At 68.1% G+C, this 54,244-nt stretch carries 56 protein-coding genes and 1 riboswitch (2 of these 57 cut by a window edge); of the genes, 26 read left to right on the forward strand and 30 right to left on the reverse strand.

Annotated features, from left to right (window positions below; all coding sequences use genetic code 11):
- On the forward strand, positions 1 to 724 hold the 3' portion of the coding sequence (locus BM162_RS01940) for a phosphotransferase (protein WP_093416940.1). It extends 311 nt beyond the left edge of the window; only the last 724 of its 1,035 coding nucleotides appear in the window; its start codon lies off the left edge, out of view; its stop codon occupies positions 722 to 724.
- Here the strand turns inward: BM162_RS01940 and BM162_RS01945 are convergent.
- The 4 genes from BM162_RS01945 to BM162_RS01960 all read right to left on the reverse strand — a co-directional run bounded on the left by BM162_RS01945 (position 721) and on the right by BM162_RS01960 (position 4,320).
- Positions 721 to 1,368 (reverse strand): RluA family pseudouridine synthase, encoded by a 648-nt coding sequence (locus BM162_RS01945; protein ID WP_093416942.1) that lies wholly within the window; start codon positions 1,366 to 1,368, stop codon positions 721 to 723. The genes BM162_RS01940 and BM162_RS01945 overlap by 4 nt on opposite strands.
- Before the next feature lie 124 nt (positions 1,369 to 1,492).
- Positions 1,493 to 2,515, reverse strand: a complete 1,023-nt coding sequence (locus tag BM162_RS01950; RefSeq protein WP_093416945.1) for an aspartate-semialdehyde dehydrogenase — start codon at positions 2,513 to 2,515, stop codon at positions 1,493 to 1,495.
- A 72-nt stretch (positions 2,516 to 2,587) separates the two neighbouring features.
- A complete protein-coding gene (locus BM162_RS01955; protein ID WP_093416947.1) occupies positions 2,588 to 3,394 on the reverse strand; it encodes a metallophosphoesterase family protein in 807 nt (268 codons plus the stop codon).
- Entirely contained in the window at positions 3,391 to 4,320 is a 930-nt protein-coding gene (locus tag BM162_RS01960) for a diacylglycerol/lipid kinase family protein (protein WP_093416950.1), read from the reverse strand. The genes BM162_RS01955 and BM162_RS01960 overlap by 4 nt, the downstream gene beginning before the upstream one ends.
- Positions 4,321 to 4,476: 156 nt before the next feature.
- Between BM162_RS01960 and hmgA the strand changes: the two genes are divergently transcribed.
- Complete coding sequence (gene hmgA / locus BM162_RS01965; RefSeq protein ID WP_093416952.1) at positions 4,477 to 5,838, forward strand: homogentisate 1,2-dioxygenase; 1,362 nt, start codon at positions 4,477 to 4,479, stop codon at positions 5,836 to 5,838.
- Between the two features lie 280 nt (positions 5,839 to 6,118).
- On the opposite strand, the gene BM162_RS01970 is transcribed toward hmgA, so the two are convergent.
- From BM162_RS01970 to BM162_RS01980, 3 genes are all read right to left on the reverse strand, one after another.
- A complete protein-coding gene (locus tag BM162_RS01970) occupies positions 6,119 to 6,916 on the reverse strand; it encodes a metallophosphoesterase family protein (RefSeq protein WP_093416955.1) in 798 nt (265 codons plus the stop codon).
- An 80-nt stretch (positions 6,917 to 6,996) separates the two neighbouring features.
- Positions 6,997 to 8,592, reverse strand: a complete 1,596-nt coding sequence (serA, locus tag BM162_RS01975) for a phosphoglycerate dehydrogenase (protein WP_093416957.1) — start codon at positions 8,590 to 8,592, stop codon at positions 6,997 to 6,999.
- Positions 8,593 to 8,715: 123 nt separating this feature from the next.
- The gene (locus BM162_RS01980) at positions 8,716 to 9,873 is read right to left on the reverse strand and encodes a phosphoserine transaminase (protein WP_093416960.1); all 1,158 of its coding nucleotides are present in this window, start codon (positions 9,871 to 9,873) and stop codon (positions 8,716 to 8,718) included.
- A gap of 369 nt (positions 9,874 to 10,242) precedes the next feature.
- Between BM162_RS01980 and BM162_RS01985 the strand changes: the two genes are divergently transcribed.
- The 6 genes from BM162_RS01985 to BM162_RS02010 all read left to right on the forward strand — a co-directional run bounded on the left by BM162_RS01985 (position 10,243) and on the right by BM162_RS02010 (position 17,287).
- Positions 10,243 to 10,485 (forward strand): hypothetical protein, encoded by a 243-nt coding sequence (locus BM162_RS01985; RefSeq protein ID WP_093416962.1) that lies wholly within the window; start codon positions 10,243 to 10,245, stop codon positions 10,483 to 10,485.
- Positions 10,482 to 12,494 carry an AAA family ATPase gene (locus tag BM162_RS01990; protein WP_093416964.1) on the forward strand — a complete coding sequence of 671 codons (2,013 nt, stop codon included), beginning with the start codon at positions 10,482 to 10,484 and terminating at the stop codon, positions 12,492 to 12,494. Before BM162_RS01985 ends, BM162_RS01990 begins: the two co-directional genes overlap by 4 nt.
- A gap of 261 nt (positions 12,495 to 12,755) precedes the next feature.
- Complete coding sequence (locus BM162_RS01995) at positions 12,756 to 13,004, forward strand: hypothetical protein (RefSeq protein ID WP_093416967.1); 249 nt, start codon at positions 12,756 to 12,758, stop codon at positions 13,002 to 13,004.
- A gap of 145 nt (positions 13,005 to 13,149) precedes the next feature.
- Entirely contained in the window at positions 13,150 to 13,824 is a 675-nt protein-coding gene (locus BM162_RS02000; protein ID WP_093416969.1) for an HK97 family phage prohead protease, read from the forward strand.
- Positions 13,825 to 13,826: 2 nt separating this feature from the next.
- The gene (locus BM162_RS02005) at positions 13,827 to 15,008 is read left to right on the forward strand and encodes a phage major capsid protein (RefSeq protein ID WP_218153062.1); all 1,182 of its coding nucleotides are present in this window, start codon (positions 13,827 to 13,829) and stop codon (positions 15,006 to 15,008) included.
- A gap of 224 nt (positions 15,009 to 15,232) precedes the next feature.
- Positions 15,233 to 17,287 carry a hypothetical protein gene (locus BM162_RS02010; RefSeq protein WP_093416974.1) on the forward strand — a complete coding sequence of 685 codons (2,055 nt, stop codon included), beginning with the start codon at positions 15,233 to 15,235 and terminating at the stop codon, positions 17,285 to 17,287.
- An 18-nt stretch (positions 17,288 to 17,305) separates the two neighbouring features.
- On the opposite strand, the gene BM162_RS02015 is transcribed toward BM162_RS02010, so the two are convergent.
- Positions 17,306 to 17,728, reverse strand: coding sequence for a hypothetical protein (locus BM162_RS02015; RefSeq protein ID WP_143096097.1), 423 nt, complete (start codon positions 17,726 to 17,728; stop codon positions 17,306 to 17,308).
- Positions 17,729 to 17,928: 200 nt separating this feature from the next.
- Positions 17,929 to 18,081, reverse strand: a complete 153-nt coding sequence (locus BM162_RS22680; RefSeq protein WP_177215017.1) for a hypothetical protein — start codon at positions 18,079 to 18,081, stop codon at positions 17,929 to 17,931.
- Between the two features lie 137 nt (positions 18,082 to 18,218).
- Between BM162_RS22680 and BM162_RS02020 the strand changes: the two genes are divergently transcribed.
- From BM162_RS02020 to serB, 5 genes are all read left to right on the forward strand, one after another.
- Positions 18,219 to 18,599 (forward strand): hypothetical protein, encoded by a 381-nt coding sequence (locus tag BM162_RS02020; protein ID WP_093416980.1) that lies wholly within the window; start codon positions 18,219 to 18,221, stop codon positions 18,597 to 18,599.
- Positions 18,596 to 18,859 carry a hypothetical protein gene (locus BM162_RS02025; RefSeq protein WP_093416983.1) on the forward strand — a complete coding sequence of 88 codons (264 nt, stop codon included), beginning with the start codon at positions 18,596 to 18,598 and terminating at the stop codon, positions 18,857 to 18,859. The genes BM162_RS02020 and BM162_RS02025 overlap by 4 nt, the downstream gene beginning before the upstream one ends.
- 114 nt (positions 18,860 to 18,973) lie before the next feature.
- Positions 18,974 to 19,393, forward strand: a complete 420-nt coding sequence (locus tag BM162_RS02030) for a MerR family transcriptional regulator (protein ID WP_093416986.1) — start codon at positions 18,974 to 18,976, stop codon at positions 19,391 to 19,393.
- A gap of 229 nt (positions 19,394 to 19,622) precedes the next feature.
- Entirely contained in the window at positions 19,623 to 20,651 is a 1,029-nt protein-coding gene (locus tag BM162_RS02035) for a tyrosine-type recombinase/integrase (protein WP_093416989.1), read from the forward strand.
- Between the two features lie 212 nt (positions 20,652 to 20,863).
- Entirely contained in the window at positions 20,864 to 21,742 is an 879-nt protein-coding gene (serB, locus tag BM162_RS02040) for a phosphoserine phosphatase SerB (RefSeq protein ID WP_093416992.1), read from the forward strand.
- On the opposite strand, the gene BM162_RS02045 is transcribed toward serB, so the two are convergent.
- On the reverse strand, positions 21,732 to 22,727 hold the full coding sequence (locus tag BM162_RS02045) for an asparaginase (protein ID WP_093416995.1): 996 nt from the start codon (positions 22,725 to 22,727) through the stop codon (positions 21,732 to 21,734). The two genes, serB and BM162_RS02045, sit on opposite strands and share 11 nt — an antisense overlap.
- Before the next feature lie 168 nt (positions 22,728 to 22,895).
- Between BM162_RS02045 and BM162_RS02050 the strand changes: the two genes are divergently transcribed.
- Both BM162_RS02050 and rlmN read left to right on the forward strand, forming a co-directional pair.
- A complete protein-coding gene (locus BM162_RS02050; RefSeq protein ID WP_093416999.1) occupies positions 22,896 to 23,420 on the forward strand; it encodes an invasion associated locus B family protein in 525 nt (174 codons plus the stop codon).
- A gap of 109 nt (positions 23,421 to 23,529) precedes the next feature.
- Positions 23,530 to 24,708 (forward strand): dual-specificity RNA methyltransferase RlmN, encoded by a 1,179-nt coding sequence (gene rlmN, locus BM162_RS02055; protein WP_093417002.1) that lies wholly within the window; start codon positions 23,530 to 23,532, stop codon positions 24,706 to 24,708.
- 108 nt (positions 24,709 to 24,816) lie between these two features.
- Here rlmN and BM162_RS02060 read toward each other — a convergent pair whose 3' ends face one another.
- Together BM162_RS02060 and BM162_RS02065 are read right to left on the reverse strand one after the other, a co-directional pair.
- Entirely contained in the window at positions 24,817 to 25,857 is a 1,041-nt protein-coding gene (locus BM162_RS02060; RefSeq protein WP_093417005.1) for a hypothetical protein, read from the reverse strand.
- A 95-nt stretch (positions 25,858 to 25,952) separates the two neighbouring features.
- Entirely contained in the window at positions 25,953 to 26,810 is an 858-nt protein-coding gene (locus BM162_RS02065) for an LOG family protein (protein ID WP_093417008.1), read from the reverse strand.
- A gap of 86 nt (positions 26,811 to 26,896) precedes the next feature.
- Between BM162_RS02065 and dapD the strand changes: the two genes are divergently transcribed.
- From dapD to BM162_RS02100, 7 genes are all read left to right on the forward strand, one after another.
- The gene (gene dapD, locus BM162_RS02070; protein WP_093417011.1) at positions 26,897 to 27,724 is read left to right on the forward strand and encodes a 2,3,4,5-tetrahydropyridine-2,6-dicarboxylate N-succinyltransferase; all 828 of its coding nucleotides are present in this window, start codon (positions 26,897 to 26,899) and stop codon (positions 27,722 to 27,724) included.
- Positions 27,725 to 27,792: 68 nt separating this feature from the next.
- Entirely contained in the window at positions 27,793 to 28,041 is a 249-nt protein-coding gene (locus tag BM162_RS02075) for a GlsB/YeaQ/YmgE family stress response membrane protein (protein WP_093417014.1), read from the forward strand.
- Between the two features lie 80 nt (positions 28,042 to 28,121).
- Positions 28,122 to 28,991: a hypothetical protein gene (locus tag BM162_RS02080; RefSeq protein ID WP_093417017.1), complete on the forward strand. Its 870-nt coding sequence runs from the start codon at positions 28,122 to 28,124 to the stop codon at positions 28,989 to 28,991.
- 39 nt (positions 28,992 to 29,030) lie between these two features.
- Complete coding sequence (locus tag BM162_RS02085; RefSeq protein ID WP_093417020.1) at positions 29,031 to 29,360, forward strand: DUF8846 family protein; 330 nt, start codon at positions 29,031 to 29,033, stop codon at positions 29,358 to 29,360.
- 158 nt (positions 29,361 to 29,518) lie between these two features.
- Complete coding sequence (gene dapE, locus BM162_RS02090) at positions 29,519 to 30,661, forward strand: succinyl-diaminopimelate desuccinylase (protein WP_093417023.1); 1,143 nt, start codon at positions 29,519 to 29,521, stop codon at positions 30,659 to 30,661.
- Positions 30,662 to 30,788: 127 nt separating this feature from the next.
- Positions 30,789 to 33,059: a ribonuclease R gene (gene rnr / locus BM162_RS02095; protein WP_093417776.1), complete on the forward strand. Its 2,271-nt coding sequence runs from the start codon at positions 30,789 to 30,791 to the stop codon at positions 33,057 to 33,059.
- 95 nt (positions 33,060 to 33,154) lie between these two features.
- Complete coding sequence (locus BM162_RS02100) at positions 33,155 to 34,474, forward strand: lytic murein transglycosylase (RefSeq protein ID WP_093417026.1); 1,320 nt, start codon at positions 33,155 to 33,157, stop codon at positions 34,472 to 34,474.
- Between the two features lie 468 nt (positions 34,475 to 34,942).
- Here the strand turns inward: BM162_RS02100 and BM162_RS02105 are convergent, their stop codons facing one another.
- The 15 genes from BM162_RS02105 to BM162_RS02175 form a co-directional block, all read right to left on the reverse strand.
- Positions 34,943 to 35,683, reverse strand: coding sequence for an ABC transporter permease (locus BM162_RS02105; RefSeq protein ID WP_093417029.1), 741 nt, complete (start codon positions 35,681 to 35,683; stop codon positions 34,943 to 34,945).
- Complete coding sequence (locus tag BM162_RS02110; protein ID WP_093417779.1) at positions 35,680 to 36,354, reverse strand: ABC transporter ATP-binding protein; 675 nt, start codon at positions 36,352 to 36,354, stop codon at positions 35,680 to 35,682. Before BM162_RS02110 ends, BM162_RS02105 begins: the two co-directional genes overlap by 4 nt.
- A gap of 44 nt (positions 36,355 to 36,398) precedes the next feature.
- Positions 36,399 to 37,067: a TenA family protein gene (locus BM162_RS02115; protein ID WP_093417032.1), complete on the reverse strand. Its 669-nt coding sequence runs from the start codon at positions 37,065 to 37,067 to the stop codon at positions 36,399 to 36,401.
- Positions 37,064 to 37,999, reverse strand: coding sequence for an ABC transporter substrate-binding protein (locus BM162_RS02120; protein WP_093417035.1), 936 nt, complete (start codon positions 37,997 to 37,999; stop codon positions 37,064 to 37,066). Before BM162_RS02120 ends, BM162_RS02115 begins: the two co-directional genes overlap by 4 nt.
- Entirely contained in the window at positions 37,996 to 38,979 is a 984-nt protein-coding gene (locus BM162_RS02125; protein ID WP_093417781.1) for a HesA/MoeB/ThiF family protein, read from the reverse strand. Before BM162_RS02125 ends, BM162_RS02120 begins: the two co-directional genes overlap by 4 nt.
- Entirely contained in the window at positions 38,976 to 39,572 is a 597-nt protein-coding gene (locus BM162_RS02130) for a thiamine phosphate synthase (protein ID WP_093417038.1), read from the reverse strand. Before BM162_RS02130 ends, BM162_RS02125 begins: the two co-directional genes overlap by 4 nt.
- A complete protein-coding gene (locus BM162_RS02135; RefSeq protein ID WP_093417040.1) occupies positions 39,569 to 40,342 on the reverse strand; it encodes a thiazole synthase in 774 nt (257 codons plus the stop codon). The genes BM162_RS02130 and BM162_RS02135 overlap by 4 nt, the downstream gene beginning before the upstream one ends.
- A 3-nt stretch (positions 40,343 to 40,345) precedes the next feature.
- On the reverse strand, positions 40,346 to 40,543 hold the full coding sequence (thiS, locus tag BM162_RS02140; RefSeq protein WP_093417042.1) for a sulfur carrier protein ThiS: 198 nt from the start codon (positions 40,541 to 40,543) through the stop codon (positions 40,346 to 40,348).
- The gene (locus BM162_RS02145) at positions 40,527 to 41,612 is read right to left on the reverse strand and encodes an FAD-dependent oxidoreductase (RefSeq protein ID WP_093417044.1); all 1,086 of its coding nucleotides are present in this window, start codon (positions 41,610 to 41,612) and stop codon (positions 40,527 to 40,529) included. The genes thiS and BM162_RS02145 overlap by 17 nt, the downstream gene beginning before the upstream one ends.
- Entirely contained in the window at positions 41,609 to 42,412 is an 804-nt protein-coding gene (thiD, locus tag BM162_RS02150; protein WP_093417046.1) for a bifunctional hydroxymethylpyrimidine kinase/phosphomethylpyrimidine kinase, read from the reverse strand. Before thiD ends, BM162_RS02145 begins: the two co-directional genes overlap by 4 nt.
- 47 nt (positions 42,413 to 42,459) lie before the next feature.
- Positions 42,460 to 42,560: riboswitch (TPP riboswitch) on the reverse strand.
- Positions 42,561 to 42,611: 51 nt separating this feature from the next.
- Positions 42,612 to 44,048 carry an ArnT family glycosyltransferase gene (locus tag BM162_RS02155; protein ID WP_177215019.1) on the reverse strand — a complete coding sequence of 479 codons (1,437 nt, stop codon included), beginning with the start codon at positions 44,046 to 44,048 and terminating at the stop codon, positions 42,612 to 42,614.
- Complete coding sequence (locus BM162_RS02160; RefSeq protein ID WP_093417051.1) at positions 44,035 to 44,346, reverse strand: lipid-A-disaccharide synthase N-terminal domain-containing protein; 312 nt, start codon at positions 44,344 to 44,346, stop codon at positions 44,035 to 44,037. The genes BM162_RS02155 and BM162_RS02160 overlap by 14 nt, the downstream gene beginning before the upstream one ends.
- Positions 44,347 to 44,350: 4 nt before the next feature.
- Positions 44,351 to 45,115, reverse strand: coding sequence for a glycosyltransferase family 2 protein (locus tag BM162_RS02165; protein WP_093417053.1), 765 nt, complete (start codon positions 45,113 to 45,115; stop codon positions 44,351 to 44,353).
- Positions 45,116 to 45,243: 128 nt separating this feature from the next.
- On the reverse strand, positions 45,244 to 45,945 hold the full coding sequence (locus BM162_RS02170; protein WP_093417056.1) for a winged helix-turn-helix domain-containing protein: 702 nt from the start codon (positions 45,943 to 45,945) through the stop codon (positions 45,244 to 45,246).
- Positions 45,917 to 46,213 (reverse strand): hypothetical protein, encoded by a 297-nt coding sequence (locus BM162_RS02175; protein ID WP_093417058.1) that lies wholly within the window; start codon positions 46,211 to 46,213, stop codon positions 45,917 to 45,919. Before BM162_RS02175 ends, BM162_RS02170 begins: the two co-directional genes overlap by 29 nt.
- 414 nt (positions 46,214 to 46,627) lie before the next feature.
- Between BM162_RS02175 and rnhB the strand changes: the two genes are divergently transcribed.
- The 3 genes from rnhB to BM162_RS02190 all read left to right on the forward strand — a co-directional run bounded on the left by rnhB (position 46,628) and on the right by BM162_RS02190 (position 49,674).
- The gene (gene rnhB, locus BM162_RS02180) at positions 46,628 to 47,266 is read left to right on the forward strand and encodes a ribonuclease HII (RefSeq protein WP_093417061.1); all 639 of its coding nucleotides are present in this window, start codon (positions 46,628 to 46,630) and stop codon (positions 47,264 to 47,266) included.
- A 91-nt stretch (positions 47,267 to 47,357) separates the two neighbouring features.
- Entirely contained in the window at positions 47,358 to 48,491 is a 1,134-nt protein-coding gene (locus BM162_RS02185) for a site-specific DNA-methyltransferase (protein ID WP_093417063.1), read from the forward strand.
- 157 nt (positions 48,492 to 48,648) lie between these two features.
- Positions 48,649 to 49,674 carry an NADP-dependent oxidoreductase gene (locus BM162_RS02190; protein WP_093417066.1) on the forward strand — a complete coding sequence of 342 codons (1,026 nt, stop codon included), beginning with the start codon at positions 48,649 to 48,651 and terminating at the stop codon, positions 49,672 to 49,674.
- A gap of 38 nt (positions 49,675 to 49,712) precedes the next feature.
- Here the strand turns inward: BM162_RS02190 and BM162_RS02195 are convergent, their stop codons facing one another.
- On the reverse strand, positions 49,713 to 50,597 hold the full coding sequence (locus BM162_RS02195; protein ID WP_093417068.1) for an alpha/beta hydrolase: 885 nt from the start codon (positions 50,595 to 50,597) through the stop codon (positions 49,713 to 49,715).
- 160 nt (positions 50,598 to 50,757) lie between these two features.
- On the opposite strand from BM162_RS02195, the gene BM162_RS02200 reads away from it, so the two are divergent.
- The gene (locus BM162_RS02200; RefSeq protein WP_093417071.1) at positions 50,758 to 52,038 is read left to right on the forward strand and encodes an alpha/beta hydrolase family protein; all 1,281 of its coding nucleotides are present in this window, start codon (positions 50,758 to 50,760) and stop codon (positions 52,036 to 52,038) included.
- A gap of 1 nt (position 52,039) precedes the next feature.
- Here the strand turns inward: BM162_RS02200 and BM162_RS02205 are convergent, their stop codons facing one another.
- Positions 52,040 to 53,173, reverse strand: coding sequence for an alkane 1-monooxygenase (locus BM162_RS02205; protein ID WP_093417072.1), 1,134 nt, complete (start codon positions 53,171 to 53,173; stop codon positions 52,040 to 52,042).
- A gap of 54 nt (positions 53,174 to 53,227) precedes the next feature.
- Positions 53,228 to 54,244 carry the 3' portion of an A/G-specific adenine glycosylase gene (mutY, locus tag BM162_RS02210; protein ID WP_281243759.1) on the reverse strand. It continues 39 nt past the right edge of the window, so only the last 1,017 of its 1,056 coding nucleotides appear in the window; its start codon lies beyond the right edge, outside the window; its stop codon occupies positions 53,228 to 53,230.

A 54,244-nucleotide genomic window follows, 5' to 3' on the forward strand; every position in this document is an offset into this window, starting at 1 on the left:
CGATGCCCGCCGGCTTTTGCGCGAGATGCGGCGGAGGGGCGTGACCCACAACGACCTGGCCAAGCCGCAGAACTGGCTGATGACGCCCGACGGCCGCGCCGCCGTCATCGACTTCCAGCTCGCCCGCACCCACGCGCGCAAGGGCCGGTGGTTTCGGCTGTCCGCATACGAGGACCTGCGCCACCTCATAAAGATGAAGCGGAAGTTCGCGCCGCAACTGATGACCCCGACCGAACGCCGCATCGCCGGGCGCCGGTCGCTGCCGTCGCGGGCGTGGCGCGCGACGGTGAAACCGGTCTACAACTTCGTCACCCGCCGCCTGATGAACTGGTCCGACGCCGAGGGCGCGGGCCTGCGCCTTTCGCAGGAAGGGCCGAAGATCCGCGACACCCTGCTTGCCCACCCGCAGGTCACCGGCGCGGCGCTTTCGACCTTTCCGCAATCGGGTCATGGCGTCGGCCTTTATGCCTTCGTCGAAACCCCGCTCGACCGCGACGCCCTGCGCCGGCTGGTGCCGGCCGACCGGGTCGAACATGTCCAGCCCGTCCCCGCCCTGCCGCGCACGGAGGGCGAGGTGCGGCAGGACGTGCTGGACCTGGTCGCGATGAACCGCATCGACGAACTGGAAACGCTGCTGGCGCGTGAACCGGCGCTCGCGGACACCGTCCGCCCCATCGTCGCCGGGCGCGAGAACCTCACCGACCGGCAGCTTCGCAAGCGCTAGAACGGCGCCTTCGCGCGGAACCGCACCCCGGCGCCGCCATCGGGGTGGCGCAGGCGCAGCTCCTCGGAGTGCAGCATCAGGCGGGGAAAATCGCGCGCCGCGCCCTCGGCATAGAACGGGTCGCCCAGGATCGGGTGGCCGAGTTCCTTCATGTGCACCCGCAGCTGGTGCGACCGGCCGGTCCTGGGAAACAGCCGCACCCGGCTTTCGCCGCCACCGCGCTTCAGCACCTTCCAGTCGGTCTGCGCCGGCTTGCCATTCTCGTGATCGACCATCTGCCGCGGGCGGTTCGGCCAATCCACGATCAGCGGCAGGTCGATCGTCCCGCTGCTTTCGGCCACCTCGCCCCGGACGCGGGCGACATAGGTCTTCTTCGCCTGCCGCTTCTCGAACTGGAGCCCTAGGTGCCGCTGGGCCGAGGGCGTCAGCGCGAAGATCATCACGCCCGACGTGTCCCGGTCCAGCCGGTGCACCAGCAGCGCCTGCGGAAAGGCCGCCTGCACCCGGCTCAGCAGGCAATCGGACAGGTGTTCGCCCTTGCCCGGCACGGACAGAAGGCCCGAGGGCTTGTCGACCACGAGGATCTCGTGATCCTCGTGCACCACCGCCAGCGGCTCCTGCGGCGGGTCATAGACGTCGTCCATGCCGTCCCCCGGGGCGCGCACCCGCCCCATCTTCGGTCTTGAAATATCCCGGGGTCCGGGGCGGAGCCCCGGTCCGCCGGTCGCGGCCTGCGCCGGGGCCGAAACCCCGGCGCAACGGCCCGGTTCAGCCCTTCTTGAGCACCCGCTGGCCCAGCACCTCTGCGATCTGCACCGCGTTCAGCGCCGCGCCCTTGCGCAGGTTGTCGCTGACGCACCACAGGTTGATGCCGTTCTCGATGGTGGGATCCTGGCGAATGCGGCTGATGAAGGTCGCGAAGTCGCCCACGCACTCGACCGGCGTGACGTAGCCGCCGTCCTCGCGCTTGTCGACGACCATGATTCCCGGCGCCTCGCGCAGGATGTCGCGGGCCTCGTCCTCGTCCAGGAATTCCTCGAACTCGATGTTGATCGCCTCCGAGTGGCCGACGAAGACCGGCACGCGCACGCAGGTCGCGGTCAGCTTGATGTTCGGGTCGACGATCTTCTTCGTCTCGGCGACCATCTTCCACTCTTCCTTGGTCGAACCGTCGTCGAGGAAGACGTCGATATGCGGGATCACGTTGAACGCGATCTGCTTGGGATAGACCTTGGGCGCGACTTCCTGGCCCGGCACGTACATGCCCTTGGTCTGGTCCCAGAGCTCGTCGATGGCCTCTTTGCCCGAGCCCGAGACGGACTGGTAGGTCGAGACGACGACGCGCTTGATCTTCGCGCGGTCGTGCAGCGGCTTGAGCGCCACAACCATCTGCGCGGTCGAGCAGTTAGGATTGGCGATGATGTTCTTCTTGGAGTAGCCCTCGACTGCCTCGGGGTTCACTTCCGGAACCACCAGCGGCACGTCGGGGTCGTAGCGGTAGAGCGACGAGTTGTCGATCACCACGCAGCCGGCCTTGGCGGCCTTGGGCGCGTATTCCTTCGTCGCGTCCGACCCGATCGCGAACAGCGCCATGTCCCAGCCCGAGAAGTCGAACTGCGCCAGGTCCTGGGTCTTCAGCGTCTTGTCGCCGAAGCTGACCTCGGTCCCGAGGCTGCGGCGCGAGGCGAGCGCGGCGATCTCGTCGACCGGGAAGTGGCGCTCGGCCAGGATGTTCAGCATTTCACGGCCCACGTTGCCCGTGGCGCCGACGACGGCGACTCGATAGCCCATATGGGTCTCCTTGGTTCTCTTTAAGCGCGGGGTTCTATAGCAGGCGCCTGCAAAGCGGAAGGGGCCCCGGAGTCAGTCGCCTGCGGCCTCCTCGCGCCAGCCGCGGCCCTGCCGGACGAAGGCATGGCTGGACGCCAGCTTGAATGTCGGGGTGGCGCCGGCGACGTAGCGGTCTATCCTCACGTGATCGGGATCGAGCGTGAGAAGGTTGAAGTCGTTCTCCTCGCCCCGCAGCCGGGTGGACAGGCCGGTGCCGGCCTGCACCAGCAGCGTCTCGGCCTCGCCCGCCTCGGCCTTCATCGGGCCGGCCCGCCAGGAATGCAGGTGCCCGCACAGCACGACGTCGGCCCCGCACTCGGCCATAGCGCCGGCGGCCTTAGTCGCCCCGCGCATGAGCTTCTTGTCCACGCCCGGCGCGTGCTCCAGCGGGTGGTGCAGCGCCACGACGCGCACCTTGTGCGGCCGCGCATCGAAGGCGTCGCAGACCCGGCGGACGGTGTGCGAGTGGATGCGCCCGCTCTGCCAGGCCAGCGGGTTCACGGTGTTTACGCCGACGACCTCCATCTCGTCGTCGGACCAGCCGGGCTCGAGATCGCGGTTCACGATCTTGCGGTAGCGCGAAAAGGGCCGCAGCAGCCTGACCCAGAACTCGTCGAGCGGCACGTCGTGGTTGCCCGGCACGGTCAGCACCGGCACGCGGATGCGGTCGATGAAGCTTTTCGCTTCGCGGAACTGGTGCCGGCGCGCGCGCTGGGTCAGGTCGCCCGAGACCACGACGAGGTCCGGGGCCAGCTCCTCGATTCGCTTGAGCAGCGGCGCCACGAGGTCCATGCGCGTGCGCCCGAAATGCAGGTCGGAGAGGTGAAGAAGCCGGCTCATCCCGCGCCCTCCCGCGCGTCGGGCGTGATCACCTGCAACGCGTCGCGGCGCTGGCGGAAGCGGATCGGCGCGCGCATCTTCTCGCGCTCGCCGTCGCGGGCGACGAGCCAGCGACCCTGCCCCTCGACATCGACCTCGTGGCCGTGCAGCAGTTCGAAGTCGCGGTTCTGCGTCATGCTTCGCCCCATCAGCAGGATCGCGTATTTCAGCAGCCCCCAGCGCCCGACATCGGGGGCGAGGAACACGGCGAACGCCCCGTTGCGGATGTAGTCGGCCCCGTCCAGCCCGAACTCTTCAAGCTGATAGGCCGAGTGGGCGACGAAGATCAGCGGCGTCTTCCGGCGCCGCCGCTTGCCATCGACGACCACCCGCACCGTGCGCGCCCGGCGGAAGCCCACCAGCGTCAGCAGCACCGACCAGTAGGCCGCGATCTGCGACCGGCCCCAGCGGCGATAGACGTCTTCGCGCATCTCCAGGATCGCCGGGTAGACGCCGAGGCTGGCGTTGTTCAGGAACAGCTTGCCGTTGACCTCGGCCACCATGACCGGTCGCGCCCGGCCTTCGAGCAGCAGCGCCAGCGCCTGCTCGATGTCGAGCGGGATGCCGAGCCCGCGCGCGAAGAAGTTGAACGTGCCCATGGGCAGGATGCCCAGCCGGGCGTCGGTGCCGTGCAGGGCATCGGCCACCGCACCAATGGTGCCGTCGCCACCCGCCGCGACGATGGTGCCATAGCCGTCCTCGACCGCGGCGCGCGCCGCAGCGTCCGGCGCTTCGGCCTCGCGCAGTTCGTGCACCTTCACCCGGTCGGGATGCACCTGCGCGAAGGCATGCACGGTTTCGTCCAGCCGCGCGTCCCCCTGCTTGCCCGAGCCGGGGTTCAACAGGATACAGATCCGGTCAGGGGAACCGGGGTCGAAGGGGCTCATCGGCGTCTCCGGGCGATCACGTTTGCGTCCTCGCCTGAAACCTCGGCCAGGGGCGGCGGGTTCCGTGCCTTGACTTCGTTGCAAATGCAACGATATCACGTCTGCGACGCCAGGGGCACCCGATTCCGCTCCGCCGCAAACCCTCGGGAGGCACAGATGAACAAGCAGACCGACCCGCGCGAGATGATCCGCGCCGCCGACACCACCGGCACGACCGAAGGCTACATGCCCGGCTTCGGCAACGACTTCGAAACCGAGGCGCTGCCGGGTGCCCTGCCGCAGGGCATGAACTCGCCCCAGAAGTGCAACTATGGCCTGTATGGCGAGCAGCTCTCGGGCACCGCCTTCACCGCGCCGAGCCATCAGAACGAGCGGACCTGGTGTTATCGCATCCGCCCGTCGGTGAAGCACTCGCACCGGTACGAGAAGATCGACCTGCCTTACTGGAAGTCCGCGCCGAACGTGGACCCCGACGTGATCAGCCTGGGCCAGTATCGCTGGGACCCCGTGCCGCACAGCGACGAGGGGCTGACCTGGCTGACCGGCATGCGCACCATGACCACCGCCGGCGACGTGAACACGCAGGTCGGCATGGCCAGCCACATCTATCTGGTCACCGAGTCGATGGAGGACGACTATTTCTACTCGGCCGACAGCGAGCTTCTGATCGTTCCGCAGGAAGGCAAGCTGCGCTTCGCCACCGAGCTGGGGATCATTGACCTCAAGCCGCAGGAGATCGCCGTGATCCCGCGCGGGCTGGTCTATCGCGTCGAGGTGATCGAGGGTCCGGCTCGCGGCTTCGTGTGCGAGAACTACGGCCAGAAGTTCGAGCTTCCGGGCCGTGGCCCAATCGGCGCGAACTGCATGGCCAACCGCCGCGACTTCAAGACGCCCGTCGCCGCGTTCGAGGATCGCGAGGTGCCGTCGACCGTGACCATCAAGTGGTGCGGCCAGTTCCACCGCACGCAGATCGGGCACTCGCCGCTCGACGTGGTGGCCTGGCACGGCAACTACGCGCCGGTGAAGTACGACCTGACGACGTATTGCCCGGTCGGCGCGATCCTGTTCGACCACCCCGATCCGTCGATCTTCACGGTGCTGACCGCGCCCTCGGGCGTGCCCGGCACCGCGAACATCGACTTCGTGCTGTTCCGCGAGCGCTGGATGGTGGCCGAGGACACGTTCCGTCCGCCCTGGTACCACAAGAACATCATGTCCGAGCTGATGGGCAACATCTATGGCCAGTACGACGCCAAGCCGCAGGGCTTCGTGCCGGGCGGCATGTCGCTCCACAATATGATGCTGCCGCACGGCCCCGATCGGAACGCCTTCGAAGGCGCGTCGAACGCCGATCTCGCGCCCGAGAAGCTGGACAACACGATGTCCTTCATGTTCGAGACCCGCTTCCCGCAGCACCTGACGGCCTTCGCCGCCAACGAAGCCCCGCTTCAGGACGATTACATAGACTGCTGGGAGAGCCTCGAGAAGAAGTTCGACGGCACGCCGGGCAGGAAGTAAGCCCGCATCGGCCTTCCCTATGTCACGGCCCGCTTCGGCGGGCCGTTTCCTATTTTGCCGCTGCTGGAAGCGAATCTTGATCCGCCACCGCCGCGTGGCAGGATGATCGGGGCGAGCGGACGCAAACCCGCCGCCCATCGCAGCGGAGGAACCCCATGTCCACGATCCTCGGAGTCATCATCCTTCTCGCCGCGCTTGCGGTGAGCGTGCTTGGCCTTCTCGCGGCCAACCGCGACAGCCGGAAGTTCGACGGAAGCGCGCGTCGCGCGGCCGGCGACGCTCAGCCGACCGGCACGAGCGGAACGCGGCCGCCGGAACCCAGCACCCAGACGTCGCCTCCCTCGAACACCGCCGCCGTGAGCGGGTCGCCGTAACCGGCCCCGGTATCGAGGGCGACGCGGTTGCCCAGGTGCATGGGCTCGGGCACGACGGTGTGCCCGTGCACTACCAGCCGACCATGATCCGACGAATCGTCGAGGAAGCCGTCGCGGATCCAGATCAGGTCGTCCTCGACCTGACGCTCGAGCGGCAGGCCGGGGCGGATGCCCGCGTGCACGAACAGCAGCTCCTCCGTCGCGTGGTAGAGTTGCAGGGACGCCAGGAAATCCTGGTGCGCCTGCGGCACCGTGCGCGCGGCCTCTTCTGCCAATTCGTGCAGCGTCAGCTCGCGGTCGCCGATGCCGTACGAGGCCAGCGTTTCCAGGCCGCCATTGGCGTCCATCAGGAAGGCCGGCCCCTCGCTCGCCGCCATGCCGTAGGACCCCAACGTCTGCACGCCTCCGAGCCTCGGGTTGAACCACGACAGGCCCGAGCGGATGTTGTGGTCGTTCTCGCGCCCTTCTTCAAGGAAGCGCAGGAACATGCGGTCGTGGTTGCCCTTGAGAAAGATCCAGTCGCGCCCGGCGTCGCGCCCCGCGATCAGCCGGTCGAGCACCCCGCGGCTGTCGGGCCCCCGATCGGTGTAGTCGCCTAGGAAGACGATGCGCGCTTCGGGGCCGCCGTCTGCCTCGATCATGTCGAGCGCCCGGTCGAGCCGCGCGCTCTGCCCGTGGATGTCTCCGACGGCGTAGATGGTCATGGGGCCGCTCCTCGGTCCTGGCGTTCCTCCTCGCTAGACCCGGCGAGGAGGAACCGCAAGGGACCGACGAGCGCCCCGCGTCAGGCGACCTCGAACTGGAGCGGACGCACCTGCTGGAACAGCCCGGTGTCGTGCAGCTTCTGCAGCACTTCCTCGGGCGGTTGCTCGTCCAGGTAAAGCAGCGCAATCGCCTGGCTGCCCCGGTCGTTCCGGCCCAGCGTGAAGTTCGCGATGTTCACACCGTTCTGGCCCAGCGTGTTGCCCAGCGCGCCGATTACGCCCGGCTCGTCGCGATTCGTGGTGTAGAGCATGTGCTCCCCAATCTCGGCGTCGATGTTGATGCCCTTGATCTGGATAAAGCGGGGCTTGCCGTCGCTGAACACGGTGCCCGCGATCGAGCGTTCGCGGTCGGCCGTCTTGACCGTCAGCTTGATGTAGGCGTCGAACACGCCGGTCTTGCCCTGCGTCGTCGTGGCGATGTCCACGCCCCGCTCTTTCGCCATCACGGGAGCCGAGACCATGTTCACGTCCGGGTTCGTGGCCTTCATCACCCCGGCCACTGCCGCCGCGTTCAGCGCCGCAGTGTTCATCTCGGTCACGTGGCCGTTGTAGAGGATGTTGATCGCCTCGATCGGCTCGTCCGTCATCTGGCCCACGAAAGCGCCCAGGTGCCCGGCGAGCTTGACCCACGGCCCCATGACCTTGGCCTCTTCGGCCGTCACCGACGGCATGTTCAGCGCGTTCGTCACGGCGCCGGTCAGCAGGTAGTCCGACATCTGCTCGGCCACCTGCAGCGCCACGTTCTCCTGCGCCTCGGTGGTCGCCGCGCCCAGGTGCGGGGTGACGACGACGTTCTCGAGCCCGAAGAGCGGCGAGGTGGTCGCCGGCTCTTCGGCGAAGACGTCGAAGGCCGCGCCGGCGACCCGACCGGCGGTGATCGCCTCGGCCAGCGCGCCCTCGTCCACCAGACCGCCGCGGGCGCAGTTGACGATGCGGACGCCGGGCTTGAGCTTGGCGATGTTCTCCTTCGACAGGATGTTGCGGGTCTTGTCGGTCAGCGGCACGTGCAGCGTGATGAAGTCGGAACGGCCCAGCAGCTCGTCCAGCTCGACCTTCTCGACGCCCAGCTTGTCGGCGCGCTCCTGGCTGAGGAAGGGATCATAGGCAATGACCTTCATCTTCAGCCCGTGCGCCCGGTCGATGACGATCGACCCGATGTTGCCCGCGCCGATCACGCCCAGCGTCTTGGCGGTGAGCTCAACGCCCATGAAGCGCGACTTCTCCCATTTGCCGGCGTGGGTCGAGGCGTTGGCCTCGGGGATCTGGCGCGCGACGGCGAACATCATCGCGATGGCGTGTTCGGCGGTGGTGATCGAGTTGCCGAAGGGCGTGTTCATCACGATCACGCCCTTCTTCGACGCGGCCGGGATGTCTACGTTGTCCACGCCGATGCCGGCGCGGCCGATGACCTTGAGGTTCGTCGCGGCGGCCAGAACCTTGTCGCTGACCTTGGTGGCCGAGCGGATGGCGAGGCCGTCGTACTCTCCGATCACCGACAGGAGCTTTTCCTTGTCCTTGCCGATGGAGGGGTCGAAGGTGACGTCGATGCCGCGGTCGCGGAAGATCTGGACGGCGGTTTCGGACAGCTTGTCGCTGACGAGAACTTTGGGGGCCATGTCAGGCGCTCCTGTGGAATTAGGATCGGGGGAGGGTGCATGTGAGCACGCACCCTACGCATGTCGCTGGGGTCTGGCGCAGGGCGGGTGCTTGCGCGCACCCTTGCCGTCACCGGACCGGGATCAGGCGGCCCTGGCCTGCGCGTCGAGCTCGGCGCGGTAGGCCCAGTCGATCCAGGGCATCAACGCCTCGATGTCCGACGCCTCGACCGTGCCGCCGCACCAGATCCGCAGGCCCGGAGGAGCGTCGCGGTACGCGCCGATGTCGAAGGCCACGCCCTCGGCCTCCAGCCGCTTGGCCACCGCCTTGGCGAAAGCCGCGCCGTCGTGGATCGACGGGTCGGTGAACTTCAGGCAGACCGAGGTGTTCGAGCGGATGGCCGGGTCCTCGGCCAGGAAGTCGATCCAGTCGTTGCGCGCCACGAAGTCGGCCACGACGGCGGTGTTGCGGTCGGCGCGGGCGATGAGGCCCTTCAGGCCGCCCACGGACTTCGCCCAGGCCAGTGCCTGCAGGTAATCCTCGACCGCCAGCATCGACGGCGTGTTGATCGTCTCGCCACGGAAGATGCCCTCGATCAGCTTGCCGCCCTTGGTCAGGCGGAAGATCTTGGGCAGCGGCCAGGGCGGCGTGTAGCTCTCAAGCCGCTCGACGGCGCGGGGGCTGAGGATCAGCATGCCATGCGCGGCCTCGCCGCCCAGCACCTTCTGCCACGAGAAGGTCGCGACATCGAGCTTGTCCCACGGCAGGTCCTGCGCGAAGGCGGCCGAGGTCGCGTCGCACAGCGTCAGGCCCTTGCGGTCGGCCGGAATCACGTCGCCCGACGGCACCCGCACGCCCGAGGTCGTGCCGTTCCAGGTGAAGCAGACGTCGTTGTCGTAGTTCAGCGCGGCCATGTCCACGATCTGGCCGTACTCGGCCTCGTGCACGTTGGCGTCGAGCATGAGCTGCTTGACCGCGTCGGTGACCCAGCCCGCGCCGAAGCTCTCCCAGGCGACCATCTCGACCGGGCGCTCGCCCAGCATGGTCCACATCGCCATCTCGAACGCGCCGGTATCCGAGGCGGGGACGATGCCGATGCGGTAGTCCTCGGGCACGCCGAGGACCTCGCGCGTCTCGTCGATAGCCTGCTTCAGCTTGGCCTTGCCTATGGCGGCGCGGTGCGACCGGCCGAGCGCGGCGTCCTGGAGCGTATCGAGGGAAAAAACGGGGGGTTTGGCGCAGGGGCCAGACGAAAAACGCGGATTGGCCGGCCGCGCGGCCGGGGTCTGTGCGTCAGACATGGTATCCTTCCAGATAAGCGCCCCTCGTTGGGGAGGGGTGTCCCGCTGCGGCACCTACGAAAACCCCGCAAAAAAAGCAAGTGGCAAAGGATCCTGTCTTGCAGGTTCGTGCAGCTTGGCGCGGAACGAGACGAGAACGACGCAGGAGAAGTGGCACAAATCTGGCACACGCTGTTCGCAGGATGTTCCGGTGTCGGCAAAGAAAAACGCCGCCCCGGCTGGACCCCGGAACGGCGCTGAAAAAGATCACGTCAAAGCCTCCCGGCTTCACCCTGAAGTTGACCACAGAAGTGCGGCGAAAGCAAGGCTGAGGTTCTTCTGGGACCGCCGCAGTAACAGCGTCCAGCCGCTCCGGCAGGAGGTGCTGGCATGAGGGTCCTCAACTTCCCCTCCCTCGTCCGCTTCCCCCTGCCCCGGCACGGCGAGGAGTTGACGGTGTATCCTGCGGACGGCGGCCGAGGCGGGCGCCTGATCGTGGACGGTTTCAATCGAGATCGCGGATTCGGTTGGCACGTCGGAACCTTCGACACCTGGCCGGAGGCAATGGCAGCGGCCCGGCAGCATCGTGACGCCGAAGTCGACCTCGCACAGCAGGTCGGGAGGCGCGCATGAAGATCGACCAGACCATGCCCACGATCCTCTCTGCGGCGCTGGAGTGCGCCGAGAGGGGCTGGCACGTCTTTCCGGCACCCCTCGGGACCAAGAAGAGCCACAAGAGCGCCCAGCACAGCGAAGGCCGCGCTTGGGGCGCAACGATCGACCCCGCCGAGATCGAACGCGACTGGCAGCAATGGCCAGCCGCCAACCTCGGCATCGTCACAGGGCCGAAGTCCGGCTTCTTCGTCATCGACGCAGACACCGAGGACGGGCACGGCGTGGACGGCGTAGGGACGCTGAGGCAGTGGGTAGAAGAGCACGGCCCGCTACCGGATACGATCGAGGCGCACACGCCGAGCGGCGGCTGGCACATCTACTTCCGTTACCCGGAAGGGGCGAAGGTTCAGAACAGCGAAGGCCGGATCGCGCCAGGTATCGACGTGCGCGGCGATGGCGGAATGGTGCTCGGGACGCCCAGCGTAAAGCCGGGGACAGGTTTCTATCGCTGGAAGAACCCGCCGGGCTTCTTTGACCTTGGCGAGTGTCCGGAATGGCTGCTGGAGAAGGTACTGGCGGCACAGAAGCCAAAGCTGTCGGAGCGCGCCTCTGTGCGCATCGACACGGGCGGCAACACGTGGGGCGATGCTGCCCTGCGGGACGAGCTTGCGGGCCTCCTGTCGGCCCCGGAAGGGCGCAGGAATGGTGCGCTCAATCACGCGGCGTTCAAGCTGGGCCAGATCGTCGGCGGCGGGCAACTGGACGAGACTCTGGTTCGGGATCGCCTTGCGGCTGCCGCTCAGGGCGTCGGGCTCGAGCCGGGGGAAATCGGGCCGACCATTCAGTCCGGGCTCACGGCAGGCATGGCGGAGCCGCGCAGACCGCAGGAGCGTGAGCAGGCGCACCCGCCGAGCCCGCCTCTCTCGGCCTATGCGAACGAAGCGCCGCAGCCGCAATCGCCGCCGGAGCCTGAGCGGACCAGCCGCTTCTACTCGGCGTCTACGCTGAAGGGGAAGCGCGTACCGGAGCGGGAATGGCTTGTGCCGGACTGGGTGCCGTCCAAGACGGTCACACTATTCAGCGGCGACGGTGGCACCGGCAAGAGCCTTCTGGCGCTGCAAATGGCCGTAGCGGTCGCATCCGGCGGCGGCTGGCTTGGCCTGCCCGTCAAAGCGGGGCGCGTAATCTACATGTCCGCCGAGGATGACGACGACGAACTGCACCGCAGGACAGACGACATCCTGCGCGCCAACTGCCGGGATTATGAGGACGTGGAGGGGCTGACGCTCCGCTCCCTCGCCGGAGAGGACGCACTTTTGGCGGTCGAGACGCAACTGGCGCTCATGCAGTCCGCCCTGTTCAAGGAGTTGGAGCAGCGAACAGCGGACGAGCAACCGGCGCTCGTGGTGATCGACACGCTGGCGGACGTGTACCCGGCGAACGAGAACGACCGGGCGAAGGTTCGGCAGTTCATCGGGATCCTGCGCGGGCTGGCGCTGCGGCAGAAGTGCGCGGTGATCCTCCTCGGACATCCCTCGCTGACCGGCCTCAACAGCGGCAGCGGAACGTCGGGCTCGACCGCCTGGAACAACAGCGTGCGGTCGCGGATGTATCTGCACCGGATCGTTGAGGACGGATACGAACCCGACCCAAACAAGCGCATCCTGTCCAGCCGCAAGAACAACTACGGCCCGACCGGGACGGAGATCGGCATGACCTGGGACGCGGGCGTGTTCAAGGCGGACAGCAAGCCCACGGGCCTCGACCGTATGTCGGCAAACGCCAGGGCCGAGCGCATTTTCCTGAAGCTGCTGAGCACCTTCACGGCGCAAGGGAGACGGGTGAACGCCAAGGGCGGCACGAACTACGCGCCCAAGGTCTTCGCGGCGCATCCCAACTCCGAGGGCATGACCAAGCGGGCGCTGAGTGCGGCGATGGAGTCGCTGCTGACCTCTGGGAAGCTAGTGGTGATGACGGAAGGACCGCAGTCTCGGCGCGTCTCCTACATCGCGGAGGCGGACAAGTGAGCAGTCTTCATCCCCCCTTCATCCCCCGTTGCATAGTGGGTTCGTTAGTGCCTTCACCCCCCCATTCATCCCCCGTTCATCCCCCTAGCCAGACACACCCCCATACCCCCTACGTGCTGCGCCCGCCATTGAAGGCGGGGCGCACGCGGCAAAAATGGCCGGGGGCCGTTCAGACTTCACAGCACACAGACGCAGGACCGGCGTGGGGAGTTGATCTTCGTCGGTGCCAGAATTGGAACCTTTTTTCGGAGGACCAGACGAATGACTGAGCAGAGCAAGAAGAAGGCGTGCGACCGGATCGTCGCCAAGGCGGCGAAGGAGATGGTCGAGGGCCGTGGTGCACCGCTCGGGATGATGATCGACCGGATGCTGACCTTTGCGGCGGCGCAGGCGGTGCGCGTGGAAGGCTCAGCGAAGACGGCGGAGAAGTTCCGGCAGCTGGCCGACAAGATCGAGGCGGGCATCTTCGCGCACCTGGAGAGCGGACAGGGCAAAGGAAGAAAGCATTGACCGGCAACGAGATTCACGGTATGTTCTTCGTGCGATTGATCGGACCCCGAGCCGACAATCCACCTTCGACTGCACCGGTAACGCCGGGAGCGAAGCCAAAAGCGGGCAACTCTGCCTGCGCTTTGTCTTGTTCGAAGGTGGCGCAATGACCCTTCAGAAGTTCGAAAACAACCTGCGGCTTTCCTCGGCGCTCGACGTGGAGGTGAAGGCTGGTCGCGACGGTCAAATTGAGGGCTATGCCTCGACCTTCGGCGGCGGCCCAGACCGTCACGGCGATATCGTGGCGAAGGGCGCTTTCCGGAAGTCTCTGGCGGCTCACAGGGCCGAGGGCACTGCTCCGGCCATGCTCTGGAGCCACGCGATGGAGCAGCCCATCGGCAAATGGCTGGAGCTTGTCGAGGACGACGCTGGGCTCTTCGTGAAGGGCCAGGTGAACCTCAAGACGGAGCGAGGCCGCGAGGCATGGGAGCACGTCGCTGCCGGTGACGTGGGCGCATTCTCCATCGGCTATATCACTCCGGACGGCGGGCGCACGTATCTCGGCGAGGGCAAGTTCCAGCTTTCCGAGGTGGAGTTGGTCGAGGTGTCCCTGGTGACCGTCCCGGCCAACCCCAAGGCGCGGATCACGGCGCACAAGTCTCTCGGCTCCAAGTCCGAGCTGGTCGAGGTCCTGCGCGGCGCCGGGCTCGCCAAGGCGGCGGCCAAGCGCATCGCGGCGGGCGGGTGGTCCGCCCTCAACTCCAACCACGACGAGAAGGCCGCGCAGCTCGCGGCGCGCATCGAGCGGGCGACCGCGCAACTGAAAGGCACCTATCAATGAGCATGCACGACAAGACCCTCACGGCTTCGGCCCGGGCACTCCTGGCGGCTGGCAAGCACCTCCAGAAGAAGGACGGCGAGGATCCCTTCGAGATCCTGACCAAGAAATTTGGCGACCACACCGACGAGGTGATCCGCCGCATCGGCAAGACCGATGAGGCAATGACCGAGGTGAAGGAACAGGTGACGGCCCTCGAGCAGAAGATGGCGCGTGGCGGCGGCGGTGGCCGGCCGGTGCAGGCCAAGAGCTGGGGCGAGCAGTTCACCGACCACGACGGCCTCAAGGCGTTCGCCGAAGAAACCAGCCGTCCGGCGCGCTTCCGCCTCGACCTGAAGACTACGATCACGAACGACGCGGCTTCGGCCGGCGCCCTGGGCACACCGACGCGGGACGCGACGAACCTCCTGCCGAAGCGCCGGATGACCGTTCGCGACCTCCTGCCGGTCATCTCCGTGTCGTCGAACACGATCGAGTACCCGAACCAGACGGGCCGGACGAACAACGCGGCGACCGTGGCGGAGGGTGCGGCCAAGCCCGAGAGCGCGCTGGCATTCGATCTTCAGACCGTGGCGACCCAGGTCATCGCTCACTGGATCCCGGCCTCGCGCCAAGTGATGGACGACGTGCCGCAACTGCGCGACCTGATCGACACGGAACTGCGCTATGGGCTGATGCTCGCCGAGGAGACGCAGCTTCTGAACGGTGACGGGACGGGGTCGAACCTCTCCGGCCTCATCACGAATGCCACGGCGTTCGCCGACCCGCTGACGCAGGCGAGCCCGACCATGATCGACCAGATCGGCGCGGCGATCCTTCAGAACGCGCTGGCGGAGTATCCGGCGGACGGCATCATGATGCACCCGAGCGACTGGATGCGCATGCGCCTGCTCAAGGACGGCGACGGGAAGTACATCCTCGGCAATCCGCAGGCCAACGTGACGCCCAACCTGTTCGGGCTGCCCGTGGTGACGACGCAGGCGATGACCGTGGACAAGTTCCTGGTCGGCAACTTCCAAGCTGCGGCAACGCTCTATGACCGCTGGCAGCCGCGCGTCGAAATCAGCACCGAACACGCCGACTTCTTCACGAAGAACCTGGTCGCGATCCTGGCGGAAGAGCGGCTCGGCCTCGCGGTGAAGAACGCCACGGCGCTCACCTACGGCGACTTCGGCAACGTCGCCTGATGACAGGCAGGACGCGGCCTCAACGCGTCCCCGTTACTCGGTCAGTGGGCAAACCCCGAGAGAGCGCGGTCGGTTTTCCTTCGGGAGCCTCCTTCGACGCGGCGCTCAGCCCCCCTCCAAGGTCCCAGGAGGGGGGCGCTCCAACCTTCACCGCCTCACGTCCCCCACCGACGCGCCCCCAACCCGCACAAATGTCCGCAATTCACACATTCGGAGCCTGACACATGACACAAGCGACCATTGGCGCTCTGCGCGTAGACCTGGGGCTGAACAGCGCCAAGTTCCAAAGCGGCGTGAAGCGCGCCAACAAGTCCCTCCAGGGCATGCGTCAGCAGTTCGCTGCGTTCTCGGCGGCAGCAGCAACCATCGGGGCGGCGTTGGGCGGGATCACGAAGACCGTCGTCGAATCCGCCAACGAAGTCGACCGGTTTGCGAAGGTCGCCAACGCCGCCCCGGCTCGGTTCCAGAAGATGGCCGCAGCAGCTCGCACGGCTGGCATCTCGCAGGAGAAACTGGCCGATCAGTTGAAGGACGTGAATGACCGCGTGGGCGACTTCCTCGCCACTGGCGGCGGGCCGATGGCCGACTTCTTCGAAAAGATCGCACCCCGTGTTGGCGTGACGGCGGAGCAGTTCCGCAACCTGTCCGGCCCCGACGCGCTACAGCTCTACGTGGACAGCTTGCAGAAGGCCAATCTCAGTCAGGGCGAGATGACCTTCTACATGGAGGCGATGGCGTCTGACCTGACGCAACTTCTGCCGCTGTTGAAGAACGGTGGCGCGGAAATGGAGCGAATGGGGAAACGCGCCAAGCAGTTCGGCGCGGTGCTGAGCGCGGAAGCCATTGGGCAGTTGCGGCGCACGCACGTCGCCCTTCAGGAAGTCGGGCTCGTGTTCAAAGGCTTTGCGAACCAGATCGCGACCGCCGTGGCTCCGAGCGTCGAGGCGATGGCGAACGCCTTCTCCGACCTCGCCCTGGAAGGCCAGCCGCTCAACCGGGCGATCACCTTACTGACTGACAACATCGAGCGTCTGAGCGCCTGGACAGCGACAGCCGTCGCGGCGGTGGGCACCCGGCTCGCCTGGGCGATGGGTGCGGCCGCGCTCGGAGTGCGGGGCCTCACCCTATCCCTCCAGGCGCTGAGGGTGGCTCTGATGCGCATTGGCTTGGGTGCCGTCGTCGTCGTTGCGGGCGAGGCCGTCTATCAGTTCGGGCGGCTGGTATCGGCCACAGGCGGTTTCGGAGAGGCGCTGACCCGCCTCAAAGCCGTAGCTGTGGAGGTCTGGGAGAGGATCAAGGACGCGATCGACACGCTGCCTCTGGCGATGGAGGCGGCTACGGCGTCGATGGAAGTAAAATTCCTGCGCGGCTTGGAAAGCATGCTCCAGTCGTTCCAGGACTTTACGAACAAGGTGGTGGGAGGGCTCAACGACACCTTCAAGATGTCCCTGCCGTATCTGAACCTCGAGCCAATCCAGGGAATGGGAACCGGCTCGCTGTCCAAGGCTGCGGCGGCCGCCGAGAGGAACGCATCGAGGCTCGGAGGCAAGCTGTCTGACGCGATGTCTGGCCTTGGTGCTCCGCTCAAGAGCGTTCAGGCGCTGCGTGACCTGATGAAGGGCGCGGAGACTGCCGCCGGCGGCGCAGCTGACGCGGCTGAGCGGATAAATCGTGCGCTTGCCGGTGCGACCGGTGGCGGTGCCGGCGGTGACGGTGGTGGAGGTGGGAACGGCAATAACATCGCCCGAGAGTTCACCGAGATCGAGATGAAGGCCAAGTCAGTGGCCGACACGATCCGCAGCAGCTTCACTGACGCCTTCAAGGGCGCGGTCACTGGGGCCAAGACGCTCGGCGAGGCCGTCACTGCGGCGCTGCGACGGATTTCCGACGCGCTCCTCAACTCGGTCGGCAATGCGATGTTCGGCGGCTTCGCAAACTCCATTACGTCCGCGCTATTCAAGGGCATCCCCGGCTTCACCAGCATTCCCGGCTTTGCCAGCGGGACGAACTTCGCGCCCGGCGGTCTGGCGATGGTGGGCGAGCGCGGGCCGGAACTGGTGAACCTGCCGCGCGGATCGCAGGTGGTGCCGAACCACCGCCTCGACAGTCTCGGTGGATCGGCACGGGTCGAGGTGGTGCCCTCCCCCTATTTCGACGTGCGCGTGTCCGAGGTGAGCCGTCAGGCCAACGCGCCGGCGATCGCCGGGGTGGCGCGTGCCGGGCGCCAGGGCCACGGCGCACGGTCGCAGCAATTCTCGCAACGGGGCACCATGACGTAAGCGGCCGCCGTTCTTCGCTTACGTGATCGGGGGCGGTGTCTCGCTATAGTGCACCTTCGGACAGCGGGTGCCGCCTCGTGCCCAATACTCTAGCCACTCGAGCGTCCCTTCCTCCGCCATCGTCAGCGTCTTCAGCTTCACGAGGGCACCGGCACCGTTTCTCTCCACCCGGATCACGTTGAACGGGCTATAGACGAAGCCGCCAGACGTGCCGAACACGATCTCGCCATAATCAAGATCAGGATACAGCTGGCCGTCCACGTCCGCATAGTATGAAGCCTGATTGCAGGCGCGCATCTGCCTGTTCGACCGAGCGTATACGGCCTGATAATTCTCCTGAAGCTGGAACTGCCGCTGGAAGGCGGTTTGATCCAACTGCGCCTGAGACGTGCAGCCCGCAAGCCCCACGGCAACGATGATCCCACTGATTACGCGCACCACTTTCCCCTCTGCGGCTGATTCGCCCCCTGCGTGTAAGAGAAAGCTTCAATTACGTACGAAAAAGATCAAGACGTGTAAGAAAAAGACGCAACCGCGTGTAACAAAAAGTTCTGCGTCTTTTCGTTACACAACTGCGGAGTAATGGGGAGAGCGTTCGAAAAGTCGCTTCCGCTTGTGCAGAAGATGAAGGCGACTTTCGCTCAGCCAGCGAGGTATCCGCGCTCGCGCAGCCAGTCCGACAGCACTTTCTCGACGAGTGAGGCGACCGACCGGGCGTCCTCCTTCGCTGCCTTCTCGGCTGCTGCTTTCACTTCATCCGTCACGCGAACCGAGATAGCGGAGGTTTTTGCCATTGTGTTCACTTGTGTGCAGTTGACATTCAATCAGTAGGGTGCATCATGCACTCAGTTGCACACAAACGCAACGGCCCCCGAAGGTGCGGTAACACCGACGAGGGCCTGACCGAAGCTCGACCAATGGGAGATCGAGAATGGCTAACGCTATCCATACCACCCGCCGCAGTCTGCTGGCCAGCCTTCCGGCGCTGGGGCTTGCGCCTGCCGCCGCCATGTCGGCCACGGCGCAGGATCCTGTCCCGGAGTACTTCCGTCGCTGGAAGGAGGCGATGGAGGCATGGAACCAGCACGACGAGGCCACGCCGGAGTCCGCGCACCTTTGGGACGAGCACTGCCGATTTGAGAAGCTGCTGTGCACCACGAGGCCGACGACGATGGCGGGTCTGATCGCGCAGATCGAGTTCATCCTGCACCCGCAGGGGCTTGGGGACTACGCCCTCGGGAACATGTGGGAGGACCTCGACCGGAAGCTGGTGGAGAACATGGTGGCGGGCGCGAAGGAGATGGCGGCATGAGCAGAATAATCGGAGAAGCCGCCGACCGCACAGAATCGGCCATGGGCGAACTTCGCAACGCGATGGAAATGCTCGAGTTCGTCTCCTACTGGTCGGTCTGCCAAGTCGCTGATGGCGAGCCCCTTCCGACGGATGCGCGGGACGCCATGATCGGCGCAGTGAACGCAATGAAGCTGCACGTGGATGCACTGTCTGCCGCTCATGAGGCCGAACTCTCGGCGCGCCTGGACGCGGAGCGGCCTCGGCCAGTGGCGGCATAATCTCGGCCCGCGAATGCGCCCGGCTCCAATGGTCGGGCGTCTTTTTCTTCATCCTTCTCTTGACGGAACTTGCGTGCGGCGCTATTCCTTCATGTGACGGATGGAGGCGAGAACATGAAGATGGACGAGTTCAAAGACACGATTGGGGCCAGTCGGCGGGAAATCGAGAACTGGCTGAACCGGGTGGACCCGTTCCTCAGCACGTTCGAGCCGACGAGGCGCGGCATCCCGCGAGAGTACACGAAGGAGAACGTCATCGAACTGGCGTTCATCGCGGCGTTCATCCGCGCCGGATTGGAACTTCAGAGCGCGAGCGCCTACGCACGGACGATGCTTCGGCATTACCGCAACAAGGAAGTGCGGGCATGGGTCGCCTTTCCCGCTGGCGATGCCGCTTCTTCCAAGGCGACCGACGATATCTCGGGCACCGACTTTGCGGCCTTGGCTGCGCGTTCCGACCGATCGGCTGTCACCGTCATCCACGTCAGCGCAGTATTCGAGAAGATCGAGCGGTTGTTTGCGCGTGCCGCTTAACCGGCACCTGAGATTAACCATCGCCCGGTACGGTTAACGGACACTGAGCAGAGCAGACGATGTCCATCCTTCCCGCCCACACCACGCCCCGCGAACTCGCCGAACACCTCGGCGTGTCGGAGCGTACCCTGCGCGAGAAAGCGCGGGCGCTGGGGGCGTACAGGAAGCTGGGCAGCACAATGATCCTGCTTGAAGGTGACGTTAACGCGATCATGGAGGCAGCGCGGCCATGCCACTCAAACTCACCAAGCGCGGCAAAATCTGGCACTACAGCGGCACCGTCGCCGGAAGGCGACTACGCGGCACTACGGGCGCAACGGACAAAGCAATCGCGCAGCGGATCGCGGCGGAAACCGAAGCTGCCGAGTGGAAGCGTCATCTCGATGGACCGGGGGCGCACGTGACGTTTGCGCAGGCGTCGATCGCGTACCGTCAAGCGGAGAAGCCCGACCGCTTCCTGGAGAAGATCGAGGACCACTGGCAGGACACGCCGATCCGCGAGATCACACCCGGAGCCATCCGCCAGTCTGCGATGACGCTCTACCCCAACGCCACGGGAGCCACCCGCAATCGGCAGGTCATTGTCCCGACGCAGGCAATCATCAACTTCGCCGCTGAACTGGAATGGTGCGCTCCGATTAAGGTGAAGCGCTTCCCGGTGAATGCGAAAGAAAAAGTGCCCGCCTCACGCGAGTGGGTGGAAGCCTTCGCCGCTCAAGCAGAGGCCGACCACCTGCCGCACCTCGCCGCCCTCTGCCTCTTCATGTTCGGCACGGCTGCGCGCATTGGTGAGGCCGTACGCCTGACGTGGGGCGACGTTGACTTCATCTCACGCAGTGCCGTCGTCAGGATCCGAAAGCCGAAGCCCTGGAACCGCACGGCCCACCTGCCCCAGCCGGTAGTGGTGGCGCTGGCGAACATCCAGAGCAACCGGAATCCGGAAGAACTCGTCTTTGGCTATGCCGGACGTGGAAGCGTCAAAGACGCCTGGAACAACACCATCACGCGCGCCGGGATCGAGCGTCTCACGCCGCACTCCTGCCGCCACGGCTTCGCTACCACCATGCTCCGCGCTGGTGTGGACGTGAAGACGGTCGCAAAGGCAGGCGGCTGGAAGGACGCAGCCACGGTGCTCAAGACCTATGCCCACGCACTCGAAGACCCCACAGTCTCGGATGCTGTTTTTGGCACAGAAGTGACACACGCGGAAAGCGTGGCACACGTAACTATCGACAATCAAAGGAAAAATCGAGCATGAACATTACCCCTCGTTGGGGAGGGGTGTCCCGCCGCCGCAGATACGGGCCCGGCAGCAATCCGGCAAGTGCAAAATTTCGCAAAATCGACGCACCACCCGCTCCGGTCCCGGCGCACGGCGCTTGCCGGGCAACATCCCGCAACGCGCGGGCCACTGGCCAAGGCGCGCGATCCGTGCTTTTCACCGCGCCGAACCGATCCGAGGGGACCGCCATGCTGACCGTCACGCTTTTGACCTCGCCCGAGAGACGCACGCTCGACCCCGCGCTGGTCGATTCCCTGCGCAACGCGTGGGGCGGCGGCGGGGCGGCGTGGCTGTCGCCGGACGAGACGGCAGAGTTCGACGTGCCGGCCCGCCCCGGTAATTTCGAAGATGTCTGGCAGGAGCTTCAGGGTCTGGGCGTGGACCTGTGCCTTCAGCCGGCCGAGGGGCGGCGCAAGAAGCTGCTGCTGGCGGACATGGACTCGACCATGATCGGGCAGGAATGCATCGACGAGCTTGCCGACATGGCCGGCGTGGGCGAGCGCGTGGCCGACATCACCGCGCGCGCCATGAACGGGGAGCTGGACTTCGAGGGCGCCCTGCGCGAGCGGGTCGGCCTGCTGGAAGGGCTGGATGCCAGCGTGATCGAAACGGTGCTGGCCGAGCGCATCACCTTCGCGCCGGGCGGCGCGGCGCTGGTGGCCACGATGCGCCAGGCTGGCGCGCACGCGGCGCTGGTCTCGGGCGGCTTCACCGCCTTCACGGCCCATGTCGCCGCGGGGCTCGGCTTCGACGAACACCGCGCCAACACCTTGCTGATCGAGGCCGGCAAGCTGACCGGCCGCGTGCAGGAGCCGATCCTGGGCCGCGACGCCAAGGTCGCGGCGCTGACCGAGATCTGCGCCCGGCTGGGCATTTCGGAGGCCGAGGCCATGGTCGTGGGCGATGGCGCCAACGACCTGGGCATGATCCAGCGCGCGGGCGCAGGTGTGGCGCTGCACGCCAAGCCGTCGGTCGCTGCGCAGGCCCCGATCCGGGTCAACCACGGCGACCTGACGGCCCTGCTGTTCCTGCAGGGCTATGCCCGCAGCGACTTCGTCACGCCGTAAGCAGCTCGTCCGCCGCCTTCACCAGCCCCACCGGCTTGCCCGCCCGGTTCAGCACCGGCGCGTTCATCCGCTTGCGCACCGCCGGATCCTCGGGATCGAGCACGCCCAGCCGCACCAGCAGCGCGGAGATCGCGGCCTCGGAAGCGCGGGTCGCGCCGTCGGTGATCTTGAGAGCGATGCCCAGCCCCTGCTCCGGCAGGATGCCGACGAACACGCCCTCGGCTCCCGTCTTCAGTGCGGCCTTTCCGCCCGTGGCCCGCATCAGCTCGGTGCAGGCCCGCCCCTCGCCCGCCACCAGCTCCGGATGCGCGATCATCGCCCGTGTCAGCCGCGCCTGCGCCGTGTCCCGCGCGCCGCTGCCGCTGCCCGCCGCCGCGAAGGCGGCCATGGCGCGGGCGAGGCCCGAAACGGTCGTGGCGAAGTTGGGGGCCGAGCAGCCGTCGATGCCGAAGGTGGGGCTGGGCTCGTCCGTCACCTCCTCGAACGCCGCACGCACGGCCTTCTGCACCGGGTGATCCGGGTCGACATACTCCGCGCTGCCGCCGAGGTGCCTGTTGAGCGTCAGGAACCCCGCGTGCTTGCCCGAGCAGTTGTTGTGCACCTGGCACGGCGCCTCGTGCGCGCGGATCATTGCGAGCTTGAGGTCCTTGTCGCGCGACACCTCGGGCCCGCAGCGCAGATCGTCGTCGGACAGGCCGAGATCCTTCAGCCAGGCCGAAACGCGATCGACATGGATGGGCGCGCCCTGGTGCGAGGCGCAGGCCAGGGCCAGCTGTTGGTCGGACAGCCCCTCGGCCGCGCCGCTTTCCACCAGCGGCAGCGCCTGGAGCATCTTGCACGACGACCGGGGATAGATCACCGCCTGCGGATTGCCCCAAGCCGAACGGATCTCTCCGTTCGCGTCGCAGATCACCGCGTGGCCGGAATGCGCGGATTCCAGCAAGTCTCCGCGCCAGAGTTCGGCCATGGCCGCCGGTTGAGTCATGGTGTTCCTTCCCTTCTCACGTCTCAGCGATTTTTCGCCGGTCAGGCTTTCGCAGACCGGCGGATGCAAGTTAGTGTCCGCCCGCGACTTTTGAAACGGGTGCGGCCCGCACGTCGGAGAACCGACGGCGGGTCATCGAGGCAGAGGCAGCTGGAGGCTGTGACAAGAATGAAAACGTACATCACGCGCGTTCTTGCCGGTGTGGCGCTGGCCGGGGCGGCCGTTCCGGCCATGGCGCAGGACGAATCCACCAATCGCGTCGCCGTCGAGACCGCCTGGAGCGTGTTCGTCGAGAGCGATCCGAAGGAATGCTGGGTCGTTTCGGTGCCCAAGGAGACGGTGAACACCAAGGACGGTCGCGTGGTCGCGGTGCGCCGCGGCGACATCCTTCTGTTCGTCACCTACCGCGGCGACGGCGATGGCGAGGTGTCGTTCACCGGCGGCTATCCCTTCGCCGACGGCTCGACCGTGAACCTCGACATCGGCGGGACCGAGTACGAGATGTTCACCGAGGGTGAGTGGGCCTGGCCGAGCTCGGACGCGCAAGACGCCGAGATCATCGCCTCGATGAAGGCAGGTGCCGACGCGGTTCTCACGGCGCGGTCGTCGCGGGGAACGACGACGGAGGACACGTTCTCTCTGTTCGGGTTCACCGCCGCGACGGACGAAGCCGCGGACCGCTGCTCGGGCTGATCCCACCGCAGGTACGAACGAAAAGGCCCCTGCCGCGCGCGGGGGCCTTTGGCTTTTCCGCACGAATCCCATATAAGGCCCGCTTGACCCGATTTTTCGAGGCCCGTCCATGACCGCCACTGCCCCCATCACCCAGGATGTCGTCACCTTCCCGCGCAAGATGCCGGAGGACGGGCCGGTGAACCTTGTCGGCCTCACCCGCGACCAGTTGCGCGAGACGCTGATCGCCGCGGGCACGCCCGAGAAGCAGGCGAAGATGCGGGTCAACCAGCTGTGGCAGTGGATTTACCAGAAGGGCGTGCGGTCCTTCGAGAACATGACCAACCTGTCCAAGGCGTTCCGCGCGGAGCTGGCCGAGCGGTTCGTGATCGAGGTGCCCGAGATCGTGTCGCGCCAGGTGTCGACGGACGGCACCCGGAAATACCTGCTGCGGATTTCCGGCGGTCACGAGGTCGAGGCCGTCTATATTCCCGAAGAGGGGCGCGGGACGCTGTGCATCTCGTCCCAGGTGGGCTGCACGCTCACCTGTTCGTTCTGCCACACCGGCACGCAGCGGCTGGTGCGCAACCTGACCGCCGGAGAGATCGTGGGCCAGATCCTGGTGGCGCGCGACGACCTGGGCGAGTGGCCGAAGCCGGGCCGCCACCCGAAGGACGAAACGCGGCTTTTGTCGAACATCGTGCTGATGGGCATGGGCGAGCCGCTCTACAACTTCGACAACGTGCGCGACGCGATGAAGATTGCGATGGACGGCGAGGGTATCTCGCTGTCGCGCCGGCGGATCACGCTGTCGACCTCCGGCGTGGTGCCCGAAATTGCCAAGACCGCCGAGGAAATAGGCTGCCTCTTGGCCGTGTCGTTCCACGCCACCACGGACGAGGTGCGCGACAAGCTGGTGCCGATCAACAAGAAGTGGAACATCTCCGAGCTTCTGGATGCGCTGCGTGCCTATCCGAAGCTGTCGAACTCTGAGCGGATCACGTTCGAATACGTGATGCTGAAGGACGTGAACGACACGGACGAGGACGCGCGGCGGCTGGTGAAGCTGATCCGCGGGATCCCCGCGAAGATCAACCTGATCCCGTTCAACGAATGGCCGGGCGCGCCCTATCAGCGGTCGGACTGGGAGCGGATCGAGGCCTTCGCCGACATCATCTACAAGGCCGGCTATGCCTCGCCCATCCGCACCCCGCGGGGCGAGGACATCATGGCCGCGTGCGGTCAGCTGAAATCGGCGAGTGAACGGGCCAAGCGGGCGCGCAAGCCAGTGGCGGCGCCCGGGGCTTAAGCCGCTCGGGAAGCCCAAGCCGGCGAGAATTGCTTCCGCTACGCTTGGAGCGCGTCGTATCCAGCAGAGGTTGCCGCCGCGCCTACCGGAACGACGGCTCTGCCCTGATCAGTTGGAAGCAAATTCCTCTGGCTCCCCATCCAGCTCGGTCTCCGTATCCTCGTCGACGACTTCGTCGCCTGCTCCGGTCTCCGGCAAGTCCTGATCGAGCTTGAGCAGTTCGTGGAACTGGTCCATCGCCTCGGTGCTCAGGTCCGAACCGTCCGTCACGGTCTCCAGCGCCACGTCGCGCTCCGCTTCGGCGTCGGCAACGGCATCGTCGGAAGCGGCGATGCCCATCAGCTCCTCCGTATCCAGTCCGCCGTCGGTCGTCGTCCCGTAGTACCTGTCCAGATCGGCCTGCGCCTCTTCGTCGAACGTGGGCGACTCCGGGTCCAGCTGCTGAATGGCAGCGATCACGTCGCTCGTCGTACCGGTTATGGGGTCACCGTATGCCTCGGACAGGGTCGCGCTGAATTCGGCGTTCGCATCTTCAAGCTCCGTAAGCGCCGCCTCGTGCGCGAGGTAGGCCTCGCGATACGCTGCGACTTGCCCCACCCGGCTGTCCGGCGAGGCATTGGCATAGGCACTCAGGCTCGCATGCGCCGCGTTCATCCACTTCAGCTCGCTAGCGACGGCACCGTTGCCGCGCGGCTTGGGCAAGGGCTTCTGCGCGGTCTCGGGCGCCAGACGGGCCTGCTGACGCTCCCACCGACGATGCTGTTCCTCGCGCGTTGCAACGCTTGCGGCGGCGCGGGCTTCGGCCTCACGTCTGCGCTCTGCCTGCGAAGGCTTCCCGCGCAGCACGTCTAGGAGCGAGCGGCCCTGCCCCTGTGTCTGGCCGTTCCCGCGCATCTCGGAGCCGCGTCCGCGTTCCGCCCACTTGTTATTGTCGCGCCCCCTCTCGCGGTCGGCCTTTTCGTTGCCGCGGTCGCCGCCCCCGCGGGAGTCACTCCCCCCACCATTGCCATTTCCGCCACCATTGCCGTTTCCGCCCTTGGCATAGGCCGCGTCGGCGGTGACGACGGTCGTGACGGTCGCCGCGGTCGGAACGGCAAGGGCAGTCATGGCGAGCGTCAGGACGGACGCGCGCAGGACGGAAGGGATCATGGCTTTCTCCTCATAATACATGCTTCGAATGCGAAGATCGCCTCGAAATGCGGCAGCGAGGAGGCAAATGTGTTCAGGGCGCGGAAGTTCGCCGATCAGCCGGCGTCGGGCCGGCCCGGGATGTGCTCGCGCTTGGTTTCCGGCAGCGGCCAGTGCTCGAGAAGTTCCATCGCCTCTTCCGCCGTCTCGACGTAGCGGAACAGTTCGAGGTCGTCGTCCGAGATAGTGCCCGCCTCGGCCAGCGCCTTCCAGTTGATAATGCTTTCCCAGAACTCCTGCCCGAACAGCAGGAACGGAACCCGCTCCATGCGCCCGGTCTGGATCAGCGTCAGCGACTCGAACATCTCGTCCAGCGTGCCGAACCCGCCGGGGAAGACGCAGACGGCGCGGGCACGCATCAGGAAGTGCATCTTGCGGATGGCGAAGTAGTGGAAGTTGAAGCACAGGCCGGGCGTCACGTACTCGTTCGGCGCCTGCTCGTGCGGGAGCACGATGTTCAGCCCGACGGAATGGCCGCCCGCGTCCGAAGCGCCGCGGTTGCCGGCCTCCATCACGCCGGGGCCGCCGCCGGTGGCGATTACGTACTCGCGGCCATAGGTCTCCATCGACTTCAGCGTGACCAGCCGCGAGAACTCGCGCGCCTGGTCGTAATAGCGCGACAGGTCGGCAAGTGTCTTGGTGCGCGCGCCGGACGCCTTGGCCGGCTCGGGGATCCGCGCGCCGCCGAACAGCACGACCGTGGACTCGATGCCCTGCTCGCCCATCACCAGCTCGGGCTTGAGCAGCTCGAGCTGCAGCCGCACCGGGCGCAGCTCGTCGCGCAGGAGGAAATCGGAGTCGGCGAAGGCGATGCGGTAGGCCGGCGCCCGCGTCTGCGGCGTGTCGGGGATGTCGCGCGCCGTCTCGATGTCCTGCCGGGCTTCGCGGAACAGCCTGTTTCGGTCCTCGGTCATGGGCTCCCTCGGATTGCGCGAATGACCTTCCCGGCTTATAGGCTCCGCCAGACCGAAACCAGACACGTTTTCGAAGGAAGCCGCCCATGTCCGACGCGCAACTGGAAGCCGCCATCGAGGCCGCCTGGGAGAAACGCGACACCATCACCCCCGCCACCGGCGGCGAAACGCGCGAGGCGATCGAGGCAACGCTCGACGCGCTCGACAGCGGTAGCCTGCGGGTGGCCGAGCGCGGCGCCGACGGCAACTGGACCGTAAATCAGTGGGCCAAGAAGGCGGTGCTGCTGGGATTCCGCGTCAAGGACATGGAGCAGCACGCCGGCGGGCCGCAGGGCGGCGGCTGGTGGGACAAGGTCGACAGCAAGTTCAAGGGCTGGGGCGACGAGGAATGGCGCACCGCCGGCTTCCGCGCCGTGCCGAACTGCGTCGTCCGCCGCTCGGCCTTCATCGGCAAGGGCGTGGTGCTGATGCCGTCCTTCGTCAACCTCGGTGCATATGTCGACGAGGGCACGATGGTCGACACCTGGGCCACCGTCGGGTCCTGCGCGCAGATCGGCAAGGGCGTACACCTGTCGGGCGGCGCGGGTATCGGCGGCGTGCTCGAACCGCTGCAGGCCGAGCCCACGATCATCGAGGACAACTGCTTCATCGGCGCCCGCTCCGAGGTGGTCGAGGGCGTGATCGTGCGCGAAGGCTCGGTGCTGGGGATGGGCGTCTATATCGGCCAGTCCACCAAGATCGTGGACCGCGAGACGGGCGAGGTCTTCATGGGCGAGGTGCCGCCCTACTCGGTCGTCGTCTCGGGCTCGATGCCGACGAAGAACGGTCTCAACCTCTATTGCGCGGTCATCGTGAAGCGCGTAGACGAGAAGACCCGCGCCAAGACCGGCGTTAACGAGCTTCTGCGCGACTGACGGACCCGATCCTGTTCCGGCGCGTTATGTCATCCGACACTCATGCGCCGGATACAGGAGGGACGGAAATGGAAGGCGTCGGCTGGATTATGACGGTGATCATCGGCGGGCTCGCCGGGTGGATCGCCGAGAAGATCATGAAGGCGGAACACGGTCTTCTGACCAACATCGTGCTGGGCATACTGGGCGCGGTGGTTCTGAACTTCATCCTCGAGCTCATCTTCGGCTGGGAAGCCGTGGGCTGGATCGCGAACCTGATCATCGCGGTCATCGGCGCCGCGCTGCTGATCTGGGGCTATCGCAAGATCAAGAGCTGACGGCCCCCGTCACAGGATCACCCGGCGAATACCGCCGGTTTGACGGAAATGCGCCGGAATGCGGCGGTATCGGCTGTCTCATGGAGACGCAGAAACCGTTCGCGGACACATTCCGGACCCGACAGGCGGCGCACGACCTGCGCCACCACGCGGAGGGCTTCGGCGCGCCGGTTCTGGACCGGATCGCCGGGCTGATCCCCCTCGGCCTGCGCGACGGCGCGGACCGCGCGCTGGCCCTGCGCGAGGCGGTGGCGGCAGGCTGCGACCTGTCCACGCCCCGCGGGTACGAGGTGCGTGACCATCTGCGGCTCGCCGCAGTCCTGCCCGACGACGATTTCGACGCCTTCCTCCTGGCCGGCTGCATGCTTCTGGCCGACGTGCTGCGCCGGGATGCGCCCTCTGACGACCTGCCCCACATGTGGGAGGCGACGGCCCCGCATTACCGGCTTGCCCCGCCGCCCCTGTGCGCGGCGCTCGCCAACGGATTTGCCCAGCTCGAGGCGCGAGCGCCAGGCCTGCTCGATCCGCCGCCCACGTCGGCCGACCGGCTGACACGGGCCCCGGACGTGGTGGTGCCGCCCCTGCTCGACCTCGCGCGGACGCTGCCGGCGGCGGCGCGCCGTTCTCTGGGGCTCGAGCCGGTGCTGGGGCCGCAATCGGGCCTCTTCCGCGGCACTGACACCCGCGCGGTGCGTGCGGTCACGGCTGCGGAGACGCTCGACGAGGCGCTGCCGCAGATCACGGCGCTGGTCTGCCTGAACGCGATCCTCCGCACGCTCCCGCGCGAGACGGCGGCGGCGCTCTGGGCCGAGCGGGCGCCGCACCTGCTTTCGCTGCCCGCGCCCGAGCGCGCGCCGATCCTGGCTGGCGTCCGGCTGCTTTTCGAAAGCGATGACGGCTTCCTCGCCGCCCGTGCGCTGCCCGACGACCGGCTGATCCCCGTCGGCTGAGGCTTCCGCCCGCCGCCGCGCCGTGCTAGGCGGCGCGCCATGGCGAAGGACCGCAAGCCCCACCACGTGTTCACCCTGCTGGTCGAGGTCGGCCGAAAGACCGGCGACGGCCTGCCCGACGGCGCGACCGGCGCAGCGCTGATGTGCTATGCCAGTGGCGTGGACGAGGCCGAGGCCGTGCGCGAGACGGTGGCGATCCTCAAGCAGGCCGACATGGCCCCGCTCGACGTGTCGGGCTATGGCACGCTGGACGAGCGGCTGGCCGAAGGGCACGACATCAGCGACGAAGAGCGCGCGCTGATGGAACGGGCGCTGGTTGAGAACGCGGTGATCGTGGCGCAGATGACGCCGTTCTTCGACGAAAACTGAGGCGGCCGGCGTCGGAGGGGGCCCACCCGTTGCCTCCGCGGCTCGGATGCGTGGCGCCGCTGCGGCACCTCCCGGAGGATATTTCAGGACCGAGGATGGGCCGCGTTGAGGTTCCCGGGCCCGCGCGGTATCGCTGCGGCAAACGTGAAGGAGTGCCCATGTCCGTCGATCCCGTCGAGCTGACGCAACGCCTGGTCCGCTGCCCCTCGGTCACGCCCGACGAAGGCGGGGCGCTGAGCCTGCTGGAAGAGCTGCTGTCGGGGGCCGGCTTCGCCTGCACCCGGGTCGAGCGGAACGGCGTGCAGAACCTGTTCGCGCGCTGGGGTGACGGCGGCAACGCCCGCGTCTTCGGGTTCAACGGGCATACCGACGTGGTGCCCGTGGGCGATCGAGAGGCCTGGACGCACGACCCGTTCGGCGCCGAGATCGTGGACGGCGTGCTCTATGGCCGCGGGGCGACCGACATGAAGTCGGGCGTCGCGGCCTTCGTCGCCGCGGCCGTGGAATTCGTTCGCGAGACGCCGCCGGAAGGATCGGTCGTGCTGGCGATAACCGGGGACGAGGAAGGCGACGCGGTGGACGGCACGCGCGCGCTGCTCGACTGGATGGCGGAGCACGGCGAGCGAATGGACGTCTGCCTGGTGGGCGAGCCGACCTGCCCCGAAACGATGGGCGAGATGATCAAGATCGGGCGGCGCGGCTCGTTGACCGCCCACATCACCGCGACCGGCGTGCAGGGGCATTCGGCCTATCCGCACCGCGCCAAGAACCCGCTGCCGGCGATGGCGAAGCTGGTGGACCGGCTCTCCTCCGCCACGCTGGACGAGGGGACGGAGCATTTCGATCCCTCGACGCTGGCCGTCACGACCGTGGACACCGGAAATCCCGCCAACAACGTGATCCCGGCGGCCTGCAGGGCCGGCGTCAACATCCGCTTCAACGACGCGCACAGCTCCGCCTCGCTGACCGAGTGGCTGCAGGCGGAGGCGAACAAGGTCGCGGTCGAGACCGGGATCGACATCGCGATGACGGTGAAGGTGTCGGGCGAAAGCTTCCTGACGCCGCCGGGCGACTTGTCGGACCTCGTGGCAAAGGCGGTTCAGGCCGAAACGGGCGTGGCGCCGAAGCTGTCGACCACGGGCGGGACCTCGGACGCCCGTTTCGTCAAGGATCATTGCCCAGTGGTCGAGTTCGGGCTGGTGGGCCAGACGATGCACCAGGTGGACGAGCGGGTGGAGGTGGCGCAGATCGCGCAGCTCAAGGGTATCTACACCCGCATCCTGCGCGACTACTTCGCCTGAGCGAACGGGGCGCGGAACCCCTTCGCGCGGGGCTGCATGAACCGGAATGGCGCGCCACCGGAACCGGGGCCGCGCGCCGCCGGTTTTCGATGTGACCTCTCACAACGCGCGTGCTACGTCCCGGTCCATGACACGTGTCCCCACCAAGGCCGAGATCCTCGACTGGATCTCCGAGAACCCCACCCTCACCGCGAAGCGCGACATCGCCAAGGCCTTCGGGGTCAAGGGCGCAGCGCGCATCGACCTCAAGCGGCTTCTGAAGGAGCTCGAGCAGGAGGGGCACCTGAGCAAGCGCGGCAAGACCTACCGCGACCCCGAGAAGCTGCCGCCGGTGTCGGTGCTTCAGGTGACCGGCCCCGACGACCAGGGTGACCTGCACGCCCGGCCGCTGGAATGGCACGGCGAGGGGGCGGAGCCCAGCGTGCTGATGATCACCCGCGCCGCTGACCCGGCGCTGGGGCAAGGCGACCGCATCCTCGCCCGGCTGACCGAGGTGAAGGGCGAACCGCACCAGTACGAGGGGCGCGTCATCCGCCGCATCGGCAGCAACCCGCGCCGCGTGCTGGGCATCTTCCGCAAGGGGGCCGAGGGCGGCCGCGTCGTGCCCATCGACAAGGGCGCGGACCTTGAGTTCATGGTGAAGCCCGACGCGGTGCACGGCGCGAAGGACGGCGAACTGGTCGAGGCCGAGCAGGCCGGCCCGCGCGAGCGCATGGGCCTGCCGCGCGCCCGCATCGTCAACAGGCTGGGCGATCCGACCGCGCCGAGAGCGGTGTCGCTGATCGCCATCCACCAGCATGGCATTCCCGATGCCTTCCCCGACGAGGTGGTGGCCGAGGCCGACCGGATGAAGCCCGCCGGCCTGAAGGGCCGCGAGGACCTGCGCGAGCTGCCGCTGGTCACCATCGACCCCTCGGACGCCCGCGACCACGACGACGCGGTCTTCGCCGAGCCGGACCCCGACCCGAAGAACCCGGGCGGCCACATCGTCTGGGTCGCCATCGCCGACGTCGCCCACTACGTCCGGCCCGGCAGCGCGCTGGATCGCGAGGCGCGCAAGCGGGGCAACTCGACCTATTTCCCCGACCGGGTGGTGCCGATGCTGCCCGACCGGCTGTCGGGCGACCTGTGTTCGCTTCACGAGGGCGTGCCGCGCGCGGTGATCGCCGTGCGCATGCGGCTGAACGCGCAGGGACACAAGATCTCGCACCGCTTCGTGCGGGGGCTGATGCGCTCGGTCGCGTCGCTCAGCTACGAGGACGTGCAGGAGGCCGAGGAGGGGCGCCCGAACGAGAAGTGCGCGCCGCTTCTGGCCGACGTGATCAACCCGCTTTTCGCCGCCCACCGCGCCGCCAGGCAGGCGCGCGAGGTACGCCAGCCCCTCGACCTCGATCTTCCCGAGCGGCGGATCGAGCTGAACGAGGAGGGGCATGTTGTCTCGGTGGCGTTCAAGGAGAGGCTCGAGGCACACAAGCTGATCGAGGAGTTCATGATCCTCGCCAACGTCGCCGCGGCCGAGACGCTGTTCGAGAAGAACCGCCCCCTGCTCTACCGCGTGCACGAGGAGCCGTCGCCCGACAAGCTGGACGCCCTGCGCGAGGTGGCGCAGGCCTCAGGCTTCAACCTGGCCAAGGGGCAGGTGCTTCACACGCGGCACCTGAACACGCTTCTGGCGCAGGCCGAGGGGACCGAGTTCGACGAGCTTCTGAACATGTCCACCCTGCGCTCTATGACGCAGGCGTACTATTACCCCGAGAATTTCGGGCATTTCGGGCTGGCTCTGCGCAGCTACGCACACTTCACCTCGCCCATCCGCCGCTATGCCGACCTCGTCGTGCACCGCGCGCTGATCTCGGCCCACCGCTGGGGCGACGACGGGCTGTCGCCGGAAGAGATCGAGGATCTCGAGGCGACGGCCAAGCACATCTCGGACACCGAGCGGCGGTCGATGACGGCCGAGCGGGACACCACCGACCGCTACCTCGCCGCTTACCTCTCGGACCGGATCGGGGCCGAGATGACCGGCCGGGTCTCGGGCGTGCAGCGCTTCGGCGTGTTCGTGAAGCTCGACGACACGGGCGCCGACGGGCTGATCCCCGTGCGCGCGCTGGGGCGGGAGTTCTTCCACTTCGATCCCGACGCGCAGACGCTGATGGGCTCGGACACCGGGCTGACGGTCGGCGTCGGGCAGCGCGTGACGGTGAAGCTGGCCGAGGCCGAGCCGGTCACCGGCGGCGTGCTGCTGGAGCTTCTGGAGATCGAGGGCGACCAGGTTCCGCGCGGCCCGCGCCCGATGCGCGGGCGCAAGGCACCGAAGGGCGCGAAGGGCCGCAAGCCGGGACGCGACAAGGCGCGCAAGGACAAGGCCAAGCGCAAGGTCACCCGGCGGAGGAGCTGACGCGCAAGCCTTCGCTCACATATTCGTAACCCGGTTACGCGGGCCGGGACCGTTCGCTAGAGTGCTTCACGAGCAGTGAAGAACAGGTGACTCCCATGCGCACACTCGTCGGTCTGTGCGGGCTCGGGCTTATTGCATCGCTCCAGCCGGCCTCCGCCGCTCCCCCGGAACAATCGGTCCGCCCCCAGCCGCGCGCGGCGCAGACCACGGCCGCCGCCGAGACGCCGAAGGCCCGTCCGGCCGAGCTGGCCGAGGAAGCGCAGCTGCGGCTGAGCACCATGAACATCGCCTTCGAGCGCTGGATCCGCGACTTCCGCGGCCGCGCACTGGCGCAGGGCATCGACGACAACGTCTTCGACCGCGCCCTGGGCGACGTGCGCTACAACACCGACGTGATCCAGCGCGACCGCAACCAGTCCGAGTTCACCAAGACGATCTGGGACTACCTCGACAGCGCCGCCTCGGCCACGCGGGTCGAGAACGGGCGCGCCGCACTGCGCGAGCACGCTGCGCTGCTGGACGAAATCGAGGCGACCTACGGCGTCGAGAAGGAAGTCGTCGTCGCCGTCTGGGGGTTGGAAAGCGCCTACGGCACCTTCCGTGGCAGTACGCCGACCATCGAGGCGCTGGCGACGCTGGCCTATGACGGTCGGCGCGGCCGGTTCTTCGAGGCGCAGCTGGTCGCCGCGCTCCAGATCGTGCAGGCCGGCGATGTCGAGCCCGGCGGCATGACCGGAAGCTGGGCCGGCGCAATGGGCCACACGCAGTTCATCCCGACCTCGTACCTGACCTACGCCGTGGACCACACCGGCGACGGCAAGCGCGACATCTGGTCGGACGATCCCGCCGACGCGCTGGCCTCCACCGCCGCCTATCTCGAGCGGTTCGGCTGGACGAAGGGCCAGCCCTGGGGCGTCGAGGTGCGGCTGCCGGAGGGCTTCGACTATGCCCTCGCCGACCGTGACACGACCAAGAGCCCGTCTGACTGGGCCGCGCTCGGCGTGGTCGGTACGGACGGGCGCGCGGTGCCGGATCACGGAACGGCGTCGATCCTGCTGCCCGCCGGGGCGCGGGGTGCCGCCTTCATGATCTTCGACAATTTCGGCGTGATCGAGCGCTATAACACCGCCGACGCCTATGTCATCGGGGTGGGCCACCTGTCGGACCGGCTGGCCGGCGCGGGCCCGATCGAGGCCGACTGGCCGCGCGGCGACCGCGCCCTGACCTTCGCCGAGCGGAAAGAGATGCAGTCGCTTCTCACCCGCCGCGGCTTCGACACGCAGGGCGTGGACGGACGCGTCGGGCCGCGCACCATCGCCGCCATACGCGGCTTCCAGCGGCGTGCCGGTATGGTGCCGGACGGCTACGCCTCGCTCAGGCTGCTCGACCGCCTGCGGCTTGGCGACGCCTCCTGAGCTATGGCGCCGCCACGGCAGCGCCCGCCCTGAAGGCGGGCCGGCGCTGCCTAGGCCGCTGCGCGACCTGGGCGAACGACTGGCGCACCGGCCTGCTTCCGCATTCCGGACAGGAGTATGGGCTGGAGCGCTCATCGGTCGAAGGGCGTAGAGCCTGCGCCCTGGGTCAACCGGCCGCGCAGGATTACCCACAGGACGTCAAGGACCTGCACGCAGCGGCGGAAATGCCCCACATGCAGACCGGGATTGCGTTTCGTACACCTTGGCATGCTTGACAGGGGCCAACACATACGCCGTTGCGCCACCCCGCTCCGACTGGGTGCCTAAAAATTAGGCGGTTCATTTGGCAGCCTGTAGAGACAGGCGGTTGAGGACAGTGCCCCACCCTTTCCCACCGGGTTGTCCACAGAATCTGTGGGTAGTCCTTAACAAAAGGAACTACGCCTTTCGGGCGGGTCCGACGCGGCCTCAGCTTTCCCGCGCCGCCAGAAGCCGCCGACAGCCCGCATCCACCGCCGCGTGAAGCGCCAGCGTGAGGACCGCCAGCACGATCAGCGCGGCGAACATCAGGTCGATCTTCGCCCGCCCATTGGCCAGCAGCATCAGGTAGCCCAGCCCCTTCGACGCCCCCACCCATTCGCCGATGATCGCCCCGATGGGCGCATAGACGGCGGCCAGCCGCAGGCCCGAGGCGAAGCCCGGCAACGCGGCGGGCACGCGGATGCGCCACATCACCCGCGACGGCCCCGCCCCCATGACGCGGGCGAGGCCCAGCCAATCCCCCGGCGTGCGCATCAGCGCGTCGAAAAAGGCCGAGGTAACCGGGAAATAGATGATCAGCAGCGCCATCGCGATCTTCGACCACAGCCCGTAGCCCAGCCACAGCGTCAGGATCGGCGCCAGCGCGAAGACCGGCACGGCCTGGCTGAACACCAGCATCGGGCGCAGGACCGTCCGCGCCAGCGGCGACGCCGCCAGCAGGATGGCCGACCCGAATCCCAGCACCGCCCCGATGCCGAGACCCGCCAGCACCTCGGCCGAGGTGACCAGCGCATGCTCGGCGATCAGCGCGCGGCTCGTCCACAGCGTCTCGGCCACCAACAGCGGGCCGGGCAGGATGAAGCGCGGCAGGCCGGTGAACGTGACCAGCGCCTGCCAGAGAAGCACGGCGAGCACGGCGACGCCGGTGATGCGCAAGGCACGGGTCATTGCGTCTCCATCAGCAGGCGCAGGAGGCGGCCCTGGAACGACAACGTCTCGGGCGCGTCGTAGGGGCGCGGCGGGGCGGCCTCGGGTGGAGTCACGTCCTGAAGCCCCGCATCGGTCATCAGCAGGATACGGTGGCCCAGCCGCGCGGCCTCGGCCGCGTCGTGGGTGACGTGCAGCACGGTGCGACCCTCCAGCAGCTCTGCCGCGAGATCCTGCATCCGGGCGCGGGTGCGGGCGTCGAGGGCCGAAAACGGCTCGTCCAGCAGCACCACCGGCCGGTCCTCCATCAGCGTGCGCGCCAGCGCCGCGCGCTGCCGCTGCCCGCCCGACAGCGCGTGCGGCTTCTTCTCGGCGTGCTCGGTAAGCCCGACGCGCGCCAGCACCTCCCGCGCGCGCGCCTCGTCGGCCCGCTGCCCCCTCAGCCGCGCGCCCAGCGTGACGTTGCCCAGCACGTCGAGCCACGGCATCAACAGATCGCTCTGCGCCATCAGCGCCACGCGGTCGGTCAGCGGCAGACCGTCCGCGGCCTGCGCCCCACCCTCGAACGCCACCTCGTCGCCCAGCCCGGCCAGCAGCCGCAGCGCGGTGGACTTGCCGACGCCCGAGGGCCCCAGCAGGCAGGTCCACCGCCCCGCCGGGGCCTCCAGCGTCAGGGGCCCGAAGATGCGCATCCCGCCGATCCGGGCGATGCCCGACAGGTGCAGGGCCGGCGGGGTCACTTCAGGCCCATGCCCCAGAAGTCGACCTCAAGCCGGGTCGCGGTGGTAAAACGCTGGCACAGACGCGCCCAGCGCGGGCTTTCCTGCGGCCGTTCGCCCAGCCGCCGCACCACCGCGCCGTCGATCAGCGCCCCCACGTCCCGGCAGACGCTCTGGTAGTCGTAGCCGCCATAGGTGGCGATCCAGTCGGCGTAGGGCGTCTCGCCCGCCTCGGCCGCCAGCCGAGCGCCGATCTCGCCATAGCCCAGCACGCAGGGCGCCAGCGCCGCCATCAGGTCGAGGAAGTCACCCGAATGCCCGGCGTCGAGCACATAGCGGGTGTAGGCAAGGTTCTCCGGCGCCTCCTCGGCGGTGAAGAGTTCGTCCTCCCCGATGCCCTCGGCCGCGCAGGTCTTCACGTGCAGGCGCATCTCGTCGTCGATCAGGGCGTTCACGGTGGCGGCGCAGGCGCGCATCTCGTCCAGCGTCTCGGCCTTGGTGACGGCCAGCGCCCAGGCGCGCGAGAAGTGGATCAGGAACACGTAGTCCTGCACGAGGTAGCGCAGGAACGCCGCGCGCGGCAACGTCCCGTCGCGCAGCCCCTCGACGAAGGCGTGGCGGGTGTAGTCCCGCCATGCCGTCCCCGCCGCCTCGCGCCAGAGGGGGAAGGTCGCGCCGTAACTCATTGCTCGCCCAAGTCCACGGCCAGCGCGTCGACCGGGCGCGTGCCCTCGACCAGGCCGGCGTCGTTAAGGAACTGCTCGAACCGGGCATAGCGGCCTTCATCCAACGCCTCGGGGCGCAGGGCGAAGCGCGGGATGGTGTCGACCCAAGCTTTCTCGTTCAGCTCGTCCTGAAGCTCGGCCGAGGTCGCGGCAAAGATCTCCCAGCTTTCCTGCGCGTGGTTCACGATGAACTGGGTCGCCTTCTCGGTCGCGGCCATGAAGCGGCGGATCATGTCGGTGTCCATCGTCTCGGGGTTGGCGACATAGATCAGCTCGTCGTAGGCCGGCAGTCCCTCTTCCTCGAGGTAAAAGCACCGTCCCTCGACGCCCTCGATCTCCATCTGGTTCAGCTCGAAGTTCCGGAACGCGCCGATCACAGCGTCCACCTGACCCGACATCAGCGCGGGCGAGAGCGACCAGTTGACGTTCACCAGCTCGATGTCGTCCAGCGTCAGGCCGTTGTTCTCGAGGATCGAGGACAGCAGCGCCTCTTCCACGCCCGCGACCGAGAAACCGACCTTGCGGCCCTCGAGATCCGCAATTTCCTCCACCGGCCCGTCCTCGAGCACCAGAAGGCAGTTCAGCGGCGTGGCCACCAGCGTGCCGACGCGCTTGAGCGGCATGCCCTCGGCCACCTGAAGGTGAAGCTGCGGCTGGTACGAGATGGCAATGTCCGCGCGCCCGGCGGCGGCCATCTTCGGCGGGTCGGCGGGGTCGGCCGGCGCGATCACCTCGACCTCCAGCCCCTGCTCCTCGAAATATCCCTGCTCCTCGGCGATGACGATGGGGCCGTGGTCAGGGTTCACGAACCAGTCGAGCATCAGCGTCATCTTGTCCTGTGCGAGCGCGGGGGTGGCGGCCACCAGCGCGGCCGCGAGCGTTGGGTATTTCATCGGGTTCCTCCTTGGGTGTCGCCGAGAGCGACGAGTGCGATTTCTCCGTCCCACACCTGCGCCAGCCGCTCGGCCGCCTGCCACGAGCGCAGGCCCGAGCGGCAGCAGAGGACGGCGCGCTGACCTGCATGCGGCACAGGGCCTTGGGGACCGAAGGCAGTGACGGGGATCCGGTGCGCGCCGGGGCGGGCCAGCGGTCCCTCGTCCTCGCCCCGCAGGTCCACCACGAAGTCGGCGTCCGAGATGCGTGACGCGGCCAGAAAGCGCGGCTGGCGCGTGGGTTCGGGCGCGCCGTCGAAGCGGAAACCGCCGAAGCGGAAGCCGCGCGCGTCGAACGTGACGAGCCGGCCCAACGGCGACGGCTCGATCCCCACCAGCACCGCCACCGCCATCTGCGCCTGAAGCGCGCCGATCACGCCGACGACCGGGCCCAGCACGCCATCCTCGGCGCAGGAGCCCAGCCGTTGCGGCAGGTCGGGGAACACCGCGCGCAGCGACGGCGCACCGCCGCAGAACCCGCCGCAATAGCCCTCAAGGCCGATGACGCTCGCGCTGACCAGCGGCAGCCCGGCGGCGCGGCAGGTGTCGGACAGAATGTAGCTCGCCGCGAAGCTGTCGGCACAGTCGAGCACGAGGTCCATGCCATCACAGAGCGGTCCGGCCGTTTCGGGGTCGAGCGCACCCACCACCGGCTCCATCCGGCACTCCGGGTTCAGCGCGGCGATGTGGGCGGCGGCGGCCCGCGCCTTGGCCTGCCCGATGTCGCTTTCGCGGAACAACGTCTGGCGGTGCAGGTTCGATGTCTCCACTCGGTCGGGATCGACCAGCCGCACCTGCCCGACGCCTGCGCCGCCGAGGTACTGGAGCACCGGCGCGGCCAGCCCCCCGGCCCCCACGACCAGCACCCGCGCGGCGGCGAGCTTCGCCTGCCCCTCCGGCCCCAGCTCGGGCACGGCGATCTGGCGGGCGTAGCGGCTCACCGCGTCGCCTCCAGCCATTGGCGCACACGCGCCTCGGGGTTGTCGTTCAGCGTGATGTCGGTCACGGCCGAGACGATGTCCGCCCCCGCCTCGAACGCGCCCGCCGCCCGCTCGACGCTCATCCCGCCGATGGCGACCAGGGGGATGCCGCCGATCAGGCGCTTCCACTCGACGACACGCTCGAGCCCCTGCTGCTCCCACTTCATCTTCTTGAGGATCGTGGGATAGACGGGCCCCAGCGCCACGTAATCCGGCGACAGCGCCAGCGCGCGGTCAAGCTCGGTGCGGTCGTGGGTGCTGATGCCCAGCTTCAGCCCGGCGCGGCGGATCGCCTGAACGTCCGCGTCGTCCAGATCTTCCTGGCCCAAGTGCACCCAGTCGCAGCGCTCGTCGATGGCGATGCGCCAGTAGTCGTTGATCACCAGCGTCGCGCCATGGGTCAGACAGAGCGCCTGCGCGCGGGCGATGGCGGGGCGAAGCTCGTCCTCGGGCATGTCCTTGATGCGCAGCTGTACGAGCTTCACGCCCAAGGGCAGCGTGCGCTCCAGCCACTCCACGCTGCCGAAAATGGGATAGAAACGGTCGAGGGTCATTCGAGGAACGCCTTTCCGATCACGGGGGTCGAGGGCGCGGCCATGTCGCGTGGCTCCATCGGGTCGGCCTCGAACGCCAGCCGCCCGGCCTCCACCGCCCGCGCGAAACCCTCGGCCATGGCCGCGGGGTCGCCCGCCTTCGCGACGGCGGTGTTCAGAAGCACCGCGTCGTAACCCATCTCCATTGCCATCGCCGCCTGGCTGGGCAGCCCCAGCCCCGCATCGACGACCATGGGCACGTCCGGGAACTGCGCCCGCAGGGTGCGCAGGCCGTAGATGTTGGTCAGCCCGAGGCCGGTGCCGATGGGCGCGCCCCACGGCATCAGCACCTCGCACCCCGCCTCGAGCAGGCGGTCGGCCAGCACCACGTCCTCGGTCGTGTAGGGGAAGACCTGGAAGCCCTCGTCGGTCAGGATGCGCGCCGCCTCGACCAGCCCGAACGGGTCGGGCTGGAGCGTGTCGGCGTGGCCGATGACCTCGAGCTTGATCCAGGGCGTGTCGAACAGCTCGCGCGCCATCTGCGCCGTCGTCACCGCCTCGCGCACCGAGTGGCAGCCGGCGGTGTTGGGCAGGACGCGCACGCCGAGCTCCTTCACCAGGTCCCAGAACGCAGCCCCCGCCCGCTCGCCGCCCGATTCCCGGCGGACCGAGACGGTGGCGATGCCCGCGCCGGAGCGGCGGAAGGCGTCCGCAAGGATCGCCGGGGACGGGTACTGCGCCGTGCCCAGCATCAGGCGCGAGGCGACTTCGGTGCCGTAGAACGTGGCCATGGCTCAGCCCCCCTGCCGCGGCGCAACGATTTCCAGCCGGTCGCCGGGTGAAAGCGTCACCTCCCCGCGCGCGGCGGCCGGCACGAAGGCCTCGTTGACGGCGGTGGCGACCTTGGCTTCGCCGTAGCCGAGTTCGTCCAGCACGGCCGGAAGGGTGTCGGCGCTCACTTCCGTTGCTTCGCCGTTAACCGTGATTTTCATCCATCACCTCCGGGGTCTTGCCGTCGCAGACGTATTCCGCCGCCATCCGGGCCAGCGCGGGGGCCAGCAGGAATCCGTGGCGGAACAGGCCGTTGACGTGGATCGTGTCGCCGCGCCTGCGCAGGCGCGGCAGGTTGTCGGGGAAGGCCGGGCGCGCATCGACGCCGACCTCCAGAAGCTCCGCCTCGCCGAAGGCGGGATGGAGCGCATAGGCGGCACTGAGCAGTTCCAGCACCGAGCGGACGGTGGCGCGGCCGCGCTCGCCGCTTTCGATCTGCGTCGCGCCCAGCATGAACACGCCGTCGCCGCGCGGGACGATATACAGCGGGTAGCGCGGGTGAAGCAGGCGGACCGGGCGGTGAAGCTCGACGTCAGGGGCGCGCAGCACCGCCATCTCGCCCTTCACCCCGCGCAGGTCCGGAAGCACGTCCCGCGCCGCCAGACCGCGACAGTCGAAGGTCCAGTGGCCGGGCCTCTCCGCCCCACCGTCCGGGCCAACGGCCCGGGCAGCGCCCGACCCGTCCCCCAGGATGGGCGCTTCGCGCCCCTCCACGGGACAGGCGCTGCCCTGCGGCCTGTTCTCAGGGGACACGAAGCGCACGCCCCGCGCCTCCAGCGCCTCCCGCAGGTGGCCGAGGGCGTCCCGTGGCGACAGGTGCGCCTCGTCCGGGAAGTGCAGCGCGCGGTCGAAGCGGCCTTCGAGCTGCGGCTCCAATTCGGCCAATTCGTCGCGGCCCAGCGTCCGGTGGCCTTCGGTCCGGCGCGCGAAGCGGTCCAGCTCCCGCCGGTCGCGCCCCAGCGCCACGACGAGCGAGCCGTTGCGCGTGCCCTCGACGCCCTGCCGCTCCCACCAGCCGGCGGCCTCCTGCCCCAGCCGGACGACCGGCTCCTCCGCCGTCTCGCCCTCGCAGAACGGCGCGAGCATGCCGCCCGCCCACCACGAGCAGCCGTGCGGGCCCGGGTGCTCCGCACGGTCGAGCACCGTGACCTCGACGTTCCGCGCCGACAGCTCGGCGGCGACGCACAGGCCCGCGACGCCCGCGCCGACGATGGTGGCGCGCAGCGTCATCTCCAGGCCTCGTGGAAGTGATGTACCGGGCCGTGCCCGCCGCCGATGCCCAGCTCGTCGGCCCGGCCAATCGCGCGGTGCAGCCAGGCGTGCGCCCGGCGCACCGCGTCCTCGACCCCCGCGCCCTTCGCCAGTTCCGCGGCGATGGCCGAGGACAGGGAACAGCCGGTGCCGTGGGTGTTGCGGGTGTCCAGCCGTGGCGCCTCGACCGCGACGACGCTCTGGCGCGTCACCAGCCGGTCGGTGCAGACCGGCCCCTCGGCATGGCCGCCCTTCATCACCACCGCCCGCGCGCCGAGATCCAGAAGCGCACGGCCCTGCGCGACAGCGTCCTCCGCCGTGATGGCCGGATCCGCGCCAAGCAGGCGTGCGGCCTCGGGCAGGTTCGGGGTCAGCACGTCGGCGCGCGGCAAAAGTTGCTCTGTCAGCGCCGCGACGGCCTCGTCCGCCAGAAGCGGGTCGCCCGATTTCGCCACCATCACCGGGTCCAGCACCACCGGGACCGCGTACGCCGATAGCGCCCCGGTCACCGCCGCGATGATGCCGGGCGACGCGAGCATGCCGATCTTGACCGCGTCCACGCGGATGTCGTCCAGCACCGCGCGGATCTGCGCGGCGACCATCTTCTCGCTCACCGGCTCGACGCCGAACACGCCGCGCGTGTTCTGCGCCGTGATCGCGGTAAGGGCGCTGGTGCCGTAGACGCCGAGCGCCGAGAACGTCTTGAGGTCCGCCTGAATGCCCGCGCCACCGCCGCTGTCGGAGCCTGCGATGGTCAGGGCCGTGGCCGTACGCGTCATCTCTTCCTCCTCCGGCGTTCGGGATGTGGAGAAAAAGAGACGGGGGCCGTCTTCAAAGCTCCGTTCCCTACGCCGGTGCTGACCGGATCAGGTTCGATGGGTTGGCTGTCGCCTCTCAGCCCCGTGCAGGGCACCCCAACGGATTCGGACGGACGCTAGCGCCCGTGGGAAGGAAGCGCAAGGCGGCGGCGTTCGTTCCTCAGAACAGCCGCGCCTGGCAGTCGCGGTCGATCAGGAAGGCGTGAAGGCCGTAGCCGGCATAGGCATCCGCCTGCGTCTCAAGGTTGGCGACGCGCCTGCCGCAGGGCAGCGTCTGTTCCCGCACGACGAGCAGGACGCGCGCGGCGCTGCCGGGGGAGTACGGGAACTCCTGCGCGTAGTAATGGCGCGGCGCGCCCTCCGGCGGGACCGCCCGCACCGGGACGCCGAAGTTCCGGCCGGTGTGGAACAGGTCGGCAAGGATGCCGCGGTCGTCCGCCACGATGGCGTCGATCTCGTGCGCCTCGGCCAGCGCCAGCACGCGCTCGGACATCGCGCGGCGGCCGAGGTGACGGTCGAGATACGGAGTGCCGTCGCCGTCGCTCAGCGCGGGAGCGAAGTGATAGGCGGCCGGCACGGCGAGGCACAGCGCGACATTGGCGGCAAGCCCGGCCCACAGCCAGCCCCGCGCCCGCGCCAGCAGCCATGGCACGACGACGACGGTCCCGGCGAAGTAGGCCGCGACCGCCCAGTTGCCGTAGGCACGCGACAACAGCGCCTGCGTGCAGACAACGGCGATCACGGGCAACGAGAACCACAGCAGCGCCGCGCCCCGGTCGCCCGGGCGGCGGAACGGCAGGATCAGGAGCGCGGCGAAGAGCACCGGGCCGAAGACGGCGAACTGGGTGAAAAAGAACTCGGCCAGCCCGGACCAGTTGAGCGCCACACCGCTGTCGCCGCGCACCCAGTCGACGTTGTCCATGGTGTGCGAGACGGTGGTCAGGTCGTTGGCGACGTTCCAGGCAACGTTCGGCGCGACAGCCAGCGCGAAGGCGGCCAGTGCCAGCGCCGCGTGCGCCCACGCCACCCGCATCGACGGCACGAACACGGTCGAGAGCGCGGCGCCCAGCATGGCGTAGATCGCGGCATACTTGCCCAGAAAGGCCACCCCGATCAGCAGCCCTGCCAGCGCGGCGTCGGTCCATCCTCCGCCCCGGGTGACGCGGAACCAGAACAGCAGGCCGCCGGCGAAGAACGGCGCCATGATCGTGTCGGTCGAAATCAGGATGCTGCCCAGTGCCGTCATCGGCAGCGTGACATAGGCGACGGCCGTCCACAGACCGGCGCGCGGCCCAAACAGCTCGTGCGCCAGCCGGCCCAGGATCAGCGCCGTTGCGCCGTGGAACAGGGGGCCCGGCAGGCGGATGGCCAAGATGCCATCGCCCAGGACCTCGGTGAACAGGCGGATCGTCCAGCCGATCAGCGGCGGCTTCGAGTAGTAGCCGAAATCGAGGTTCTCGCCCCAGAGCCAGTACTGCGCCTCGTCCACCCACAGATCCAGCGGCAGCGCCGCCAGGTAGACGATCCTGAGCACGGTGACCGCCGCGACGATCCAGAAGGCGGTCAGCAACGGGCGGCGGGCCTCAGGCCCGGGCATCCGACTTCTTCTCGACATGGATGAGATAGAGGTTGCGGGCGTAGATCAGCACGCCCAGCGACTGGCCCAGGATGAACACCGGATCCGCGCGATAGATGGCATAGGACAACAGCACCAGCCCGCCGCCGATGGAGAAGTACCAGAACGCGATCGGGATATAGCTGCGCCGGGCACGCTCGGATGCGATCCACTGCACGAGGAACCGGCCCGTGAACAGGAGTTGTCCGAACAGGCCGAAGACGACCCACCAAAACTCGGTCCAGGTCTCGACGCCGAGAAAGGAAAATATGCTGCTCACTGGCTCAGGCCTGTTCTCGGGCGGACGCGGCCGCCTCGGTCTCGGGAACGCGCGCCACCTCGGTCGGGGCGGCCCGCTTTCGCCTGCGCATCAACCACAGCACGCCGACGAGATCAACGGCACCCACCAGCCCCCGCTGAAGGTTGGAGTACTTGGATGCGCCGCGCAGGCGCGGTCGATGCGACACGTCCACATGCGCGATCGCCCAGCCGTCGCGGGCGAACAGCGCGGGCAGGTAGCGGTGCATGTGGTCGAAATAGGGAAGCCGCAGGAAGGCGTCGCGGCGAAACGCCTTAAGCCCGCAGCCCGTGTCCCGCGTCCCGTCGCGCAGAAGCCGCCCGCGCAGCCCGTTGGCGAAGCGAGAGGCCGCGCGCTTCGACCACGTGTCCTGCCGCCCGACGCGCTGACCGGCAACGAGCCCCAGCGCAAGCGAAGGCTCGGACAGCAGCGGCGCGTAGAGGCGGGGCAGTTCCTCGGGCGGATTCTGGCCGTCGCCGTCCAGCGTGGCGACGATAGCGCCGCGCGCGGCAAGCACGCCGGAATGGATCGCCGCGCTTTGCCCGCCCGCCGCCTGGTGCCGCAGCATCCGCAGGTTCGGCATGGTCTTCATCAGTTCCAGCACCGTGGCGGGCGTCAGGTCGTCGCTCGCGTCGTCGACGACGACGATCTCGACGTCGTCGCGGGCGCAGGCGGTCTGGATGCCGCGCACGAGGTCGGCGATGTTGTCGGCCTCGTTCCGGGCGGGAATGACGATGGATATGCTCGGCATGGCGAAAAGTCCGGAGTCGCGTGTCCCGTGGCTTTATCGTGCATCGCCGGGCAGCGATACCCGGCTGCGCCATCTGCCGCAGGGTGCGCGGGCACACGACCCTGTGCGACCGCGCACCCGTGCGGATATCAGACCATCCGGATCACATCCTTGTCGATGGACAGCATGTAGCCGCGCCGCGCGATGTTCTTGACCAGCAGCTCGCTGACGATCTGGTTGCCCAGCGAGTCGCGCAGCCGCTTGATGCGGGTCGCGCCCACGGCCTCGTCGCAATCGTCGGCGGCCCGGCCCGAGATCACCGCCTCGATCTGCGCGCCCGACAGCACGTCCTCGTCCATGCGCGCCTCGGCCAGGACGCTCAGCGTCTCGATGGCGGCGGGCGTGAGCTTGAACTCCATGTTGTTGAGGTAGACCGTGTTTTCCTCGCGACTGATCATCAGCGAATTCACCTGGATGCCCTGGCGCTCGATCTCGCCCATGCGGCGGTTGAGGCCGATGATGGTGATCAGGAACACCAGCGCGGCGATCAGCAGCGCGGCCGAGAACACCAGCAGCACGAAGATCACCACGCGATAGCTGGTCAGCACGTCCGAGAAGGCCGTGCCGGACTGGGCCAGGATCTCGAGCAGCCGGATCTGCGGTTCGGTCGTCAGGTCGTTCTCGACGAAAATTCGCTCGACCCGCGCGTTGAAGGCATTGGCGTCGGGCAGGTTGAGAAACAGCAACACGGCGGCGGCCAGCAGGATCGCGACGATCGCCGCCAGCCCCAGCGTCACCACCCGCGTGGCCGAGCGGCGGCCGTCAGTAACGGAGGTAGAATTCGGCGGCATCGTCCTTCCTTTCCTCCAGCCCCTCCGCGCCGAAGGTCGAGTCGACGCTCAGCAGGGTCCATCCCTCGCCCGCAAGACGCTCCGCGATCACGGCGGCCGCGCGCTCGGCGTCGCCGCAGGCGTCCTCGGGCAGTGCGATCACCCCGTAATGCAGGCGCAGGGGATCGTCACGCTTCGCCTTGTAGTCGGCGTAGCAGGCGGCGTCGGCACTGGCCGCGACGGCGATCATCATCAGGGCCAGCGTGAGGGGGAAGAGAAGGCGGCGCATGTTCGTTTTCCATTGCTGCTCGATGGATCGAGGGTGGGGGCCGGCGCACGGATATTCAATGTCCGCAGGGCCTTGGCCGCGCCGCTATCGGATAACGCGGGCGCGATATTGCCTGTCCAGCCACCGGCGGGCGAGAGGAAGGGCAAGCGCAGGCCGGCCCGCTTCGGCCCGCGCGCGGCGCCGGGACATCATCCCGCACATCTCCACCCCGGGCGTCGCACGACTTGCAGGGGGCCCGCAGCGGCCCCCTGCCCTTTCCCGCCAATCCCGATGAGCGCCTTCGGCGCACGCCAATCCGTTAGCGCCGGGCTGCGCCCGGCGCGGTGCCTCCGGCGGGGATATTTGCAGGACCGAAGATGCAGGTGACGCGACTTCTCGGTTGCGCGACCGGCGGCGCAGGGTTTCTCTGCGGCCATGGAATCGACCCTTCCCGATCATGCCTTCGAGACCGCCGCGCTGGCGCGCGGGGCGCTACGCGTCTGCGGCGTCGACGAGGTCGGGCGCGGTCCGCTCGCCGGACCGGTGACGGCGGCGGCGGTGGTGCTGGACCTGACGTGCATTCCCGACGGGCTGAACGATTCGAAGGCACTGAAGGCCGGCGACCGGGACCGGCTGTGCGCCGAGATCCGCGCCGTGGCACATGTCAGCGTCGCCCATGCCAGCGTCGAGGAGATCGACCGGATCAATATCCTGCGCGCGTCGCACCTGGCGATGGCGCGGGCAGTGGCGGGCCTGCCGCAGGCGCCCTGCCACGCGCTGATCGACGGCAACATGATTCCCGACGGGCTGGACTGCACGGCCGAGGCGCTGGTGAAGGGCGACGCGCGGTGTCTGTCGATCGCGGCGGCCTCGATCGTGGCGAAAGTGGCGCGCGACGCGATCATGGTGGACTTGGCGCAACAACACCCCGGCTATGGCTGGGAGACCAACATGGGCTACGGAACGGCGGCGCACCTGGCGGCGCTCCGAGATATCGGTGTCAGCCCACACCATAGAAGATCCTTTAAGCCTATCCACAATATCTTGTGGCAAGACGAAAACGTAAGTACTTGATTCAAAGAAATAAATTGACCGCGATTCGCCGTTGAATCATTTTTGTCTCAATGAACGAAGCGCCGCAAAAGGCGCACGGCATGAGGCAGACATGAGAACGAAGACGAAAAGCGGCGCGCCTGCGCTACCGCTCAACCAGATTGTGTCCGGCGACTGCATCGAGGTCATGCGGTCGCTTCCCGAGGCGTCGGTGGACCTGATCTTCGCCGATCCGCCTTACAACCTGCAACTGAAGGGGGAGCTGCACCGGCCCGACAACAGCCGTGTGGACGGCGTCGACGACGCCTGGGACAGCTTCGACTCGTTCTCGACCTACGACCGGTTCACCAACGAGTGGCTCGCGGCGGCGCGCCGGATCCTCAAGCCCGATGGGGCGATCTGGGTGATCGGGTCCTACCACAACATCTTCCGCGTGGGCGCTGCGCTTCAGAACCAGGGGTTCTGGATCCTCAACGACGTGGTGTGGCGCAAGTCGAACCCGATGCCGAACTTCCGCGGCAAGCGGCTGACCAATGCGCACGAGACGCTGATCTGGGCGTCGAAGTCCGACAGCTCGAAGTACACGTTCAACTACGAGGCGCTGAAGGCGCTGAACGAGGACGTGCAGATGCGTTCGGACTGGGTGCTGCCGATCTGCACCGGGCACGAGCGGCTGAAGGACGAAAAAGGCGACAAGGCGCACCCGACGCAGAAACCGCAGGCGCTGCTGCACCGGGTGCTGGTCGGCTGCACCGATCCCGGCGACGTGGTGCTCGACCCGTTCTTCGGCAGCGGCACGACCGGCGCCGTGGCCAAGATGCTGGGCCGCGACTGGATCGGGATCGAGCGCGACAAAGGCTACATCGACGTCGCCGAAAAGCGCCTGTCGAAGGTCGTCGCCTACGACAAGGGCAGCCTGGAAGTGACGCGCCCCAAGCGCGCCGAGCCGCGGGTGCCCTTCGGCCAGCTGGTCGAGCGGGGGCTGCTGCGCCCGGGCGAGAAGCTGACCTCGCTCAACGGGCGGCACGTGGCGCGGGTGCGCGCGGACGGCACGCTGGTGGCCGAGCGCGTGACCGGCAAGGCCAACCCGGTCGGCGCGGTGCTCAACGGCTCGATCCACAAGGTCGGCGCCACGCTCGAGGGCGCTCCGTCGTGCAACGGCTGGACCTACTGGTGCTTCCGGCGCGACGGCAAGACCGTCCCCATCGACGCGCTGCGCCAGCAGATCCGCTCGGAACTGCGCTAGGCCCACCCGCCTTCTTCATCAGTTACCGCCAGTGTTCGTGGCCCCGCCACGGCACGACCTTGCCCCGCCGCACCGCCGGCGGGGTCTTTTCGTTGCCGCTGGCGCATCCCGGCGATTACGGGCAGGACTGGCGGCGCACCGACAAAGGAGACGAGACATGAGCGAACGTCGATCGATCGTCCTGGCCGAGCGGCCCGCGGGCCACCCCACCGAGGACAACTTCCGGCTCGAGAAGGGCCCCGTGCCCGAGCCGGGCGAGGGCGAGGTGCTGGCGCGCATCCTTTGGCTGTCGCTCGATCCCTACATGCGCGGGCGGATGGACGCGGCGAAGTCCTATGCCGCGCCGGTCGAGTTGGGTGCGGTGATGGAGGGCGGATGCGTCGGGCAGGTGCTTGCGTCGAACGATCCGCGCTATGCGCAGGGCGATTACGTCACGGGCCAGTTCGGCTGGACCAGCCACGGCGTGCTGAAGGGCGACGCGCTGCGCAAGCTCGATCCCGCGAAGGCGCCGCTGCAATACGCGCTCGGCGCGCTGGGGATGCCGGGCCTGACCGCCTGGGTCGGGATCAACCGCATCCTCGAGGCGAAGACCGGCGAGACGGTGGTGATCTCGGCCGCGACCGGCGCGGTCGGGTCGCTGGCCGGGCAGCTCGCGCGCGAAAAGGGTTGCCGGGTGATCGGCGTGGCCGGCGGGCCCAAGAAGTGCGCCCATGCCGAAAGCGAACTGGGCTACGACGTCTGCCTCGACCACCACGCCGCCGCAGACGGGCAGGCGATGGCCGACCGCATCGCCGAGGCCGCGCCGGGCGGGGTGGACTGCTACTTCGAGAACGTGGGCGGCAAGACGCTGGACGGCGTGCTGCCGAACATGAACGTGGGCGGGCGCATCGCGCTGTGCGGCGTGATCGCCTGGTACTCGGGCGCGAACCTGGACGACGCGACGCCGCTGCCGAAGGTCTGGCGCACGATCCTGGTGAACCGGCTGCGGGTGCAGGGCTTCATCATCTTCGACCACTTCGACCAGTTCCCGCACTTCGTGGACGAGGTCGCGCCGATGCTGGCCGACGGGCGCTTGCGCTACCGCGAAGACGTGACCGAGGGGCTTGAGAACGCGCCCAAGGCCTTCCTGTCGATGCTCGAGGGCGGCAATTTCGGCAAGACGCTGGTGAAGGTCGCCGACTAAGGCGGTCGGGCCGGGCTTTCACGCCCGGCCCGCGCGTCTCAGTTGCTGGCCTGCGGCAGCGTCCCCTGCGGGCGCGCCGCAAACGAGAAGACGTACTCCAGCGCCTCGGGCAGCGTGTCGACCCACACCTGCCACTCGTGATCGCCGTCGATCACGCGTAACTCCACGTTGTCCGGCTGGTGCTCGCGCATCTCCTGGTAAAGCACCGCGCCGTGATAGGCGATGTCGAACACGTCGTGGTCGCCCGAGTTGATGTACATCGGCACGACCGTGTCCTGCGCCTTGTAGTCGTCGATATACGCCGTGTAATTCAGCTCTTCCCACTTCGCAGGGTCGAAGTTGCCCTCGGCATCCAGGTAGGCGGGGTGCCGGTTGCCGGACGAGTTCGACGGCGGAACCGGGACGTAGGATGCGGGCGACAAGGCCGCGGCGGCGGCGAACATGTCGGGATGTTCGAGCACGAAGTTCACCGTCCCGTAGCCCCCGGCCGACAGGCCGCCGATCACCCGGCCCTCGCGCGTGTCGATGACGCGCCAGGTGTCGTTGATGTGCGGGATCAGGTCGTCGAAGAACGCCGTCTCGGCCGGTTCGTTGTACCCATCGACCCACCAGCTTTCGCTGCCGGGCATCACCACGACCGCGGGCGGGATGCGCCCTTCGTCGATCAGCCGGTCGAGCGTCTGCTGCGCCTCGCCCTTCACGACCCAGTCATTCTCGTTCCCGAACGAGCCGTGCAGCAGGTACATGTGCGGGTACTCAAGCCCGCTGTCCTCGTACCCGTCGGGCAGGTAGATGTTGTAGGCATAGTCCCGGCCCAGCGTCTCGGACGGGAAGGTGTAGTGCGCGACCTCACCGGCGACCAGCGGGGCCGCGAAAGCACCTGCCGCCACGGCGGCGGCCGCGGCGCTGAAATGAATGTTCATCGATTTCCTCCTCAAGAATCGCCGGCGTTTCACGAGGGCCGCCGACCCTTTCATGAAACCACCCCGCATGACGCAGCGGCAAGCTCCGATCCTGCAACCGCGCCTTGTGCCCTTTTCGGTGTTGGCCGAAGCTTCGCGCCGAGCAACGAAAGGGAGAGACATGAAGATCGCACTCGTCGCGGCGACCGCCGCGCTCGCCGCCGCACCCGCGCTGGCCGAGAACCGGATCGACCTTATTCGGCCCGACGCACCGGAACTCGCGCCGTACGGCCCCCACACCGTCGGCGTGCGCCAGATGAGCTTCGCCCGTGAGGACGTGATCGACGTGGTCAACGCGACCGAGGACAGCGTCCCCACCTACGACCGGGAATTGCCCGTCGAGGTCTGGTATCCGGCCGCCGAGGGCACCGCGCCCGGCGGCGAATACACTGCCTTCCTGCGGGACGGCGAGACCGAAGTCACGCTCGCAGGACGCGCGGCACGCGACGCCGCGCCCGCGGCCGAAGGCAACTTCCCGCTGGTCGTCCTCTCGCACGGCTACCCGGGCAATCGGTTCCTGATGAGCCACCTGGGCGAAAACCTGGCCTCGAAGGGCTATGTCGTCGCCTCGGTCGATCACCCCGACTCGATCTATTCCGACCTCGGCGCATTCGGCTCGACGCTGGTGAACCGGCCGCAGGACCAGGCCTTCATCGTGGACGAGATGGCGGCGCTCGGCGGCGACCTCGGCGCGATCATCGACGGCGACACGGTTGGCGTCGTCGGCTACTCGATGGGCGGCTACGGTGCGCTGATCTTCGGCGGGGCGGGCGTCACCCAGACGGCGCTCGACTCGGGCTATGCGCCACCGGGCGGGCTTCTGGACGCCAACGCCGCAGGCAGCGAGAGTCACGAGGCCCTGCCCGACGACCGGGTGGAGGCCATCGTCGCGATCGGTCCCTGGGGCCGCAACCGCGACTTCTGGGACGCCGAGGGCCTGTCGAACATCGACACGCCGCTGATGATCGTGGCCGGCGGCGTGGACGACGTGTCGGGCTACGACGCCATCCGCCGGATCTTCGAGGAAACGACCGGCACGAAGCGCCACCTGCTGACCTACGCCAACGCCAACCACAACGCCGCGGCGCCCATGCCCGCCCCGGCCGAGGCGTGGGAGCCGGTGGACAGCCTGCCCTTCGTCCCGTTCGAGCACTATGCCGACGCGGTCTGGGACACGACCAGGATGAACAACATCCTGCAGCACTTCGTGACCGCGTTCCTCGATCTGCACCTGAAGGGCGAAAGCGGGAAGGCCGCGTACCTCGACCTCGTCGAGCAGTCCTCCGACGGCGTGTGGTCGGTGTCCGACGACGGGACCGAGCAGGAGGATCACACCTACTGGACCGGCTTCCCCAACCGTACGGCCGTCGGCCTGAGCTTCGAGACGCGAGAGGCCGAGTGACCTAGCGCGGCAGCGGGTTGGCGGCCTTGTTGTAGGGCCGCCACTCGGTGATCTCGGGATAGTACCGCTTGCGCCAGGCGCGCACGCGCGGGTTCATCACCCGTCGCCAGACCGGCGGCACCATCGCCGCCATGGTCATCACCGGATAGCCGAAGGGAAGCTGCGGCGCCTCGTCCTCGTCATAGGTCTGAAGCAGCGGGAAGCGGCGATCGGGCTTGTAGTGGTGGTCCGAGTGGCGCTGAAGGTTGATCAGCAGCCAGTTCGTCGCCTTCTGGCAGGCGTTCCACGAATGGCGCGGCAGGACGTGTTCGTACTTGCCGCCGCCCAGGTGCTTGCGCGTCAGGCCGTAGTGCTCGACGTAATTGACCAGCTCAAGCTGCCACACGGCGACAAGCGCCTGGAAGACCAGCAGCGCCAGCCCCTCCCACCCCGACAGGATCAGCGCCAGCGCGGCGAAGCCTGACTGCAGCGCCCAATAGCGCCAGAACGGGTTCTTCCGGTCCCACCAAGGCCGGCCCTTGCGCGCCAGCATCGCCGCCTCGGCGTGGAAGGCCGAGCTCCAGCACTGCCGCAGCACACGGGGAAAGAAGCGGTGGAAGCCTTCGTTGTAGCGCGCCGTCACCGGGTCGCGCGGCGTGCCGACATAGCGGTGGTGGACCAGCAGGTGCTCGGACCGGAAGTGGCTGTAGAAGACCATCGCCAGCAGCAGGTCGGCCAGCCAGCGCTCGACCCTGTTCCGCTGGTGCATCAGCTCGTGGCTGTAATTGATCCCGATGGTCCCGGTGATCACGCCGACGCCAAAGAACAGGCCGACGCTTTCCCACCCGCCCAGGTGCGCGGCGCGGGGGACGTACCAGATCAGCCCGAACAGCAGCAGGAACTGCACTGGTGCCCAGATCAGCGTGACGAGCCGGTACCAGAAAAGCTGCGCCTCGCCCGTCTGCGGGTCGGCATTTTCTTTGTTGAGGCCCGCCAGCGCGTCGACGATCGAGAACAGGTACCACGTGCAGACCGGCAGCAGCAGCACCGTCCAGCCGCCGTACGCCGCGCCGATCAGGGCCAGCGGCACCAGTCCCAGCGACATCCAGAACGGCAGCGCGCGCGACAGCTTCGCCACCTCGTTCGACCCGATCATTTCACGCCTTCCCCGGTATCCCGGCAAACAGGTTAGACCTGTCTTCACGCCCGCTCAATCGCGTCGCGCTGTCGCGGCCAGGTCGAAGGCCTTGCGCATCACCGTGGGCAGGTCCGAGGGCCGGAACCGGTCGCGCGGCAGGAATGAACCCCGCTCGGGCCTCACGCCCTCGGGCACCTCGGCCACGCGCAGGGCGAGCCGCAGGTGGAAATGGGTGAAGGTGTGCCGCACCTCGGCGCCCACGTCCTGCCACTCCGCCGCGACTGGCGGCGCCTCCTCGGGCGCCTCGCCCCACTCGCTGCCCGGCCAGCCCAGCATGCCGCCCAGAAGCCCCGACTCGGGCCGCCGCTCCAGCAACCATGCCCCGTCCGCACGCCGCGCGAGATAGGCGATGCCGTAACGCACGGGCTTGGCCTTCTTCGGCGCCTTGCGCGGCAGGTCGGCCTGCACACCCGCCGCCCGCGCCAAGCACGGCTCCCGCCAGGGGCAGATGCCGCAGGCGGGCGACTTCGGGGTGCATATCGTCGCGCCCAGGTCCATCACCGCCTGCGCATAGTCTCCCGGCCGCTCCACCGGTGTCAGCTCGCCGGCCAGATCGGTCAGTTCGGGCTTGGCGGCGGGCAGCGGCGTTTCGACCAGCCGCAGGCGCGAGATCACCCGCTCCACGTTGCCGTCCAGCACCGTCTCGGGCCGGTCGAAGGCGATGGCGGCGACGGCCGAGGCGGTGTACGGCCCGATGCCCGGCAGCTTCAGCAACTCGGCGCGGCTGTCGGGAAAGCGGCCGCCATGCTCGCCCGCCACCACGCGGGCGCATTTCAGAAGGTTGCGCGCCCGGGCGTAGTAGCCAAGCCCCGCCCACTCGCCCATCACGTCGCCGTCCTCGGCAGCGGCCAGATCGCCAACGGTGGGCCAGCGTGCGGTGAAGCGGCGGAAGTAATCGCGCACCGCGGCCACGGTCGTCTGCTGCAGCATGACCTCGGACAGCCACACCGCATATGGATCGGGCCGAACGCCCGCGCGCCGCTCGCCAGGGCCGACGCGCCAGGGCATTACCCGCGCGTGCCGGTCGTA

The organism is Tranquillimonas alkanivorans, assembly GCF_900115595.1.
Classification (GTDB): Bacteria; Pseudomonadota; Alphaproteobacteria; order Rhodobacterales; family Rhodobacteraceae; genus Tranquillimonas; species Tranquillimonas alkanivorans.

What these genes read in the sequence shown, in the direction of transcription:
- BM162_RS01980 (WP_093416960.1), bottom strand. Translation starts at nt 9,873, where the DNA reads ATGTCTGACGCACAGACCCCGGCCGCGCGGCCGGCCAATCCGCGTTTT.
- BM162_RS02205 (WP_093417072.1), bottom strand. Translation starts at nt 53,173, where the DNA reads ATGATCGGGTCGAACGAGGTGGCGAAGCTGTCGCGCGCGCTGCCGTTC.
- rnhB (WP_093417061.1), top strand. Translation starts at nt 46,628, where the DNA reads ATGGAATCGACCCTTCCCGATCATGCCTTCGAGACCGCCGCGCTGGCG.
- BM162_RS01990 (WP_093416964.1), top strand. Translation starts at nt 10,482, where the DNA reads ATGAAGATCGACCAGACCATGCCCACGATCCTCTCTGCGGCGCTGGAG.
- rlmN (WP_093417002.1), top strand. Translation starts at nt 23,530, where the DNA reads ATGACCGCCACTGCCCCCATCACCCAGGATGTCGTCACCTTCCCGCGC.
- BM162_RS02105 (WP_093417029.1), bottom strand. Translation starts at nt 35,683, where the DNA reads ATGACCCGTGCCTTGCGCATCACCGGCGTCGCCGTGCTCGCCGTGCTT.
- BM162_RS02185 (WP_093417063.1), top strand. Translation starts at nt 47,358, where the DNA reads ATGAGAACGAAGACGAAAAGCGGCGCGCCTGCGCTACCGCTCAACCAG.
- BM162_RS02115 (WP_093417032.1), bottom strand. Translation starts at nt 37,067, where the DNA reads ATGAGTTACGGCGCGACCTTCCCCCTCTGGCGCGAGGCGGCGGGGACG.
- BM162_RS02100 (WP_093417026.1), top strand. Translation starts at nt 33,155, where the DNA reads ATGCGCACACTCGTCGGTCTGTGCGGGCTCGGGCTTATTGCATCGCTC.
- BM162_RS02035 (WP_093416989.1), top strand. Translation starts at nt 19,623, where the DNA reads ATGCCACTCAAACTCACCAAGCGCGGCAAAATCTGGCACTACAGCGGC.
- BM162_RS01945 (WP_093416942.1), bottom strand. Translation starts at nt 1,368, where the DNA reads ATGGACGACGTCTATGACCCGCCGCAGGAGCCGCTGGCGGTGGTGCAC.
- BM162_RS02050 (WP_093416999.1), top strand. Translation starts at nt 22,896, where the DNA reads ATGAAAACGTACATCACGCGCGTTCTTGCCGGTGTGGCGCTGGCCGGG.
- BM162_RS02195 (WP_093417068.1), bottom strand. Translation starts at nt 50,597, where the DNA reads ATGAACATTCATTTCAGCGCCGCGGCCGCCGCCGTGGCGGCAGGTGCT.
- BM162_RS01960 (WP_093416950.1), bottom strand. Translation starts at nt 4,320, where the DNA reads ATGAGCCCCTTCGACCCCGGTTCCCCTGACCGGATCTGTATCCTGTTG.
- dapE (WP_093417023.1), top strand. Translation starts at nt 29,519, where the DNA reads ATGTCCGTCGATCCCGTCGAGCTGACGCAACGCCTGGTCCGCTGCCCC.
- serB (WP_093416992.1), top strand. Translation starts at nt 20,864, where the DNA reads ATGCTGACCGTCACGCTTTTGACCTCGCCCGAGAGACGCACGCTCGAC.
- BM162_RS02135 (WP_093417040.1), bottom strand. Translation starts at nt 40,342, where the DNA reads ATGGCCACGTTCTACGGCACCGAAGTCGCCTCGCGCCTGATGCTGGGC.
- BM162_RS02025 (WP_093416983.1), top strand. Translation starts at nt 18,596, where the DNA reads ATGAGCAGAATAATCGGAGAAGCCGCCGACCGCACAGAATCGGCCATG.
- BM162_RS02130 (WP_093417038.1), bottom strand. Translation starts at nt 39,572, where the DNA reads ATGACCCTCGACCGTTTCTATCCCATTTTCGGCAGCGTGGAGTGGCTG.
- BM162_RS02065 (WP_093417008.1), bottom strand. Translation starts at nt 26,810, where the DNA reads ATGACCGAGGACCGAAACAGGCTGTTCCGCGAAGCCCGGCAGGACATC.
- BM162_RS02200 (WP_093417071.1), top strand. Translation starts at nt 50,758, where the DNA reads ATGAAGATCGCACTCGTCGCGGCGACCGCCGCGCTCGCCGCCGCACCC.
- BM162_RS02085 (WP_093417020.1), top strand. Translation starts at nt 29,031, where the DNA reads ATGGCGAAGGACCGCAAGCCCCACCACGTGTTCACCCTGCTGGTCGAG.
- BM162_RS02080 (WP_093417017.1), top strand. Translation starts at nt 28,122, where the DNA reads ATGGAGACGCAGAAACCGTTCGCGGACACATTCCGGACCCGACAGGCG.
- BM162_RS02020 (WP_093416980.1), top strand. Translation starts at nt 18,219, where the DNA reads ATGGCTAACGCTATCCATACCACCCGCCGCAGTCTGCTGGCCAGCCTT.
- BM162_RS01970 (WP_093416955.1), bottom strand. Translation starts at nt 6,916, where the DNA reads ATGACCATCTACGCCGTCGGAGACATCCACGGGCAGAGCGCGCGGCTC.
- rnr (WP_093417776.1), top strand. Translation starts at nt 30,789, where the DNA reads ATGACACGTGTCCCCACCAAGGCCGAGATCCTCGACTGGATCTCCGAG.
- BM162_RS02110 (WP_093417779.1), bottom strand. Translation starts at nt 36,354, where the DNA reads ATGCGCATCTTCGGGCCCCTGACGCTGGAGGCCCCGGCGGGGCGGTGG.
- BM162_RS02190 (WP_093417066.1), top strand. Translation starts at nt 48,649, where the DNA reads ATGAGCGAACGTCGATCGATCGTCCTGGCCGAGCGGCCCGCGGGCCAC.
- dapD (WP_093417011.1), top strand. Translation starts at nt 26,897, where the DNA reads ATGTCCGACGCGCAACTGGAAGCCGCCATCGAGGCCGCCTGGGAGAAA.
- BM162_RS02165 (WP_093417053.1), bottom strand. Translation starts at nt 45,115, where the DNA reads ATGCCGAGCATATCCATCGTCATTCCCGCCCGGAACGAGGCCGACAAC.
- thiS (WP_093417042.1), bottom strand. Translation starts at nt 40,543, where the DNA reads ATGAAAATCACGGTTAACGGCGAAGCAACGGAAGTGAGCGCCGACACC.
- BM162_RS02060 (WP_093417005.1), bottom strand. Translation starts at nt 25,857, where the DNA reads ATGATCCCTTCCGTCCTGCGCGCGTCCGTCCTGACGCTCGCCATGACT.
- BM162_RS01955 (WP_093416947.1), bottom strand. Translation starts at nt 3,394, where the DNA reads ATGAGCCGGCTTCTTCACCTCTCCGACCTGCATTTCGGGCGCACGCGC.
- BM162_RS02145 (WP_093417044.1), bottom strand. Translation starts at nt 41,612, where the DNA reads ATGACGCTGCGCGCCACCATCGTCGGCGCGGGCGTCGCGGGCCTGTGC.
- BM162_RS02120 (WP_093417035.1), bottom strand. Translation starts at nt 37,999, where the DNA reads ATGAAATACCCAACGCTCGCGGCCGCGCTGGTGGCCGCCACCCCCGCG.
- BM162_RS02045 (WP_093416995.1), bottom strand. Translation starts at nt 22,727, where the DNA reads ATGACTCAACCGGCGGCCATGGCCGAACTCTGGCGCGGAGACTTGCTG.
- BM162_RS01950 (WP_093416945.1), bottom strand. Translation starts at nt 2,515, where the DNA reads ATGGGCTATCGAGTCGCCGTCGTCGGCGCCACGGGCAACGTGGGCCGT.
- BM162_RS02005 (WP_218153062.1), top strand. Translation starts at nt 13,827, where the DNA reads ATGCACGACAAGACCCTCACGGCTTCGGCCCGGGCACTCCTGGCGGCT.
- BM162_RS22680 (WP_177215017.1), bottom strand. Translation starts at nt 18,081, where the DNA reads ATGGCAAAAACCTCCGCTATCTCGGTTCGCGTGACGGATGAAGTGAAA.
- BM162_RS02030 (WP_093416986.1), top strand. Translation starts at nt 18,974, where the DNA reads ATGAAGATGGACGAGTTCAAAGACACGATTGGGGCCAGTCGGCGGGAA.
- thiD (WP_093417046.1), bottom strand. Translation starts at nt 42,412, where the DNA reads ATGACGCGTACGGCCACGGCCCTGACCATCGCAGGCTCCGACAGCGGC.
- BM162_RS01995 (WP_093416967.1), top strand. Translation starts at nt 12,756, where the DNA reads ATGACTGAGCAGAGCAAGAAGAAGGCGTGCGACCGGATCGTCGCCAAG.
- BM162_RS02170 (WP_093417056.1), bottom strand. Translation starts at nt 45,945, where the DNA reads ATGCCGCCGAATTCTACCTCCGTTACTGACGGCCGCCGCTCGGCCACG.
- BM162_RS02175 (WP_093417058.1), bottom strand. Translation starts at nt 46,213, where the DNA reads ATGCGCCGCCTTCTCTTCCCCCTCACGCTGGCCCTGATGATGATCGCC.
- BM162_RS02075 (WP_093417014.1), top strand. Translation starts at nt 27,793, where the DNA reads ATGGAAGGCGTCGGCTGGATTATGACGGTGATCATCGGCGGGCTCGCC.
- BM162_RS02010 (WP_093416974.1), top strand. Translation starts at nt 15,233, where the DNA reads ATGACACAAGCGACCATTGGCGCTCTGCGCGTAGACCTGGGGCTGAAC.
- serA (WP_093416957.1), bottom strand. Translation starts at nt 8,592, where the DNA reads ATGGCCCCCAAAGTTCTCGTCAGCGACAAGCTGTCCGAAACCGCCGTC.
- BM162_RS02000 (WP_093416969.1), top strand. Translation starts at nt 13,150, where the DNA reads ATGACCCTTCAGAAGTTCGAAAACAACCTGCGGCTTTCCTCGGCGCTC.
- BM162_RS02155 (WP_177215019.1), bottom strand. Translation starts at nt 44,048, where the DNA reads ATGCCCGGGCCTGAGGCCCGCCGCCCGTTGCTGACCGCCTTCTGGATC.
- hmgA (WP_093416952.1), top strand. Translation starts at nt 4,477, where the DNA reads ATGAACAAGCAGACCGACCCGCGCGAGATGATCCGCGCCGCCGACACC.
- BM162_RS01985 (WP_093416962.1), top strand. Translation starts at nt 10,243, where the DNA reads ATGAGGGTCCTCAACTTCCCCTCCCTCGTCCGCTTCCCCCTGCCCCGG.